Source organism: Variovorax sp. GW821-FHT09B05 (assembly GCF_059418265.1).
In genome coordinates, this window is record NZ_JBWKPN010000012.1 from 1 (window position 1) to 56,579 (window position 56,579).

The window sequence follows — 56,579 nt, forward strand, 5'->3', positions numbered from 1 at the left end:
CCGCCGAGCACGCCGCCCAGCAGGCCGTCGTCACCCAGGATGCCGCCGAGCAGGCCGCCGTCACCGCCGAGCACGCCACCCAGCAGGCCGCCATCGCCAAGAACACCGCCGAGCAGACCGCCGTCACCGCCGAGCACACCGCCGAGCAGGCCGCCGTCACCGCCGAGGACACCGCCCAGAAGGCCGTCGTCGCCCAGGATGCCGCCGAGCAGACCGCCCAGCAAGCCGTCGTCACCCAGGACACCACCCAGCAGGCCACCGTCGCCGCCGAGCAGACCGCCCAGCAGGCCATCGTCACCCAGGACACCACCCAGCAGGCCACCGTCGCCGCCGAGCAGACCGCCCAGCAGGCCGTCGTCGCCAAGGACGCCACCCAGCAGGCCGCCGTCACCGCCGAGCAAGCCGCCCAGCAGACCGTCGTCGCCCAGGACACCACCCAGCAGGCCGCCGTCACCGCCGAGCAGACCGCCCAGCAGGCCGTCGTCGCCCAGCACGCCACCCAGGAGACCACCGTCACCGCCGAGCAAGCCGCCCAGCAGACCGTCGTCACCCAGCACGCCACCCAGCAGGCCACCGTCGCCGCCGAGCAAGCCGCCCAGCAGGCCGTCGTCACCCAGCACGCCACCCAGGAGACCACCGTCACCGCCGAGCAGACCGCCCAGCAGGCCGTCATCGCCTAGCACGCCACCCAGCAGACCACCGTCACCGCCGAGCAAGCCGCCCAGCAGACCGTCGTCACCCAGGATGCCGCCGAGCAGGCCGCCGTCCCCACCGAGCAGACCGCCCAGCAGACCGTCGTCACCCAGCACGCCACCCAGGAGACCACCGTCGCCACCGAGCAGACCGCCCAGCAGACCGTCGTCACCCAGGACACCACCCAGCAGGCCACCGTCGCCACCGAGCAGACCGCCCAGCAGACCGTCGTCGCCCAGCACGCCACCCAGGAGACCACCGTCACCGCCGAGCAAGCCGCCCAGCAGACCGTCGTCGCCCAGCACGCCACCCAGCAGCCCATCGCCGCCGATCAGATTCGCCACGCCATCGGTCAGGAAGTCGACCTGCGTGCCCACCGCGCCCAGCAGCGCGTCGGTGGTGCCTGCCCCCAGCAGCTGGTCGGTCAGCGGGCTCAGCAGACCGCCGACACCGTCGGTGACCTGGCCCACGAGGTCGTCCACCGGATCCAGCACGTTCGGGTCGTTCGGCGTGAAGGTATCGCCGAGCACCGGGCCCAGCAGGCCGCTCACGGTATCGGTCAGGCTGTCGGTCAGGCCGACCACCGGGGCGAGCACGTCGCCCAGGCCGAGCTCGCCGAGCAAGCCGTCGTTGAGACCGTCGACCAGGCCGCCGACGATGCTGTCGGTCGGGTCGAGCAGTTGGGCACCCGTGCCGCCGCCACCGCCGTCGAGCAGGCCACCGAGCAGACCGCCCAGCAGGCCGTCTTCGCCGATCAGGCCACCGACCAGGCCGTCTTCGGCCAGCAGGCCGCCGACCAGGCCGTCCGGACCCAGCAGGCTCGGCACCAGGCCGTCCTCGCCGAGCAGGCCGCCGACGATGCCGTCGTCGCCCAGCAGACCGCCGAGCAGGCCGTCGTCACCGAGCACGCCACCGAGCAGGCCGTCGTCGCCGAGCAGACCGCCCAGCAGGCCATCGCCGCCGATCAGGCCACCGAGCAGACCGTCGTCGGCCAGCACGCCGCCGAGCAGGCCGTCGTCGCCGAGCAGACCGCCCAGCAGACCGTCGTCGCCCAGCAGGCCACCGAGCAGGCCGTCGCCACCCAGCAGGCCGCCGAGCGGGCCGCCGGCACCGAGGATGCCGTCGTCGCCGAGCACGCCACCGAGCAGGCCGTCGTCGCCGAGCAGGCCACCCAGCAGGCCGTCGTCGCCCAGCAGGCCGCCGAGCAGACCGTCTTCACCGCCGAGCAGGCCGCCCAGCGGGCCGTCGGCCAGCAGGCCACCGACCAGGCCATCGGGGCCCAGCAGGCTGTCCACGATGCCGCCTTCGCCGAGCAGGCCGCCGGCGAGGCCTTCGCTGCCCAGCAGGCCGCCGAGCAGGCCGTCGTCGCCGAGCAGGCCACCGACCAGGCCGTCTTCGCCCAGCAGGCCGCCCAGGGCGCTGTCTTCACCGATCAGGCTGCCCAGCAGGCCGTCGGAACCGAGGGCCGGGCCGAGCAGGCCGCTCAGCAGGCCGCCTTCGCCGCCCACGCCGCCGAGCAGGCCGCCGTCACCCAGCAGGGTGTCGAGCAGGCTGCCGACCGCGGTGCCTTCGCCGATCAGGCCACCGACCAGACCGTCGTCGCCGAGCAGCTGGCCCACGAGGCCGTCTTCGCCGAGCGCGCTGCCCAGCAGGCTGCCTTCGCCGAGCAGGCCATCGACCACCTGGCCGATGGTGCCGTCGGTGCCCAGCAGGCCGTCGACGAGGCCGTCGATGCCCAGGCCGGTGGTCACGCCACCGAGCAGGCCATCGCTGCCCAGCACGTTCTCGAGGGCGTTGCCCAGGGCGTCGGTGACGTAGTCGACCTGGCCGTTGAGCGAGCCGATCAGCGCATCGGTCACGCCGTTGCCCAGCAGGGCATCGACGACCGGAGCGACCGCGCCGCCCACGCCGTTGGTCAGGTTGTCCACGGCCGTGTCGACCGGGTCGAACTCGTTCGGATCGTCGGGCGTGAACTCTTCGCCGACGATCGGCGAGAGCACGTCGTCGAGCAGGTCGGTGACGCCATCGACCACCGGCTTCACCGGGTCGAGCGCGCCGCCCAGGCCGAGGGTGTCGTCCACGGCATCGATCACGTGGTTGACGAGGCCGTCGCCCGGATCGAGGAGGTGGTCGGCGTCTGCGTCTGCGTCGGCATCCGCGTCCGCGTCGGCATCTGCATCTGCATCTGCATCGGCGTCAGCGTCAGCGTCAGCGTCCGCATCGGCGTCTGCATCCGCATCCGCATCGGCATCGGCATCGGCATCGGCATCGGCATCGGCATCGGCATCGGCGTCAGCGTCAGCGTCAGCGTCAGCGTCGGCATCGGCATCGGCATCGGCATCGGCGTCAGCGTCGGCATCGGCATCGGCGTCAGCGTCTGCATCGGCATCAGCGTCTGCATCGGCGTCGGCGTCGGCATCGGCATCAGCGTCCGCATCGGCATCCGCATCGGCATCCGCATCAGCGTCCGCATCGGCATCGGCGTCTGCATCCGCATCGGCATCGGCATCGGCGTCAGCGTCCGCATCGGCGTCGGCATCGGCATCGGCATCGGCGTCGGCATCGGCGTCAGCATCCGCATCGGCGTCAGCGTCAGCGTCGGCATCCGAGTCCGCGTCGGCATCAGCATCCGCGTCGGCATCGGCGTCCGCATCGCCATCGGCATCCGCGTCCGCATCGGCGTCCGCGTCGGCATCGGCGTCGGACTCACCCACGCCGCCTGGAATCTGGAAAGGAATGAAGCCACCATCGCCACCACCGCCACCGCTCAGTGCGGCACCCAGTGCGGCCGCGCCCAGCGCGCCGAGGGCGAACTCGCCCAGGCCGATGCCGCTGCCGGCAGCGAGCTTCTTGGTGACGGCCAGCGCGGCGGCATCCGCATCGCTGTCGGGCGGCGTGACCTGCAGGTCACCCGAAGCCACGTCGACGTTCACCTGCTCGAGGCCGCCAGGCAGCTTGGTGGAACCCACGGTGGCATCGGTGCCGCCGGTGAAGACGCCGGCCAGCGGCGCCTTGTTGCCGGCCGAGCCGGGGAACAGGACGTTGGCCTGGCCACCGTCGGGAACGATCACGCGATCGCCGGCCATCAGCGAATGGCCGCCGTCGACGGGAATCGACACGCCATCGCGCATGACGACCGTGCCCGGCGTAGCATTGGATAGCGATCCGATGCTGGCGGGCCCCGTCGCGACAGGCGCGGAGGGTGCGACCACCGGTGCCGAGCCCATGGGGGCGATCGGCGTTGCGGTGGCCTGGGCGATGACCACTGGAGCAACGCCGTTATCGGCAGTTCCCGCGGTCGAAGGGGTCGATGCTTGTGGTGCAGTCATGGCGGCCTCTGTGACAAAAGATGGAACTACAGGGGCAACTTGCGTGCCGCCTTTTCGCGGCCTTGCACCCACTGCCCGTCGACCGCCGCAACTCGTTGATCTGCTTGGGTTTTTCTTTCAAATCAGTCCTTCGCGAGACGGCTTGCGAGGGCTTTCACCGAGGTCTTTTCTCGATTCGTTACGTAACGATGTAACGTGTGCGCCCCGGAACGCCGGCCCGACCCCAGGGGTTTTCGGCCGACACGCGCAAGCGCCACGGACCTGCGTTATGCGTCATCGCCGCGCACGTGCCCACGGCCTCGCGGCCTGCGTCCCCTCCGCTTCTTCTCTGCCTATCTATATATGTTCAACCCCTCCCAGGAAGACGTGCGCCGCTTCTTCTGCGACGTGTACGCCAAGCACCGCCAGGGCCTGCCGATGGAAGCACTCGAGACCATCGCCGCCGGCTGGATCGAGGCGCACCCCGAGTACCACGAGGACCTGCTCGACGCCGACGCGGCGGTGGCGCGGGTCTACGACGGCGCGAACGGCCGCGAGAACCCGTTCCTGCATCTGTCGATGCACCTGTCGATCAGCGAGCAGTGCTCGATCGACCAGCCGCGCGGCATCCGCCAGGCGGTCGAGCTGCTGGCCGCGCGCCGCGGTTCGCTGCTCGATGCGCATCACGAGGCGATGGAATGCCTGGGGCAGATGATGTGGGAGAGCCAGCGCGCGGGGCGCCCACCCGACGGCGATGGTTACGTGGCCTGCGTGCAGCGCCGCGCCACGAAGGACTGAGGCCCGGCTATCCCGCCGACGCCCCGCGCCGCCGCGCCGGCAGCGAGCCCTGCGGCTTCGCGGCCTCGCGCAGCAGCCCCGCCATCGCGGTACGCAGCGCCGAGGGCTCGGCATCGCTGCGCTGCAGCAGGCCCACGGGCTCCTCAGTGCCGGCGGTGTCGATGCGCAGCCGCACCATGCGGCCGTCGGCCAGCTCGCCGCGCGCCGCGCCCAGCGGCGTGATCCACACGGCATCCGACAGCGCAACCAGCGCGCGCGCCAGCGCGACGTCGAGCGTCTGCAGGGTGTTGGCCGGCAGCGCGAGACCGCGCGCCGACAGGAAGCTCTCGGTGTTGTGGCGCGGGATCGTGCCCTCGCCGTAGACCATCAGCGGATAGTCGAGCACGGCCTGCACCGACACCGGCCGGTGCGCGAGCGCATGGCCGGTGCGCACCGCGAACACCAGCGGCTCGGTGTGCAGCAGCTCGAAGCTCAGGCCGCCCATCAGCCGCGGATCGCTCATGCGGCCGACCACCAGGTCGAGCTCGCCGGCGCGCAACTCGTCGAGCAGCACCGGGTTGGCCGCGCTCTTCACCACCACCTGCACCGCGGGCCAGAGGCCGCGCAGCCGCGCCAGCGCGGCCGGCAGCAGCGCGGGCGCGACGCTGGGCAGCGCACCGATGCGCAGCCGCTCGACGCGCCCTGCGGCCGTGGGCGCGACGGCCTCGGCGCTGGCCTCGAGCGCCTCGAGCACCTTGAGCGCATGCGCGAGCAGCTGCTCGCCGGCCGGCGTGAGCCCCTGCACGCCACGCCGCCCGGCGCTGCTGCGCTCGACCAGCCGCGTGCCGGCGATGCCCTCGAGCTCCGACAGCGTCTTCGACACCGCGGGCTGGCTCAGCGCCAGCCGCTCGGCCGCGCGCGCCAGGTGGCGCTCCTGCGCCACCGCCACCAGGCAACGCAGGTGGCGCAGCTGCACGTTGCGCACGAAATCCAGCCGCAGGTCGCTCGTCATCGGCCCCTTGTCCTCGTCTTCTGGATTACCAATGGTTATTGAAACGGAATCAATCTTCAATTTACATCATCGAAGCGGGATTCCAGAATTCGCCCATGCGGACCCGGTCCGTCCCACGACAGGAGACAACAGGCATGTTGACCAAGACCCAGCCCCAGCTCACCCCGCGTGACTGGGACGCCCATCCCAGCTACGTCTACCCCGGCTACAAGTCGACCGTGAAGCGCGGTCCGCAGAAGCCGCTGATCCCGCTCAAGGCCTCGCTCGGCGAGCTGCAGCAGCCGGTCTACGGCCACGAGAGCATCGGCGAGTTCGACCACGACCTCACGCGCAACGCGCGCCGCAACGGCGAGCCGCTGGGCGAACGCATGATCCTCACGGGCCAGGTGCTCGACGAGCGCCGCCGCCCGGTGGCCAACACGCTGGTCGAGCTCTGGCAGGCCAACGCCTCGGGCCGCTACGTGCACAAGGTCGACCAACACGACGCACCGCTCGACCCCAACTTCCTCGGCGCGGGCCGCTGCCTGACCGACAGCGAGGGCCGCTACCGCTTCCTCACGATCAAGCCCGGCGCCTATCCCTGGGGCAACCATCCGAACGCCTGGCGTCCGCAGCACATCCACCTGTCGCTGTTCGGCCAGAGCTTCGCGAGCCGCCTGGTCACGCAGATGTACTTCCCGGGCGACCCGCTGCTGCAGTACGACCCGATGGTCACCGGCACGCCCGAGCGCTACCGCAACCGGCTGATCGCCGACTTCAGCCTCGACATCACCGAGGAAGGCTATGCGCTCGGCTACCAGTTCGACATGGTGCTGCGCGGCGCCGACGAAACGCCGTTCGAGAACCGCTGAGCGAAGAAGAAAGAGACACGCCATGAGCAAACTGATGAGCGCCCAGGAAGCCGACTTCGGCCAGACGCCCTCCCAGACCGTGGGCCCCTACTTCGCCTACGGCCTCACCGCCACGCAGTACGGCTACGACTTCGACCAGCCCTTCGACGCGGTGCTGGCGCTGGACGATGCCACCGGCGAACGCATCCGCCTCGAGGGCCGGGTGATCGACGGCGACGGCAATGCCATCAACGACGCGCTGGTCGAGATCAGCCAGCCCGACGGCGAGGGCCGCTATCCGCAGACGCCGGCGCAGGCACGCGAACTGGGCTTTCGCGCCTTCGGCCGCGTGGGCACCGGCACCGACGCGCAGAACCGCTTCGTGTTCCACACCGTGAAGCCCGGCGCCGAGTCGCCCGGCGAGGCGCCGCACATCAACGTGATCGTGCTGATGCGCGGCCTGCTGCTGCATGCCTTCACGCGCGTGTACTTCAGCGACGAGGCCGAGGCCAACGCCAGGGACGCGGTGCTGCAGAGCGTGCCGGCCGAGCGCCGCCACACGCTGGTCGCGCAGCGCATCGAGCGCGGCGGCGCAGTGAGCTACCGCTTCGACATCCGCATGCAGGGGGCGGAGGAAACCGCCTTCTTCGACGTCTGAGCGCCTGAACCCGAAGCCGGCCACCGCGCCGGCTTTTTCGTACCCGGACTTCTTCTTTACAGCGCGGCAGCCGCAAGGCGGCCGCGCGCTCGCCGCTGCGCATCGCAAAACCATTCCAACACGGAGCAACGCATGTCATCCCCCTCGGCTTCCCTGGACGTCCAGTCATTCCTCGACCGGCATCCCTTCTCGGCCTTCCAGTGGCGCATCTTCGCGCTGAGCTTCCTCGTGGTGCTGCTCGACGGCTTCGACACCTCGGCCATCGGCTACATCGCGCCCTCGCTCGCGAGCGAATGGGGCGCCAGCAAGATGGCGCTCGCGCCGGTACTCAGCGCGGCGCTGTTCGGGCTCGCGGCCGGCGCGCTGCTGGCCGGGCCGCTGGCCGACCGGCTCGGCCGCAAGCGCGTGCTGGTGGGCGCCGTGCTGGTGTTCGGCCTGGGCTGCCTGGCCTCGGCCTTCTCGCAGAACATGCCGCAGCTGGTGGGGCTGCGCTTCGTCACCGGGCTCGGCCTGGGCGCGGCCATGCCCAACGCGGTGACGCTGATGAGCGAGTACTGCCCGAGCCACCGGCGCGCCACCATCACCAACACCATGTTCTGCGGCTTCCCGCTGGGCGCGGCGCTCGGCGGCTTCCTCGCGGCCTGGATGATTCCGCACCTGGGCTGGCGCAGCGTGCTGGTGCTCGGCGGCATCGCGCCGCTGCTGCTGGTGCTGCTGATGGCGGCGCTGCTGCCCGAGTCGGCGCGCTACATGGTCGCGAAGAAGTACGCCGCCGAGCGCATCCGCGCCGTGCTGCGCCGCATCTCGGAGAGCGCCGCGCAGGCGCGCGCCTTCACGCTGACCGAGGCCGGCCCGGCGCCCGTGGACGGCAGCGGCGGCGGCCTCGCGCTGGTGCTCTCGCCGCGCTACCTCGTGGGCTCGGCCATGCTGTGGATCGCCTACTTCATGGGGCTGGTGATCTTCTACGCCATGATCAACTGGATGCCGATCCTGTTCCGCGAGGCCAGCGTGCCGCCGCAGACCGCGACCGTGATCTCGGCGCTGTTCGCGCTCGGCGGCGTGGGCGCCATCTTCTTCGGCTGGCTGATGGACCGCTTCAACGCCAACCTGGTGATCGCCACCGGCTATGCGCTGACCGCCGTCAGCGTCTACCTGATCGGCCAGTCGCTCGGCAGCCTCGCGGCGCTGGTGCTGACGGTGCTGCTCGGCGGCACGCTGATGAACACCGCGCAATCCTCGATGCCGGCGCTGGCCGCGGCCTTCTACCCGACGCAGGGCCGCGCCACCGGCATCGCCTGGATGCTGGGCCTGGGCCGCTTCGGCGGCATCGCGGGTTCGTTCCTGGTGGCCGAGCTGGCCAGCCGGCAGCTGGGCTTCGCCCAGATCTTCGCGGTGCTGGCGGTGCCGGCGCTGATCGCGACCGTGGCGCTGCTGGTCAAGCAGGTGGTGCACCCGCATGCGGCCGATGCCGGCCGGGACGCCGGGGCGGTGGCCGGGCACTGAACACGCCCGCCACCCGGAAAGCAAAAAGCCCGCGTCCGCGGGCTTTTGCTTCTTGCGCAGGGCCGGCGGACCGGCTCGCCCGCTGTTACTTCTCGGCGTGGTGGATGCGCGACTCGGGCACCGTCTTGAGCTCGCCCGGCACCGAGGCGATGTAGCTCGCGAGGGTCTTGAGCTCGGCGTTGCTGAACTTCTTCGGCTCGACCTGGCCGGCCATCACGGCGTTCGAGCGGCCGAGGTGGATGTTGTTCTTCACGCGGTAGGACTTCAGCGCCACGAACAGGTAGTCGGCATGCTGGCCGGCCAGCTTGGGCACGGTGCCGTCGTTCGGGGTGTTGAAGTTGGCGCCGTGGCACTTGGTGCAGCTGTTGTCCTCGCCGTTCTTCTTGATCAGCGCCTGGATGTTCTCGGGCATGGCCTTGGCCAGCGCGGCCGGGGGCGCGTCGCCTTCCTTCACGCCGAGCTGGCTGTAGTAGGCAGCGAGGTCGGCGATGTCCTGCTCGGTGAGCGTGTCGGCGATCGCGCGCATGGTCGGGTGCTTGCGGTCGCCGCCCTTGTAGGCGGTGAGCGCCGCCGTGATGTACGTGGCGCTCTGGCCCGCGATCATCGGCACCTTGTGGATTTCAGGAAAGCTGGCCTGGTAGCCGATGATGCCGTGGCAACCCACGCACATCTGGACCTTCTTGGCGCCGTCCTGGGGCTTGCCCGTGACTTGCTGGGCTTGTACCGACACCGTCCCGCAAGCGACAGCAAGGGCAAACATCGTGGTCAACAACTTGTTCATTTTGCGCGCACAATCTCGTGGAGATACCGTTTTTCGAACCAACTTTCGATTATATGCAAGGCTCCCGCGGGCGCCTGTGCGGGCCGACCCGAAGGACGCACGTTGCCGATCGAGTGTGTTCTTTTCCACCACAGCCTCCCGTTCACGCATGAAATTCAAGGGCTCAGACAACTACGTCGCGACACAGGACCTGATGCTCGCGGTCAATGCCGCCATCACCCTCAAGCGCCCGCTGCTCGTCAAGGGCGAACCCGGCACCGGCAAGACCATGCTGGCCGAGGAAGTGGCCCAGGCGCTGAACCTGCCGCTGCTGCAGTGGCACATCAAGTCGACCACCAAGGCACAGCAGGGCCTCTACGAGTATGACGCGGTGAGCCGCCTGCGCGACTCGCAGCTCAAGGACCTGGATGGCGGCGAGCGCGTGCGCGACATCCACAACTACATCGTCAAGGGCGTGCTGTGGCAGGCCTTCACGGCCGAGCAGCCGGTGGCGCTGCTGATCGACGAGATCGACAAGGCCGACATCGAATTCCCGAACGACCTGCTGCGCGAACTCGACCGCATGGAGTTCTACTGCTACGAGACGCGCGAGCTGATCCGGGCCAAGCACCGTCCGCTGGTCTTCATCACCTCGAACAACGAGAAGGAGCTGCCCGACGCCTTCCTGCGCCGCTGCTTCTTCCACTACATCAAGTTCCCCGATGCCGAGACCATGCGCAGCATCGTCGACGTGCACTTCCCCGGCCTCAAGCAGGAACTGCTGGCCGCGGCCATGAAGACCTTCTACGACGTGCGCAACCTGCCCGGCCTGAAGAAGAAGCCCTCGACCTCCGAGCTGCTCGACTGGCTCAAGCTGCTGGTGGCCGAGGACATCCCGCTCGAGGCGCTGCAGAGCAAGGAAGACAAGGTCGCCGTGCCGCCGCTGGTGGGCGCGCTGCTCAAGAACGAGCAGGACGTGACCCTGTTCGAGAAGCTGGTCTTCATGCAGCGCAACAACCGCTGAGGCAGCGCCGGTCATGCCTGTGCGGCCATCGCCTCCCGTCGGCCAGCTGCTGGTGCTGGGCGTGGCCCAGGCCGTGCTGTTCGTCGCCGGCGCACTGCTCGGCCGCTGGATCGGCCTGTACTTCGGCCTCGATGCCTTCGGCCCCAACGGCTACGGCAACCGCGAGATCTTCGGCATCCTGCTGATCGGCCTCGGCGGCGGCGCGGGCGTGCAGCTCGCGCGCGCCTGGTACGACCGGCGCTACGGCAAGCCGGCACCCTGAACGACACGAGACACCGCGCAACCATGGCTTTCGTCGAACCCGCCACCCTGACATCGCGCGGCCTCGCGCTGGTACCACTCGCGCTCGCGCACGAAGAGGGCCTGCGCGCCGCGGCCGCCGACGGCGAGCTCTGGAAGCTGCGCGTGACCTCGGTGCCCGAGCCGCAGGACACGCGCGCCTACATCGAGACCGCGCTCAAGACCGCCGACCGCTTCGCCTTCGCCGTGACCGAGGCAGCCACCGGCACCGTGCTCGGCAGCACCAGCTTCCACGACATCCTGCCGGCCGTGAAGCGCGTGGAGATCGGCTACACCTGGTACGCCAAGCGCTGCCAGCGCACCCACGTCAACACCACCTGCAAGCTGCTGATGCTCACGCATGCCTTCGACACCCTGGGCTGCAACGTGGTGGGCTGGCGCACCGACAACTTCAACCACGCCTCGCAGCGCGCGATCGAGCGCCTGGGCGCGAAGAAGGACGGCGTGATCCGCGGCCACGCGATGCGCCGCGACGGCACCATCCGCGACACCGTGATGTACAGCCTGCGCGCGGGCGAATGGCCCGAGGTCAAGGCGCAGCTGCTCTACCTGCTCGACAAGCCGCGCGACTGAAACCCCAAGGAGCGTCCCATGCTCATCGATTTCTTCTACACCCTGCGCTCGGCCAAGCTGCCGGTCTCCGTCAAGGAATACCTGACCCTGCTCGAGGCGCTGCAAGCCGACGTGGTGGGCCCGAATTCCGACGACGCCTATGGCCTCGACGACTTCTACTACCTCTCGCGCACCGCGCTCGTGAAGGACGAGAAGCACTACGACAAGTTCGACCGCGCCTTCGCCGCCTACTTCAAGGGCGTGGAGATGCTGACCGACTTCACCAAGGAAGTGCCGCTCGACTGGCTGCGCAAGACACTGGAGCGCGAGTTCTCGGCCGAGGAAAAGGCCAAGATCGAGAAGATGGGCTGGGACGAGCTGATGGAGACGCTCAAGAAGCGCTTCGAGGAGCAGAAGGAGCGCCACGAGGGCGGCAGCAAGTGGATCGGCACGGGCGGCACCTCGCCCTTCGGCCACGGCGGCTACAACCCGCAGGGCATCCGCATCGGCGGCGCCGGCAAGAACAAGAGCGCGGTCAAGGTCTGGGACCAGCGCGCCTACAAGGACTACGACGACACGCAGGAGCTCGGCACGCGCAACATCAAGGTCGCGCTGCGCCGGCTGCGCAAGTTCGCGCGCGAGGGTCACGAGGAAGAGCTGGACCTCGACGACACCATCCACTCGACCGCGGCCAACGCCGGCTTCCTCGACATCAAGATGCGGCCCGAGCGCCACAACAACGTCAAGGTGCTGCTGCTGATGGACGTGGGCGGCACGATGGACGAGCACATCCAGCGCGTGGAGGAACTGTTCTCGGCCGTGAAGACCGAGTTCAAGCACCTGGAGTTCTACTACTTCCACAACTGCGTCTACGACTTCATGTGGAAGAACAACCGGCGCCGCTTCTCGGAGAAGTTCGCGACCTGGGACATCCTGCGCAAGTACAACAAGGACTACAAGCTGATCTTCGTGGGCGACGCGACCATGAGCCCCTACGAGATCCTGCAGCCCGGCGGCAGCGTCGAATACAACAACGAGGAAGCCGGCGCCGAGTGGATCCAGCGCCTCACGCACGCCTTCCCCAAGTTCGCCTGGATCAACCCCGAGCCCCAGGGCGTGTGGCAGTACCGCCAGAGCATCTCGGTGATGCAGCAGCTGATGTCCAACCGCATGTATCCGCTGACCCTGCGCGGCCTCGAAGAGGCGATGCGGCTGCTGTCCAAGTAGCGGAAAAGACCTCCCGGCATACCGGGCCTTGACCGCCCCCGAGCCCCGGCCGCGCGGGCCTGGCGGCCCGCACATCCATGTATCCGAACGCGTCCGACACGGACGCGCCGGATCATGCTGTCAGAATCGTCGCCCATGTTCAGGGTGGTTCGTGTCGTTTTGCCGGCGTGTTGGCCGGCATTGCTTTTTTCCGGCGTCCTGCTTTTGCAAGGCTGCAGCCTGCTGCCGAAAAAGGACGCGGGCGACTCGGCCGCGTCCACCCCCGCGCTGGTGAGCGACGGCGGCGACCGCGCGGCCGCCGCGTCCACGGACGGCGAGAGGGAGGGCAAGGACGGCAAGCGCCGCGATGCCTTCTCGGTCGACGTGCGCGGCCCCGACAGCGTGCGCGAGTACCTCTCGCTGCACCTCGAGATCCAGCGCTACAAGACGCTCGACGACCTCGGCGCCACCGAGATCTCGCGCCTGATGGTCGCGGCCGAGGCCAATGCGCGCGAGCTGCTCGCCACGCTCGGCTACTTCACGCCCGCGCTCACGCTCGAGCTGCACGAGACGCCCGCGAGCGACAAGGCGCCGCGCGAGATCGTCGTCACCGTCGAGCCCGGCGAGATCACGACCGTGAGCAACGTGCAGCTCAGCTATGCCGGCCCGATCGCCGACGACCCGAGCGCCGAGTCGCAACGCGACACCATCCGCACCGCCTGGGCGCTGCGCGCGGGCCAGCCCTTCACCCAGCAGGCCTGGGACGACGCCAAGGCGGTCGCGCTGCGCAGCCTCACGGCCAAGCGCTTCCCCACCGGCAACATCGAGATCAGCCGCGCCGAGGTCGATGCCGACCGCCACGAGGCCCGCCTCAGCGCCACCTACCAGTCGGGCCCGGCCTACAAGTTCGGCCCGCTGCTCCTGCGCGGCAACCAGCGCTACAGCGCCGACGGCATCCGCCGCATCGCGCAACTGCCCAGCGGCGCCGACTACGACCAGCAGAAGCTGCTCGACGCCCAGCAGCGCCTGGCCAGCAGCGGCTACTTCGATTCGGTGTTCCTCACGCTCGACACCGAGAGCGGCACGCCGCTGGCCGCGCCCGTGATCGCGCAGCTGCGCGAGGCGCCGCTGCAGAAGGTGGTGCTGGGCGTGGGCTTCACCACCGACAACGGGCCGCGCCTGTCGATCGACCACATCCACAACCAGTTGCCGCTGCTGGGCTGGCGCGCGGTGTCGCGGCTGTCGGTGGACCGCGACATCCAGTCGCTCGGCACCGAGTGGAAGGCGATCCCCGGCGACGACGGCTGGCGCTGGTTCTCGGGCGCCGAGCTCAAGAGCGAGCAGTCGGGCAGCTACGTGGTCGACAGCGGCCGGCTGCGCGGCGGGCGCAACAAGACCAGCGACCACATCGACCGCAGCTACTTCCTGCAGTACGACTACGCGACCAACCGCGGCACCGACGCCCCGCCCTCGGCCTCGGCCGTGACCGCCAACTGGGGCTGGACCGGGCGCTACTTCGACGACAACGGCTCGCCGCGGCGCGGCTACGGCCTCGCGCTCGAACTGGCCGCGGGCTACACGCTGACCGGCCAGCAACTGCCGTTCACGCGCACCTACGTTCGCTGGCTCGGCATCGTGCCGGTCGGCTGGGCCGACGGCAAGGACGCCGCCACGCTGGCGCGCCGCAGCCGCCTGCAATTGCGTGCCGAGGCCGGCGCGGTGGTCGGCAAGGACTCGGCGCAGATCCCGTCCACCCTGATGTTCCTGACCGGCGGCGACACCACGGTGCGCGGCTACGCCTATCGCGACATCGGCACGGTGCGCGCCGACGGCCAGACGGTGGCGGGCCGCTACCTCGGCGTGCTGAGCCTCGAGTGGCAGCGCCCCTTCGTCTACAAGGACAAGCTCACCGACTTCGAGAGCGTGGTGTTCGTCGATGCCGGCGCGGTGGCCGACAAGCCCAGCGAGCTCAAGCCCAAGGTCGGCGTGGGCGTGGGCACGCGCTGGCGCAGCCCGGTCGGGCCGGTGCAGGCCGACCTGGCCTATGGCGTGGACACGCGCAAGTTCCGGCTGCACGTGCGGCTGGGCTTCACCTTCTGAGCACGATGGCGAACGCAGCGACCGAGACCTCCACCCCGCCCACGCCGCCGGCCCGGCGCTCGCGCACCCGCCGCGCCCTGCGCGCGCTGGCCTGGACCGTCGCCGGCCTGTTCGTCGCGCTGCTGCTGGTGCTGGGCGCCGCCTGGTGGTGGCTGGGCTCGAACCAGTCGCTGGCCTTCGCGCTCGCCAAGGCCGCGGCCTACCTGCCGGCCGGCCAGACGCTCGAGAGCCGCGAGGTCACGGGCTCGCTGCGCACCGGCGGGCGCATCGGCTGGCTGCGCTGGCAGAGCGAGAGCCTCGCGGTCGAGGTGCACGAGGCGAAGATCGGCTGGCAGCTCGCGCCGCTGTTCGAGCGCAAGGTGCAGCTCGGCGAGGTGCATGCGGCGCAGCTGCTGATCGAGCGGCGCGGCCCACCCAGCGACAAGCCCGCCGAGCCGCTCGAGAAGATCGTGCTGCCAGTCGAGGTCGACCTGCCGTTCCGCATCGACGACCTGCGCTGGGCCGGCCCGCCCGCGCTGCAGGCGCAACGGCTCGCGGGCCACTACCGCTACACCGGCGGCGAGCACAAGCTCGACGTCGAGGGCGTCGACATCGCCGAAGGCCACTACAGCGCGCGCGTGAAGCTGCAGGGCGCGGCGCCGATGGCGATCGAGGCGACGCTCGACGGCCGCGTGAAGGCGCCGCTGCCCGAGGAACGCAGCCTCGAGGTGCTGGCCAAGGCCGGCATCCAGGGCACGCTCGCGGGCGCCGACGCGCGTTTGAACGTTCAGGCCGAACTGGCGCCGGCCGAGCCCGATGCCGAGGCGCCGATGGAGGCGAAGCTCGAAGCCACCATCGCGCCCTGGCAGCCGCAGCCCGTGATCGCGGCCAAGGCCGACCTGCGCAACGTCGATGCGTCGAGCCTGTGGCCCGGCGCGCCGCAGACGCTGCTCACGGGCAGCGTCGCGCTCGAGCCCGATGCCGCCACCGGTCCCGCCGCCTGGAAGGCCCAGGCCGACCTGCGCAACGCGCGGCCGGGCCCGTGGGACCAGGGCAAGCTGCCGCTCGAGCAGCTGCAGGCCCAGGTCGGCTATGACGGCACCCACTGGGACATCCCGCAGGCCACGCTGCGCACGGGCGGCGGCCGCATCGAGGCCGCGGGCCGCTGGAGCCCCGCGCCCGCGCCCTGGCAGGCGCGCGCCGACGTGCAGGGCGTGCGGCTGGGCGCGCTGTACAGCGAACTCTCGGGCGCGCCGATCAGCGGCCGCGTCACCGCGCAGCAGCGCGATGACGACAACGGCGGCATCGGCTTCGACCTCGCGCTGCGCGCCGAGGGCGGTGCCGGCAGCAAGGCGCTGCCGGGCTTCGGGCTCGACCGCGTGCTGGCCCAGGGCCAGTGGAAGGACCAGGTGCTGGACCTGCGCACGCTGCGCATCGATGCGCAGCGCGCCAGCGTCGAGGGCAAGCTGCAGGTGCGCGTGGCCGAGCAGGCCGGCAGCGGCAACCTGAAGCTCGTGATGCCCGGCGCCGAGGCGCAGCTCGACGCCCGCATGGCGCCCGCGCAGGGCACGGGCGAACTCAAGGCCCGCATCGACGACACCGAGGCCGTGCAGCGCTGGATCGAGAGCCTGCCCGAGATGGCGGGCCTGTTCGCTGGCCGCAGCGCGAAGGGCTCGGCCCGGCTCGACGCGAGCTGGCAGGGCGGCTGGCAGAACTTCCAGCGCCGGCTGCAGAACCCCGCCGCGCCGCTCGCGCGCGGCAACGCCGAACCCAGCCTGAAGGCCAGCCTCACCGTGCCCAGGCTCGACCTGCTGCTGCCCGCGGCCCAGGCCGGCGGCGCTGCAACCCAGGTGCAATTGAGCGCGCTGCGCGCCGAGCTCGCGGGCAGCATCGCGCAGGCCACGCTGTCGCTGCAGGGCGAGGCCGCCACCGGCACGCAGAAGCTGGTGCTCGACACGCGCGCCAGCGGCGGCCTCGCGGGCGCCGGCCAATGGCGCGCCGCGCTCGCCAGCCTGCGGCTGCAGGCACAGGACAGCACCCAGCCCGCCACGCAGAAATCGCCCTGGGTGCTCGAACTCGGCCGCGAGGTCACGGCCACGGTGCGCACCGGCAGCGACCGCCTCGAGGTCGAGGCCTCGGCCGCCGGCGCCACCCTGCGCGGCCCGGTGCCCGGCACGGTGCGCATCGACTGGCAGCCGCTGCGCTTCAGCCAGAGCGGCGCCGCCACCAACCGCGTGTTCCGCGTGCAGTCGAAGGGCGAGCTCAAGGGCCTGCCGATGGCCTGGGCCGAGGCCTTCGGCGCCAGCACCACCTTCGGCGAGCTCGGCATCAGCGGCGACCTGGTCTTCGACGGCGACTGGGACATCGATGCCGGCGATACGCTGCGCGCCCAGGCCCGCCTTGCGCGCCAGAGCGGCGACATTCGCGTGCAGGCCGGCGAGGCCGCGCTGATCACGCGCATCGAGAGCCGCGGCACCGGTACCGCGAGCGAGCGCAAGATGAATTCCAGCGAGGCCGGCCTGAGCCCCAGCACGCCGGCCGGGCTGCGCCGCGCCGAGCTGCGCCTCGACGCCCAGGGCGAGGCCGTGCGCGCCACGCTGGCCTGGGACAGCGAACGCGCGGGCCAGATCGATGCCGAGGCCGGCACGCGCTTCCAGCAGCGCGCCGGCGGCTGGCAATGGGCACCCGACGCGCCGCTCACGGGCCGCATCGCCGCCAAGCTGCCGAACCTCGGCGTGTGGTCGATGCTCGCGCCGCCGGGCTGGCGCGTGGCCGGCACGCTCGACGCCAATGCCACGCTCTCGGGCAGCCGCGCGGCGCCGCGCTGGAACGGCACGCTGGGCGCCGACAAGCTGGCGCTGCGCGCGCCGGTCGAGGGCCTGGACCTGCGCGACGGCCGGCTGCGCGCCAACCTGTCGGGCGACCGCGTCGAGATCGCCGAGTTCACGCTCAAGGGCGGCGCCGGCAGCACGGCGCGCATCGCGGGCCAGAGCGGCAACCGCAGCACCGCGGCCAGCGAGGCCGGCACCGATGGCGGCACGCTGAGCGCGCGCGGCGAACTCAACTGGTCGGGCGCGGGCACGGCCGCCGGCGCGCCCGGCATCCGCATGGCGCTGCAGGCCGAGCTGCGCGCGCTGCGCGTGCTGGTGCGCACCGATCGCCAGGTCACGCTCTCGGGCGACCTGCAGGCGCGGCTCGAGAACCGGCAGTTCATCGTGCGCGGCAAGCTCAAGACCGACCGCGCCGTGATCATCCTGCCCGACGAGACCGCGCCCAGCCTCGGTAGCGACGTGATCGTGCGCTCGGCCGCCAAGGACCGCGAGGCGGCCGAGGCGCGCGAGCGCGAGGCCGCGCGCAGCGATGCGCAGGCGGCCCAGGCCGCGAAGCCGCAGACCGCGAAGCCGCCCGACATCGCGGTCGAGTTCGACCTCGGCGACGACTTCGCGGTGCAGGGCCGCGGCATCACGACCCGGCTCGAGGGCCAGCTCGACATCCGCAGCACGCGGCTCGATGCGCCGCCACGCATCACCGGCGAGGTGAAGACCGTGAAGGGCCAGTACCGCGCCTACGGCCAGCAGCTCGACGTGGAGACCGGCATCGCGCGCTTCAACGGTCCCTACGACAACCCGCAGCTCGACATCCTCGCGATCCGGCCCAACATCACGCAGCGCGCCGGCGTGCAGATCAGCGGCAGCGCGCAGTCGCCGCGCGTGAAGCTCTATTCGGAGCCCGCGCTGTCCGACGCCGAGACGCTGTCATGGGTGGTGCTGGGCCGCGCCTCGGCCACCAGCGGCGGCGAGTCGGCGCTGCTGCAGCAGGCCGCGCTCTCGCTACTCGGGCGCATCAGCAAGGGTGCCAGCGGCGGCAGCCTGGCCAGCCGCTTCGGCCTCGACGAACTGGGCTTCAAGGGCCCGGGCAGCGGCGGCGACGTGCGCGATTCGGCCGTCACCTTCGGCAAGCGGCTGTCGAAGGACTTCTACGTCACCTACGAGCGCAGCATCGGCGGCACTTTCGGCACGCTGTTCATCTTCTACGACCTCACGCAGCGCCTCACCTTGCGCGGCCAGGCCGGGCAGACCAGCGGCCTCGACCTGATCTACACCGTGAAGTACGACTGAGGTACGCATGCGGCGCGCGCGGCATGCGCGAAGCCCCGTTTCGTACGGGACTTCGATCTTGACCCCGCGATGGCGCGTGATAAGAATCATCGAAGACGCCTTCCAAGGAGCCGACGATGAACGAGCACGGAGACAAAGGCGGGAGGAACACGGCATCAGACCGTCTGGCAGACGATGCACCGCAGGGCGACGAGACCCGCATCGCCTGGTTGCGCGGCGCTTTCCGCGCCACGATCGCGATCGTCGCCGCCATCGCGGCGGCGGCTTCCGTTCCCCATTGGGGCGGCGACAGCTTCCCCATCACCAGCCTCGTGATCTACGTCGCGGGCATGGTGTTCGTGGCGATGCCGCTGGGCCTCTACTACGAATCGCTGCTGCAGGCGCACGAGCGGCGCCGCGCGCGCAATGCCGAGCGGCGCGAGGCGAAGGCCTTGTCGCACGCAGCGGTTTAGCGGGGTTTCAACCGGCGTCGCCGCCGCCCTGCGGATAGAGCAGCTTCGCCTCGGCCACCATGTGCCCGCCGTCGGGCAGAAGCTTGGCGCGGTGGTCACGCACGGCCGTGGCCACGATCGGCAGCATCGCCTGCGCCTTGCCCTGGTCGAAGCTCTCCACCAGCGCCAGCCGCATGCTCGGCGCCCAGAAGGACTTGAGGTGCGCCGCGATGGCGTGCGTGGCCGCCCCGGCGTCCGACGGGGTCTGGGCCTCGAAGAAGGTGCCGATCTGGTTGGCCATCTTGATCAATTGCACCGACTGGTCATGCATGCGCTGTGTCTCCGCTCGTTGTCGTCGTGAAGTTGTTCGTCATCAATGCGGGCGACGCCCGTTGGCCGCCGCGGCCGGCACCGTGTCGGCCGGCAGGCGCTGCGGGTGGCTGTAGACCCCCAGGTCCTCGCGCCGCGCGAAGCCCACCAGCGTGAGCCCGGCGCGCTGCGCGGTCTCGACCGCGAAGGAGGTCGGCGCCGACACCGCCGCCAGCAGCGAGACGCCGGCCATCGCGGCCTTCTGCACCATCTCGAAGCTCGCGCGGCTGGTCACGGCGATGAAGCCCGCCGCGGCATCGACCTCGTTGGCCGCGAGCGCGCCCACCAGCTTGTCGAGCGCGTTGTGGCGGCCCACGTCCTCGCGCAGCCACACCACCTCGCCGTCGGCCGAGCACCAGGCCGCGGCATGCACCGCGCCGGTGGCTTCCTGTAGGGTCTGTAGCGACTGGAACTGCGCCATCGCGCGGCCGATCGCGGCGCGCTCGAACGACGGCCCCGCGGCCAGCACCGGCAGCTCGCGCGCCACCTGCGCCAGGCTCTCGGTGCCGCACAGGCCGCAGCCGGTGCGCCCGGCCAGCGAGCGGCGCCGCTGCTTGAGGCGCGCGAACGCAGCCGCCGAGACCTCGAGGCGCACCGTGATGCCGCGCTCGGCGCTCTCGACCTCGCTGCCGTAGAGCTCGTGCGCCGCCTCGAGGATGCCCTCGCTCAGCGAGAAGCCGAGCGCGAAGTCCTCGAGGTCGAGCGGCGTGGCCAGCATCACCGCATGCGAGATGCCGTTGTATTCGAGCGCCACCGGCACTTCCTCGGCCACCCAGTCCTGCACCGCGAACGGCTGGCCGCCGCGCACGCCGCGCACAGGCAGCAGCCGCGCGCCTTCGCAGAAGGCGGCCGTGTCGGCGCTCGCGAGCGGCAGGGTGGCGATGTTCATGGCGCTGCGCTCTCGTGCCCTACTTGGCCGGCACCGTCTCGTTCGACGGCGCGGGCGCCGAGGCCGCGCTGAGCAGCTCGTTCTGCACCCGGTTGAAGCGGCTGTACTCCTGCTGCCAGGCCGAGGGCTGCATCACCGGCATCACCTGCACCGCCGTCACCTTGTACTCGGGGCAGTTGGTGGCCCAGTCGGAGTTGTCGGTGGTGATCACGTTGGCGCCCGACTCGGGGAAGTGGAAGGTGGTGTAGACCACGCCCGGCTGCATGCGCTCGGACACCGTGGCGCGCAGCACCGTCTCGCCCGCGCGGCTCTGGATGCCGACCCAGTCGCCGTCCTTCACGCCGCGCTCCTCGGCGTCGTGCGGATGCAGCTCGAGCCGGTCCTCGCCGTGCCACATGTTGTTGTCGGTGCGCCGCGTCTGCGCGCCCACGTTGTACTGCGACAGGATGCGCCCGGTGGTCAGGAGCAGCGGGAAGCGGCGCGTGACCTTCTCGTCGGTCGGCACGTACTGCGTGACGATGAAGCGGCCCTTGCCGCGCACGAACTTGTCGATGTGCATGGTCGGCGTGCCCTCGGGCGCCGCGTCGTTGCAGGGCCACTGGATGCTGCCGAGCTCGTCGATGCGCTTGTAGCTCACGCCGTGGAAGCTCGGCGTCAGCGCGGCGATCTCGTCCATGATCGCCTCGGGGTTCTTGTAGCTCATCGGGTAGCCGAGCGCGTTCGCCAGCTTCACCGTGACCTCCCAGTCGGCCAGGCCGGCCTTCGGCGGCATCACCTTGCGCACGCGCGAGATGCGGCGCTCGGCGTTGGTGAAGGTGCCGTCCTTCTCGAGGAAGGAGGAGCCCGGCAGGAACACGTGCGCGTACTTGGCGGTCTCGTTGAGGAAGATGTCCTGCACCACCACGCATTCCATCGCCATCATGGCGGCGGCCACGTGCTGGGTGTTGGGGTCGGACTGAACGATGTCCTCGCCCTCGCAGTACAGGCCCTTGAAGCTGCCGCCGATCGCGGCGTCGAACATGTTGGGAATGCGCAGGCCCGGCTCGGGATCGAGCTGCACGCCCCAGGCGGCCTCGAAGGAACCGCGCGTGGTGCTGTCCGACACGTGGCGGTAGCCCGGCAGCTCGTGCGGGAACGAGCCCATGTCGCACGACCCCTGCACGTTGTTCTGGCCGCGCAGCGGGTTCACGCCCACGCCCTCGCGGCCCACGTTGCCGGTGACCATCGCGAGGTTGGCGATGCCCATCACGGTGGTCGAGCCCTGGCTGTGCTCGGTCACGCCCAGGCCGTAGTAGATGGCGCCGTTGCCGGCGGTGGCAAACAGCCGCGCGGCGGCGCGCATCTCGGCGGCCGGCACGCCGGTGAAGGCTTCCGTGGCCTCGGGCGACTGCTCGGGGCGCTCGACATAGGCCTTCCATTCGGCGAACGAGGCCGTGTCGCAGCGCTCGGCCACGAACGCGTCGGCCATCAGGCCCTCGGTGACGATCACGTGCGCGAGCGCCGTGACCACCGCCACGTTGGTGCCGGGGCGCAGCTGCAGGTGATGCGCGGCGCGGATGTGCGGCGACTTCACGATGTCGATGCGGCGCGGGTCGACCACGATCAGCTTCGCGCCCTGGCGCAGCCGCTTCTTCATGCGCGAGGCGAACACCGGGTGGCCGTCGGTCGGGTTGGCGCCGATGACCATGATCACGTCGGACTTCTCGACCGACTGGAAGGTCTGCGTGCCGGCCGATTCGCCCAGCGTCTGCTTCAGGCCGTAGCCCGTGGGCGAATGGCACACGCGGGCGCAGGTGTCGACGTTGTTGTTGCCGAAGCCCGCGCGCACCAGCTTCTGCACCAGGTAGGTTTCCTCGTTGGTGCAGCGCGAGGAGGTGATGCCGCCGATGGCGTTGCGGCCGTACTTCTCCTGCAGGCGCTTGAACTCGCCGGCCGCGTAGTTGATGGCCTCGTCCCAGCTCACTTCCTGCCACGGATCGGTGATCTTCTGGCGGATCATGGGCTTGAGCATGCGGTCCTGGTGCGAGGCATAGCCCCAGGCGAAGCGGCCCTTCACGCAGGAGTGGCCGTCATTGGCCTTGCCGTCCTTCCACGGCACCATGCGCACCACCTCGTTGCCCTTCATCTCGGCCTTGAAGGCGCAGCCCACGCCGCAGTAGGCGCAGGTGGTGATCACGCTGTGCTCGGGCTGGCCGAGCCAGATCACCGACTTCTCCTGCAAGGTGGCGGTGGGGCAGGCCTCGACGCAGGCGCCGCAGCTCACGCACTCCGACTCCATGAAGGGCTGGTCCTGGCCCGGCGACACGCGCGACTCGAAGCCGCGGCCGCTGATGGTCAGCGCGAAGGTGCCCTGGGTTTCCTCGCAGGCGCGCACGCAGCGGTTGCACACGATGCACTTGGAGGGGTCGTAGGTGAAGTACGGGTTCGACTCGTCCTTCTCGCTCTTGATGTGGTTGGCGCCATCGAAGCCGTAGCGCACGTTGCGCAGGCCGGTCACGCCCGCCATGTCCTGCAGCTCGCAGTTGCCGTTGGCCGAGCAGGTCAGGCAGTCGAGCGGATGGTCGGAGATGTAGAGCTCCATCACGCCCTTGCGCAGGTCCTGCAGCTTCGGCGTCTGGGTGCGCACCTTCATGCCGGCCTCGGCCGGCGTGGTGCACGAGGCCGGGAAGCCGCGGCGGCCCTCGATCTCGACCAGGCACAGCCGGCACGAGCCGAAGGGCTCGAGGCTGTCGGTGGCGCACAGCTTTGGCACCTGGATGCCGGCGTCGACGGCCGCGCGCATCAGCGAGGTGCCGGCCGGCACCGTGACCTCGGTGCCGTCGATCTCCAGCGTGACCTCGCGCTCGGATTCGCGCTTGGGCGTGCCGTAGTCGGTTTCCTTGAGATGGTTCAACATGTCTTTGCTTTCTCTGGGGGCTCAGGCGGCCTTGCGGTCGGGTGCCTCGATGCCGAAGTCCTGCGGGAAGTGGTCGAGCGCGGAGAGCACCGGGAACGGCGTCATGCCGCCCATCGCGCACAGCGAGCCATGGACCATGGTGTTGCACAGGTCGCGCAGCAGGATCACCTGCTGCGGCCGGTTCTGGTTGCCGCGGATCTTGTCGATGACCTCGACGCCGCGCGTCGAGCCGATGCGGCAGGGCGTGCACTTGCCGCACGACTCGAGCGCGCAGAACTCCATCGCGTAGCGCGCCAGCTTCGAGAGGTCGGCCGTGTCGTCGTGCACCACGATGCCGCCGTGGCCCACGGTGCCGCCGACGGCCGCGTAGGCCTCGTAGTCCAGCGGCAGGTCCCACTGCGACTCGGGCAGGTAGGCGCCCAGCGGGCCGCCGACCTGCACCGCCTTGATCGGCCGGCCCGAGGCCGAGCCGCCGCCGTAGTCGTAGAGCAGTTCGCGCAAGGTGACGCCGAAGGCCTTCTCGACCAGCCCGCCGTGCTTGATGTTGCCGGCCAGCTGCATCGGCAAGGTGCCGCGCGAGCGGCCCACGCCGTAGTCGCGGTAGAAGGTGGCGCCGCGCGCCAGGATGATCGGCACGCTGGCCAGCGTGATCACGTTGTTGATCAGCGTGGGCTGGCCGAACAGGCCCTCGATGGCCGGCAGCGGCGGCTTGGCGCGCACGATGCCGCGCTTGCCCTCGAGGCTCTCGAGCAGCGCCGTCTCCTCGCCGCAGACGTAGGAGCCGGCGCCCTTGCGCACCGCGAGCCGGAAGCGCTTGCCCGAGCGCAGCACGTTGTCGCCGAGGAAGCCCGCGGCCTCCGCATGGCGGATCGCCTCGTTGAGCGCGGCGATCGCGTGCGGGTACTCGGAGCGCACGTAGATGTAGCCCTGCGTCGCGCCGGTGGCGATGCCCGCGATGGTCATGCCCTCGATCAGCACGAAGGGGTCGCCCTCCATCGTCATGCGGTCGGAGAAGGTGCCCGAGTCGCCCTCGTCGGCATTGCAGACGATGTACTTCTGTTCCGACGGCGTGTTGAGCACCGTCTTCCACTTGATGCCGGCCGGAAACGCCGCGCCGCCACGGCCGCGCAGGCCCGAGTCGAGCACCTGCTGCACGATGTCGGCCGGCGCCATCGCGAGCGCGGCGCGCAGGCCCGCATAGCCCTCGTGCGCCTGGTAGTCGGTCAGCGACACGGGGTCGGTGATGCCGACGCGCGCGAAGGTCAGGCGCTCCTGCTTCGTGAGGTAGGGAATCTCGTCGGTGGGACCGAGCGACAGCGGATGCGAACGCGCGCCCGTGCCCAGGCCGGCATCGAACAGCGCCGGCACCTCGTCGACCGTGACCGGGCCGTAGGCCATGCGGCCCGCGGGCGTCTCGACCTCGACCAACGGCTCGAGCCACAGCATGCCGCGCGAGCCGTTGCGCACCAGCTCGATCGCGAGCCCGCGCGCAGCGGCCTCCTGCGCGATGCGCTGGGCCACGGCATTGGCGCCGACCGCGAGCGCCGCGGAGTCGCGCGGCACGTAGATCTTCACCGTCGCGTTCATGCGCAGTCTCCCGCCTGTGCGACCAGGGTTTCGAAACGGTGCGGCGTGACGCGCGCATGCGGCTCGTCGTCGAGCGTCATCGCGGGCGAGGAGGCGCACAGGCCGAGGCAGAACGCCGGCTCGAGCGTGAAGGCGCCGTCCTTGGTGGTGCCGTGCACCGCGCAGCCCAGGTGCTGCTCGGCATGCGCGAGCAGCGCATCGGCGCCCATCGATTGACAGGCCTCGGCGCGGCAGATCTGGATCACGTGCCGGCCCGGCGGCTCGGCGCGGAAGTGGTGGTAGTAGGTGATCACGCCATGCACCTCGGCGCGCGAGAGGTTCTGCGCGTCGGCGATGGTCTGCACCGCATGCGAGGGCACGTAGCCCAGCGTGTCCTGCACCTCGTGCAGGATCGGCAGCAGCGCGCCCTGTTCGTCCGCATGCGCGGCGAGCACGCGGCGCACCTCGGCCAGTTCGTCGGCCGCGGAAAGTCGCAGGGCCTCGCTCATTGGCCGGCCTCCACGCAGGCCGCGGGTGCGGCCAGGTGCGGTGCTGCGTACGCGTTCAGCGCTTCTGTTGTCATGGTCCCGTCCGATCTGGTGCCGTTGCCGGTCCGCCGCTGTCTGCCTGCCGGCGGATCCGTTGTCATCGTGGCGTCAATTCGCGCTCGCCTCCCTGTGCGGGGACCGGGAGCCGCGCGCGGTCATCTGCCTCGGGATTCACTGTCGATGAATCGCGCGCGGATGACCTTGACGCAGGTCAATTTCCATCGAAACAGGGGTGGTGTCAATGCGAGCGAGCCCTGTGAAAAGGACCCTTTCGCTGGGCCGCGGCCGGAATTTCCGGGGGCCTCGCGTGGATGCGTGCGAACCGTTCGCAACACCGAGGTATTCCGCGCGCGAATCCGTCGCGGTGCGCGGGAACGCAAGGAGAAGAAAGACGCGGGGCCGTTCGCGCCGGCGGCCCCGCGCAGATCAGCGCGCGGCCAGTTCGCGCGCGCGCTGCACGAGGCGCGCGGCCTCGGCATCGTCGACCTGGCCCGTGACCTTGGCCGGGCGGCCCGAGATCAGCGAGCGGTCGGGAAAGACCTTGCCCTCGGTCAGCAGCGCGCCGGTGGCGACGATGCATTCGCGCCCCACCACCGCGCCGTTGAGCGCCACGGTGTCCTCGCCGACCACCGAGCCGTCGCCGATGGTGCAGCCGTGCAGCATCACGTGCCGCTCGACCGTCACGTCGGCGCCGATGGTCATCGGGAAGCCGGGGTCGGCATGCAGCATCACGCCGTCCTCGAGGTGGCTGCCCGCGCCCACCGTGATGGGCTCGTTGTCGCCGCGCAGCACGCAGCGCGGCCCGATGCTGCTGCGCGCGCCGAGCACGACCTGACCGATCACGCTCGCCGTGTCCGCCACGCGCGCGCTGGCGTCGATGGACGGTTCATGTTCGTCGAGTCTGTAGAGGGTCACGCCGTTCTCCTGGACAAAGGCGTCGATGGTAGCGGCTCGCGAACCCTCGGCGCTCAGTGCGGGAGTTCGCTGCGTTCGATGTGCTTGCGGCGCATCGGGCGCAGCACGAACCAGGCCATCAGCGCGGCAACGGCATTGACGCCGCTCGCGACGAAGAACACCGCCTCCCAGCTGCCGGTGCTCGCGGCCAGCACGCTCGACAGCGGCACCAGCAGCGAGGCCGTGCCCTTGGCGGTGTAGAGCATGCCGGCGTTCGAAGCCGCGTACTTGCCGCCGAAGGTGTCGGCGCAGGTCGAGGGGAACAGGCTGTAGATCTCGCCCCAGGCGAAGAACACCATGCCGGTCAGCACCACGAACAGCAGCGGGTTGTGGCCGTACTTGTAGAGCATCAGGATGCCGACCGCCTCGATCGCGAAGGCGATGAACATGGTCTGCTCGCGGCCGATCTTGTCCGACACCCAGCCGAAGAACGGCCGCGTCAGGCCGTTGAGCACGCGGTCGATCGCCAGCGCGAAGGTCAGCGCGGGCAGCACCAGGCCCATGATGTTCACCGGCACGTCGATGATCTTGAAGTCCTTGGCAATCGGCGCGAGCTGCGCGGTCGCCATCAGGCCGCCGGCGGCCACCATCACGAACATCGCGTACATCACCCAGAACACGGGCGAGCGCAGCACCTCGGAGGGCGCGTAGTCGCGCCGCGACTGCTGCACGTTGCGGGTGTTCACGGCCTTCGAATGCTCGGGCGCGCGCGTCAGCATCCAGGCGAGCAGGAACACGATCAGTCCCTGCCCGATCCCAAAATACAGGAAGGCGGCCTCGTAGCCGCTGTTCTTGATCATGGCCGAGATCGGGATGATGGTGAGCGCCGAGCCCGCGCCGAAGCCGGCCGCGGTCATGCCCGCCGCGAGGCCGCGCCGGTCGGGGAACCACTTGAGCGCGTTGCCCACGCAGGTGCCGTAGACCGCGCCCGCGCCGATGCCGCCGATGGCCGCCGCGATGTAGAGCACCGGCAGCGAGGCCGCGAAGGAGTTGATCACCCAGCCGATGCCGCAGAGCACGCCGCCCACCAGCACCACGGGACGCGGGCCGAAGCGGTCGACGAGGTAGCCCTCGATCGGCACCAGCCAGGTCTCGGTGAGCACGAAGATGGTGAAGGCCACCTGGATCGCGGCGCGGCTCCAGCCATGCTTCTCCGCGATCGGGTTGACGAACAGGGTCCAGCCGTATTGGAGGTTGGCGATCATCGCCATGCACACGATGCCGATCAGGAGCTGCCCCCATCGGTAACTGTGCGAGCGCTGCGCCGCCGCGGCGCCAGAGTGTCCCGAGGGGGAATAGATCGCGGGGTTCGCACCCGCGATCGTGGTCGTTTGCCGAGTCATTGAATGTCCTTCATCTTTGTGTTTGAGTTGAAGTCCGGCGGATCGCATCGAGGCGCCGCCGGTTTCGTTCCGAGTCACCGGTCCCCGAAGCAGAGATGCGAACAAGTACGGCGTCGCATCACGCAATCGACACGCTTCGGCTGATCCTCCGGTCCCGTCGGCCTCGCTTCGCGACACCGTCGACCCGCAGCCTCCTGCGTGCGGATGACTGTCGGGTGCAGCGACCCAAAAACTCTTGACCCTCGTCAAGTTCCCTCGAAGGGACCCGGCGGCGGACCCCCGTGGATTCCCTAGCATGGTCGTCTTAGCGCGCGATGAGAACGCCCGCGATGGCGCACGGGTCGCGCGACGCGAGGCGCGGCTTGATGCAAGTCGGTGGCGTCTTCGGCAGGTCCCTCGCGATCACCTCGACCGCATCGCAGCCCACTCTGGAGTGCCTCCGCGCGCCCTGCTCGCGAAAAGGGCATGTCACTCGTGGTTTGCCCTAATCCAGGGTAAACCCTATAATTCGGAGGTTCGCATTCCCACCCACCCGCATTCGGAGCACATCCATGAACAACACCGCACTGAATTCCGCCGCCCTCAAGGCCCCCTCCTTCGCCTCGAACGGCGTGCTGCGCGACCTGATCGCCGCGCTGCCGATCGTGATCTTCGCCAAGGCCGTGCGCGCCGCGCTGCAACAGCGTTGAGAGCCGGAGCCCTCGAGGCTCCACCCCGAAGAGAGAGCGCCGCGAGCGCTCTTTTTTTTCGCCTTCAGATCGCCGGATCGAAGGGCACGATCTGCGAGATCAGCGCGGTGCCGTCGTTCAGCAGGAAGTCCTTGAAGGCCTGCGCCACCGGCGGCAGCCGCTTGCCGCGGCGGTGCACCACGTACCAGTTGAGCATCAGCGGAAAGCCCTGCACGTCGAGCACCCGCACGCTGCCCGCGCGCAGTTCCTGGCTGATGGTGTGGGCCGACACGAAGCTCACGCCCATGCCCGCGATCACCGCCTGCTTGATGGTCTCGGTGCTGCGGATCTCCATCGCGATGTTGATCTCGGACAGCGCGGCGCCGAAGCCCTCCTCCATCGAATGCCAGGTGTCGGACGCGCGCTCGCGCACCACGAAGGGCTCGCGGATCAGCCGCTTGAGCGGCACGCCCTTCACGCCCACCAGCGGATGCGTGGGCGCCGCGATGATCACGTAGGGGTGCGGCGCGAAGGGCTGGTTCAGCGTGTCGAGGTCGGTGGGCGGCCGCACCATGATCGCGAGGTCGGTGAGATTCTCGGCGATGTGCGTGAGCAGGCCCTCGCGGTTGTGCACCGTGAAGTTCAGGGTCACGCCGCGATGCCGGCCCGCGAACTCCACCAGCAGGCGCGGAAAGAAGTAGTCGCCCGCGCTGATCACGCCCACGTTGAGCTTGCCGCCCGAGATGCCCTTGAACTGCAGCATCGCGTTCTCGGCCGCCTCGAACTGCTGGATGATCGCGCGGCTGAGCTGCAGCAGCTCGGTGCCCGCGGCCGTGAGGTAGACCTTCTTGCCGAACTGTTCGAACAGCGTGTTGCCGGCGTGGTCCTCGAGCTTGCGCACCTGGGTCGACACCGCGGGCTGCGTGAGGTGCAGCTCCTCGGCCGCGCGCGAGAAACTCAAGAGCCGCGCCACCGCCTCGAAGACCTTCAACTGGCGCAGGGTCGCGTGCTTCATGGGGATTCCTGGAGAACTGCTTCGTTCGGAAGTCCCATGCTATGGCCGGCGGCGCGCGCGCCGCATGACCGCGGTCAAGTATTCGCGATCAGGAATGGTTTGGAATACGCGCGACGTGCAGCAGGTTGGTGGTGCCCGACTGGCCGAAGGGCAGGCCCGCCACCACCACCACCTTCTGGCCGGGATGCGCGAAGCCCTCGGCATGCGCGGTGCGGCAGGCGCACTCGATCATCTCGCCCACGTCGTGCACGTCGTCCACCAGCACCGCATGCACGCCCCACACCATGGCCATGCGGCGCGCGGTCGCGATGTCGGGCGTGAGGCTCAGGATCGGCACCGCGGGCCGCTCGCGCGCCGCGCGCAGGCTGGTGAAGCCCGAGGAGGTGTAGGTCACGGTGGCGGCCGGCGCGAGCAGCGCGGCCACCTGGCGCATCGAGGTGCAGACCGCGTCGGCGGTGGTCGACTGCGCGCTCTCATGCGTCGCGTCGATGCCGGTGCGGTACGAGGGATCGGCCTCCACGCGCGCGACGATGCGGTCCATCATCGCCACCGCCTCGAGCGGGTACTTGCCCGAGGCCGACTCGGCCGAGAGCATCACCGCGTCGACGCCGTCGTAGACCGCGGTCGCCACGTCCGACACCTCGGCGCGCGTGGGCACCGGCGCGGCGATCATCGACTCGAGCATCTGCGTGGCCACCACCACCGGCTTGCCGCGCAGCCGGCAGGCGCGCACGATCTGGCGCTGCAACTCGGGCACGCGCTCGGGCGGCAGCTCGACGCCGAGGTCGCCGCGCGCGACCATGATGCCGTCGCAGCGCTCGACGATGGCGTCGAGGTGCTCGATGGCCGCGGGCTTCTCGAGCTTGGCCATGATGGCCGCGCGCGTGCCGATGATCTCGCGCGCCTCGTCGATGTCCTCGGGCCGCTGCACGAACGAGAGCGCCACCCAGTCCACGCCCATCGCGAGGCCGACGTCGAGGTCGTCGCGGTCCTTCGGCGTCAGCGGCGAGATCGGCAGCAGCACGCTGGGCACGTTGACGCCCTTGCGGTCGGAGATGGGGCCGCCCACCAGCACGGTGGTCTCGGCGAAGTCGGCACCGTGGCGGTCGACGCGCAGCCGCAGCTTGCCGTCGTCGAGCAGCAGCTCGGTGCCTTCCTGCAGCGCGGCGAAGATCTCGGGATGCGGCAGGGGCGCGCGGCGGCCGTTGCCGCTGGTGCGGTCCATGTCGAGCCGGAAGCGCGCGCCCGCCTCGAGCTGCGCACGGCCGCCCTCGAAGGTGCCCAGGCGCAGCTTCGGCCCCTGTAGGTCGAGCAGCACGCCGATGGGCCGGCCGAATTCCTTCTCGAGCCGGCGGATGGTCTCGAGGCGGCGCGCATGGTCGTGCTGCGTGCCGTGGCTGAAGTTGAGGCGGAACACGTCCACGCCACGCTCGAACAGCGCGCGGATCGCGGGCTCGTCGGAAGTGGCGGGACCGAGCGTGGCCACGATCTTGGCGCTGCGAAGGCGTCGCATGGTGTCAGTGTCCTCAGGCGAGTTCGCGCAGCCGGACCTGGCCGCGCTGTTCTTCCATGGTCCGCGCGAGCAGCTTCACGAGCGAATACACGGTGTCGATGTGCGGGGTCGAGGTCTCGGTGAGCCGCGCGAGCTCGACCACCGCGCCGACCAGCGCGTCGATCTCGGGCGCGCGGCCGGCTTCGACGTCCTGCAGCATCGAGGTCTTGTGCTTGCCGACCTTCTCGGCGCCCGCGATGCGCTTCTCGAGCGTGACGCGGAACTCGATGCCGAGCTTGTGCGCCACGGCCTGGGCCTCGCGCATCATCGCGGCCGCGAGTTCGCGCGAGGGCGGGTACTGGCAGATGTCGACCAGGGTCGAGTGCGAGAGGCTGCTGATCGGGTTGAAGGTCAGGTTGCCCCAGAGCTTGAGCCAGATCTCGGAACGGATGTTGTCGAGCACCGGCGCCTTGAAGCCCGCGTTGGCGAAGCAGGCCGCGATGCGCTCGACGCGCTCGGTGGTCGCGCCATCGAGTTCACCGACCGGGAAGCGGTCGCCCTCGATGTGCTTGATGACGCCGGGCGCAATCAGCTCGGAGGCCGGATAGACCACGCAGCCGATCACGCGCCGCGGCGGGATCTTGGTGTTGAGCACGCCCTGCGGGTCGACGCTGCGCACGGTGGTGCCCTCGAGCACGCCGCCGTGCTTCTGGAAGTACCAGTAGGGGATGCCGTTCTGCATGGTCACGACCGCGGTCTCGGGCCCGAAGAGCTTGGCCACGTCATCGGCCACGGCCTCGACCTGGTGCGCCTTCATCGCGAGGATCACAAGGTCCTGCGGCCCCGCCTCGTCGTAGCGGTCGGTGGCCCGCACGTTGCGCGCCACCTGCTCCTCGCCCTCGGCCGACACCAGCTTGATGCCGTTGGCGCCGATGGCCTGGAGGTTGGCGCCGCGCACGATGAAGGTCACGTCCTCCCCGGCCAGCGCGAGTTTGGCGCCCACCAGGCCGCCGATGGCCCCCGCGCCGATGATTGCTATCTTCATGTCGATCCCCAAGAGTTGAAATTCTTCGCGTCAGCCGAAGCGATTGGAAAGGCGGCCAATGCCGTCGATCTCCACCTCGACCAGGCTGCCGGGCTTCATCGAGCCCACGCCCACGGACGTGCCGCACAGGATCACGTCGCCGGGATGCAGGCTCATGTCCTGCGAGATGAGGCTGACCAGCCGCTGCACGGAAAACCGCATGTCGCTGATCGGATAGTTCTGCCGCTCCTCGCCGTTGAGCACGGTGCGCACCACCAGCGTGGCGGGATCGAGGCCGGTGGCGATGGCCGGGCCCATGGGGCAGAAGGTGTCGAAGCCCTTGGCGCGCACCCACTGCGCGAACGAGGCATCGCGGTTGAGGATGTCGGCCACGGTGACGTCGTTGGCGCAGGTGTAGCCGAACACGTGCTCGAGCGCGCGTTCCTCGGAGACGGCGGTGGCGGTCTTGCCGATGACGATGCCGAGCTCGCCCTCGAACACGACCTTGCCGTCGCACAGCGGCTTGCGGATCGGCGCCTCGTGCGCCGAGAAGGAGTTCGGTGCCTTCAGCAGGTACAACGGCTCCTCGGGCACGGCGAGCTTGAGCTTCTCGCCGAGCGCGTGGAAGTTGTTCCACAGCGCGATGACCTTGGTCGGCTCGCTCGGCGACAGCAGGCGCAGTCCGGCCAGCGCGAACACGCGGCCGGTGGGCTCGGGCGTGCCGTACATGTCGCCGCGATACTCGCGCACGGCGTCGTCCTCCAGGGTGCCGAAGGCGGCTTCTCCGGCGTGTTCGAAACGGACCCAACGTTGTGGCATGTTGTGCTTTCTTTTGATGCTGTGAATGCGGGTGGGCCGACAGGCGCTGCGCGGGTGCGGGGCCTAGTCGAACGGCAGGTAGTCGGGGACGACCAGCGAGGCCAGCAGCTTCCCCATCTCGGCCGGGTTGTCGGTCACGTGGATGCCGCAGGCCTTCATGACGGCGAGCTTCTCCTGCGCCGTGCCCTTGCCGCCGGAAATGATGGCGCCCGCATGGCCCATGCGCTTGCCGGGCGGCGCGCTGGCACCGGCGATGAAGCCGACCACGGGCTTGCGCATGTGGGCATGGATCCAGCGCGCGCACTCTTCCTCGGCATCGCCGCCGATCTCGCCGACCATGATGACGGCGTCGGTGCGCGGGTCGTCGTTGAACATCTTCAGCACGTCGATGTGCCGCAGCCCGCCGACCGGATCGCCGCCGATGCCGACCACGGTCGACTGGCCGATGCCGAAGCGCCCGAGCTGGCTCGCGGCCTCGTAGGTCAGGGTGCCCGAGCGCGAGACCACGCCGATGCGGCCGCGCTGGTGGATGTGGCCCGGCATGATGCCGATCTTGATCTCGTCGGGCACGATGAGGCCGGGGCAGTTGGGCCCGAGCAGCAGGGTCTTGCGCCCTTCCATGCGGCGGCGGGTACGGATCATGTCGCGCACCGGAATGCCCTCGGTGATGCAGATCACGAGGTCGAGCTCGGCATCCACGGCTTCATCGATGGCGGCGGCGGCGAAGGCCGGGGGCACATAGATGACCGACACGGTGGCGCCTGTGCGGGCCTTGGCTTCCTTGACGGTGCCGTAGATGGGAATGCCGGCCATGGCCTGGCCGGCCTTCATGGGATTGACGCCGGCGACGAAGCAGTGGCGACCGTGGCCGTACTCGAGGCAGGCCTGGGTGTGGAACTGGCCGGTCTTGCCGGTGATGCCCTGCGTGATGACGCGGGTGTGGCGGTTGATGAGGATCGACATCTTTTTCCTTTACCGCTCTGTGAGGTCCGTTCTTGTTTTGCTGAAATGGCTGTTCGGGGCGCGTGCACAGGACAGCGGGTACTTCCCTCCGCGAATGTCCCCCGCCTTCGGCTCCTCCTTTATTTCGCTGCGGGAAGCACCCACTGCCCTGTGCACGGAAGCGCAGCGGTGGTGCCGGCCGATCAACGGCTGCGCGTCTGGCGCGCGCCGGCGGGGTACTCCCCGCAGCGAAATAAAGGAGGAGGCCGAAGGCCGGGGGACATTCGCGGAGGGGAGTACCCCGTCGGCGCGCGCCCGCAACAAACGGCAAAAAGCTCGTCCAACGCTCATCGCTGCCCCTTAGGAACCCGAGCCACGACAACCGCCTGCCGAGCCGCCTCGCCGATATCCTCGGCCCCGATGATCTGAAGGTCCGATTGCGCGAGGATGGTCCGCCCCAGGTCCTCGTTCGTGCCCTTCATGCGCACCACCAGCGGCACCGACAGGGCCGTTTCGCGTGCCGCGGCGACGATGCCGTGGGCGATCACGTCGCAGCGCATGATGCCGCCGAAGATGTTGACCAGCACCGCCTTCAGGCGTGGGTTGCGCAGCATCAGCTGGAAGGCCGCGGTGACCTTCTCCACGCTCGCGCCACCGCCCACGTCGAGGAAATTGGCCGGCGATCCGCCATAGAGCTTGATCGCATCCATCGTCGCCATCGCGAGGCCCGCGCCGTTCACCAGGCAACCGATGTCGCCGTCGAGCGAGATGTACGACAGGTCGAACTTCGAGGCTTCGATCTCCGTCGGATCCTCCTCGTCGAGGTCGCGCATGGCGGCGATCTCGGGCTGGCGGAACAGCGCGTTCGGGTCGAAGCTGAGCTTGGCGTCGAGCGCCATCAACCGGCCGTCGCGCGTGCGCACCAGCGGGTTGATCTCGGCCAGCGAGGCGTCGCTCGCATCGAAGGCCTGGTAGAGCTTCTGCATGAACTCGCGCGCCTGCACCACGTCGCGGCCCGCGAGTCCGATCGAGCGTGCGAGCGCATCGGCCTCGGTTGCCTTGATCCCCGTCTCGGGGTCGATGAACAGCGTGTGGATCTTCTCGGGCGAGCGCGCGGCCACCTCCTCGATGTCCATCCCGCCTTCGCTCGACGCCATCAGCGCCACGCGCCGCGCACCGCGGTCGACCACCATGCCGAGGTAGAACTCCTGGTCGATCTCCACCCTCTCCTCGACCAGCAGCTGCCTCACCACCCGGCCCTCGGGTCCCGTCTGGTGCGTGCGCAGCGTCATGCCGAGCAGCGCCTGCGCATGGCGGCGTACCTCCGCGCCCGACCAGGCCAGCTTCACCCCGCCGCCCTTGCCGCGTCCGCCTGCGTGGATCTGCGCCTTCACCACCCACGAACGCCCACCGAGCCGGGCGGCGGCATCGGCCGCCTCGTCGCTCGTGCGGCAGACGAAACCGCGCGGCGTCGCCACGCCATGGCGGCGCAGCACTTCCTTGCCCTGGTATTCGTGGATGTTCATCGAATCAGCCGTTGTTTGATCTATTCAATTGCAATTCAGGCGCCGAGTTCGGCACCGCGGCATTCGGCCCAATTGAAATGGCGCTTGGAAAGCGGCGCGGAACCTTCGCCTTCGCGGCGCTTGTAGGCTTCCTTCTTCTGCTCGATCGCATCGGCCAGGAATGCCGCGTCGTAGGCGCGCAGCAGATGCGGATGATTCGCCTCGAGATAATGGCCAATGCGCTTTTCTGGTTCCTGCGCTGTGCCCATCAGGTCGCAATAGGTCTGGCGGTCCCAATGCCAGCGCAAGCCCAGTTCGTAGAAGGCGGCGTTGTAGGCATTGCGTTCGGTTTCATCGAGCCAGTATTGAACGGGCGTGAGGTTCTGCATGGTCTGCTCCTTTCGAATGACTGCCGTGCGGTGAATTGAATGACTTGCCGGCATGTTCAAACTGTAGAAGTGCAGAACGATAAATAACAGTCAAACTATTTTATTGAGAGCATTCATTTGGAGTTATGCATGACTCCAATTCAATTCAAAGAGAGAAGACGAACGAATCCCTTCGCCGCCGGCAATGCCATTGGCGAATCAATTGCAGATTCGTTCGAATTGGCGCGGAATTACCGCGCCGCGTTCTTCGTCGTCAGATCACGCGTTCGGCGCGCAGCGCCGCCACGTCTTCCAGGCCGTAGCCCAGCTGCATCAGCACTTCCTCGGTGTGCTCGCCCAGGAGCGGCGAGCGCTTCACCTCGGTGGGGCTATCCGACAGCTTGATCGGATTGCCCACCGTCAGGTACTTGCCGCGCGTGGGATGGTCGACCTCGACGATGGTCCCGGTCTCGCGCAGCGATTCGTCGGCGGCGATCTCCTTCATCGAGAGGATCGGCCCGCACGGAATGTCGTACTGGTTCAGGATCTCCATGGCCTCGAACTTGTCCTTGGTCATGGTCCATTGCTCGATGCGCGCGAAGATCGGCTTCAGGTGCAGCAGGCGCGCGGCCGGCGTGGCGTAGGCCTCGTCGGTGATCCAGCCTTCCTCGCCGATCACCTTGCACACCGCCGGCCACACGGCCGCCTGCGTGATGAAGTAGATGTAGGCATTGGGGTCGGTCTCCCAGCCCTTGCACTTGAGGATCGAGCCGGGCTGGCCGCCGCCCGAGGCATTGCCCGCGCGCGGCACCGCGTCGCCGAACTTGCCGTCGGGGTACTGCGGGTATTCGTGCATGGTGCCCGTGCGTTCCAGCCGCTGCTGGTCGCGCATCTTCACTCGGCACAGGTTGAGCACCGCGTCCTGCATCGGCGCCAGCACCTTCTGGCCGCGGCCGGTGCTGTTGCGCTGGAACAGCGCCGCCAGGATGCCGAGCGCGAGATGCAGGCCGGTGCCGCTGTCGCCGATCTGGGCGCCCGTCACCATCGGCGGGCCGTCCTCGAAACCGGTGGTCGACGCCGCGCCGCCGGCGCACTGCGCCACGTTCTCGTAGACCTTGCAGTCGGCGTACTTGCCGGGGCCGAAGCCCTTGACCGAGGCCACGATCATGCGCGGGTTGAGCTTCTGGATGTGTTCCCAGGTGATGCCCATGCGGTCGAGCGCGCCGGGCGCGAAGTTCTCGACCAGCACGTCGCAGGTCTTGATCAGCTCGTCGAGCACCTGGCGCCCCTTGGGGTTCTTGGTGTCGAGCGTGATCGAGCGCTTGTTGTGGTTCAGCATCGTGAAGTAGAGGCTGTCCACACCGGGAATGTCGCGCAGCTGGCCGCGCGTGGCATCGCCTTCGCCGGCGCGCTCGACCTTGATGACGTCGGCGCCGAACCAGGCCAGCAACTGCGTGCAGGTGGGGCCGGATTGCACGTGGGTGAAATCGAGGATGCGGACACCCTCCAGCGCTTGACTCATCGACTGTCTCCTTCTTTGATCGTGGTTTCCGCTTCTAGCAGACGAGCGCGCAGTTTGCGCTCTTCCGCGAATCGGGCTGTCTCGTCGCGGACGATGGCGACGATGCCCGAGACCTGGCGTTCCGGCGAAAACAGCATCGACACCGTGAAGGCGATCGACAAGGTGCGGCCGTCCTTGTGCAGGGCCGGCACGCGCAGCAGATCGGCACCGTACTTGGTGATGCCGGTGTCCATGGTCTTGTGGTAGCCGTCCCAGTGGCGCTGCCGCTGGCGCTCGGGAATGATGAGGTCGAGCGAGCGACCCAGCGCCTCGGCTTCGGTGAAGCCGAAGATGCGTTCGGCCGCGGGGTTCCACAGAACGATGGCCCCGGCCGCATCGCACACCATGATGGCATCGCCCGCCCCTTCGACGAGCTGCCTGAAATCCACTGAAGCTTGCATGCTGGCCTCCCGCCTCGACGCATCCGAAATACCGCGCCCCCCGGCGCTTCGTGGACTGGAAAAGCCCCGGGGGAACGCCTGGGTCAGACTGCCTTCGCTTCGTGCAGCGCGGCGATCTGCTGTTGGCTGTAGCCGAGTTCGGCCAGCACGTCGTCGGTGTGTTCGCCCAGCAGCGGCGAACCGGTGATCTCGGGCTTGAGGTCCGAGAACTTGATCGGGCTGCCCACGGTGAAGTAGGTGCCGCGTTCCTTGTGCGGCACTTCCACGATCGAGCCGCTCTTGCGCAGCGATTCGTCGTTCAGCAGTTCCTTCATCGTCAGCACCGGCGCGCAGGGGATGTCGAACTTGCGCAGGATGTCGACCGCCTCGAACTTGGTCTTGTCCTGCAGCCAGCCCTCGATGGTCGCGAAGATGTCGGTGATGTGCGGCTGGCGCGCCTTGGCGGTCATGTAGTCGGGATCGGTCTTCCACTCGGGCTTGCCGATGGCGTCGCAGATCGGTGCCCAGGCATGGCCCTGCACGGTGAAGTAGATGTAGGCGTTCGGGTCGGTCTCCCAGCCCTTGCACTTGAGCACCCAGCCCGGCTGGCCGCCGCCGCCGGCATTGCCGCCGCGCGGCACCACGTCGCTGAAGGTGCCGTGCGGGTACTGCGGGTATTCCTCGAGGTAGCCCAGGCGGTCCAGGCGCTGCTGGTCGCGCATCTTCACGCGGCACAGGTTGAGCACGGCGTCCTGCATCGAGCAGGCCACGCGCTGGCCCTTGCCGGTCTGCTCGCGGCCGATGATGGCCGTGAGGATGCCGATCGCCAGGTGCATGCCGGTGTTGCTGTCGCCGAGCGCCGCGGCGCTCACGGTCGGCGGGCCGTCCCAGAAGCCGGTGGTGGAGGCGGCGCCGCCCGCGCACTGCGCGACGTTCTCGTAGACCTTCAGGTCGTCGTAGTGGTGGCCGTCGCTGAAGCCCTTGACCGAGGCGACGATCATCTTCGGGTTCAGTTCCTGGATGCGTTCCCAGCTGAAGCCCATGCGGTCGAGCGCACCGGGGCCGAAGTTCTCGACCAGCACGTCCGATTCCTTGATCAGCTTCTCGAGCACCACCTTGCCCTCGGGCTGCTTGGTGTCCAGCGTCAGCGAGCGCTTGTTGCTGTTGAGCATGGTGAAGTACAGCGCGTCCACGTCGGGGATGTCGCGCAGCTGCGAGCGCGTGACGTCGCCGGCGCCGGGGCGCTCGACCTTGATCACGTCGGCGCCGAACCAGGCCAGCAGCTGGGTGCAGGCCGGACCGGCTTGCACGTGCGTGAAGTCGATGATCTTGATGCCGTTGAGAGGTTTGTTGCTCATGTCGAATCTCCTGGAATGAAAGGAATCACTTCTTCTTGGCCGTGGCCGGATTGAGGCTGGTGATGCGGCCGCTCTCGGTGCCCGCGGTCTCGTCGATGACGGCATTGATCAGGGTCGGGCGGCCGGTGGCGACGGCCTCGGTCAGGGCCGCCTGCAGCTCGTCGGCGGTGGTCGCATGCACGCCCACGCCGCCGAAGGCTTCCATCAGCTTGTCGTAGCGCGCGTTCTTCACGAACACGGTGGGCGCCACGTCGGGCGTGCCGCTGGGGTTCACGTCGGTGCCGCGGTAGACGCCGTTGTTGTTGAACACGATCACGCAGATCGGCAGGTTGTAGCGGCAGATGGTCTCGACCTCCATGCCGCTGAAGCCGAAGGCGCTGTCGCCCTCGATCGCGATCACCGGCTTGCCCGTGACCACGGCCGCGGCCACCGCGAAGCCCATGCCGATGCCCATGATCCCCCAGGTGCCGACGTCGAGGCGCTTGCGCGGCTCGTACATGTCGACGATGCTGCGCGCGAAGTCCAGCGTGTTGGCGCCTTCGTTGACGACGATCGCATCGGGCCGGGCCTTGACCTGGTCGCGGATCACGCTGAGCGCGCTCTGGAAGTTCATCGGCGAGGGACGCGCGGCGAGCGTGGCGGCCATCTTCGACAGGTTCTTGTCCTTGCGCTCGGCGATCGCGCCGGTCCACTCGGTCGGCGGCTTGGCCCACTTGGCGTCGATGCCCGCGAGCAGCGCGGCCACGCAGGAGCCGATGTCGCCGATCACCGGCGCGGCGATCGCCACGTTGCTGTCGATCTCGGTCGGCGCGATGTCGATCTGGATGAACTGCTTGGCGCCCTTGTCCTGGCCCCAGGTCTTGCCCTTGCCGTGCGAGAGCAGCCAGTTCAGGCGCGCGCCCACCAGCAGCACCACGTCGGCTTCCTGCAGCACGTAGGAGCGCGCGGCGGCGGCCGACTGCGCATGCGTGTCGGGCAAGAGGCCCTTGGCCATCGACATCGGCAGGTAGGGAATGCCGGTCTTCTCGACCAGCGCGCGGATGTCGGCATCGGCCTGGGCGTAGGCGGCGCCCTTGCCCAGCAGGATCAGCGGGCGCTTCGCGCCCTTGAGCAGGTCGAGCGCGCGCTGCACGGCATCGGCGGCCGGGATCTGGCGCGGCGCGGGGTCGATGACCTTGATCAGCGAGTTCTTGCCCTTGATGGCGTCCATCGTCTGCGCGAACAGCTTGGCCGGCAGGTCGAGGTACACGCCGCCGGGGCGGCCCGAGACGGCCGAGCGGATGGCGCGCGCGATGCCCACGCCGATGTCCTCGGCGTGCAGCACGCGGAACGCGGCCTTGCACAGCGGCTTGGCGATCGCCAGCTGGTCCATCTCCTCGTAGTCGCCCTGCTGCAGGTCGACGATCTCGCGCTCGCTGGAGCCGCTGATCAGGATCATCGGGAAGCAGTTGGTGGTGGCGTTGGCCAGCGCGGTCAGGCCGTTGAGGAAGCCGGGCGCCGACACCGTGAGGCAGATGCCGGGCTTCTGCGTGAGGAAGCCGGCGGCAGCGGCGGCATTGCCGGCGTGCTGCTCGTGGCGGAACGAGATCACGCGCATGCCCTCGGCCTGCGCCATGCGGGTCAGGTCGGTGATCGGGATGCCCGGCAGCGCGAAGATGGTGTCGATGTCGTTCAGCTTCAGCGCATCGATCACCAGGTGGAAACCATCGGTGGTTTCCGCTTCCGGCGCTTCCTGCGTCATCTGCTGGAGGGCGCGCGCGACGAGTTGCTGATCGTCGGCGGCGCCGTTGGCTGGCCGACTCTTGGGCTTGATCGCCTCATCGAGCGTCGTGGCCGCCTCTTTGGCTGTGCTAACTGAAGACATGTCTCTCCTTCTGCTGGGGTGAATGGCCGAGGCCCGAGCCGCGACTATGATTCGGGCCATCCTTTCGGCCGTTGACCTCGGTCAACTTTCCCGAAAACGGCGCCGACCCCCGATGAAGCGGCGCCGCAGGCGACGAGATCGAGCAAGACGGTGACCATGACGTTGTTGGAAAACCACCCGGAGAAGAACATCATTCGCGCCCAGCTCCGGCAGAACATCCTGCTCAAGGACCTGAACGAGGGCGAGCGCGCCGAGCTCGAGGCTCACCTGGTGATCGTCGACGGCAACAAGGGCGATTTCCTGCTGCACCAGGGGGTGCGGGAGATGGAGCAGTACTTCATCCTCGACGGCATCCTCAAGCGGGTGGTGAGCAACCCGGAGGGCAAGGAGATGATCCTGCGCTTCGCCGACGAGAACGACATGGAGACCAGCTACGCGGCCATGCGCCTGGGCACGCCCACGCCCTACGGCATCGTCTGCGTCACCAAGGCCCGCGTGGCGAGCCTGCCGCTGAAGGAGTGGACTGCCTTCCTGGCGAGCCATCCCCAGACCAAGGAACTGTTCGAGTTCCTCGTGATGCGCGGCATGAGCGAGATCATGGCGCACACCATCACGCTGCACCTGCTGGACGCGCCGGGCCGGGTGCACCGTTTCCTGCGCAAGCACCCCGAGCTCGTGGACCGCATCCCGAGCAAGGAGCTCGCGTCCTACCTCAATCTCTCCGCAGAAACCCTGAGTCGGCTGCGCAAGCGCGGGAAGATCTGAGGCCGCTCAGGTCTGCTTCGCCGACGCGAAGCGCCGGGTCGTCGCCATCAGCCGCAGCTGGTTGTCCACCGCGCCCACGCCCTCCACCGCCGCCGTCACGGCCTCGGTCTGCGCGCGCTCGTCCGCGTCGAGCACGATGCCGCGCAGGCTCACGCGGCCGTGGTCGGCCTCCACCGTGACGCGGATGTCGGCCGTGGCCGCTGCGTCCTTGAGCGCCGCCTTCACGCGTGCCGCCAGCGCCATGTTGGCCAGCAGCGCGCGCGAGCGCGCGGTCTCGGCGAACTCGGGCCGCGCCGCCAGCGCGCGGATCTGCGCCACGCAGCTGTCGACCGTGAGCCGGTCGGTGTTGAGCACCAGGTCGTAGAGCACCGGGTCGCCCCAGCTCACGCCGAACTGCGCATGCATGCGCGCCGCATGCGCCTCGTCGCTGCGCCGGATCTCGGCCTCGGCGAACTCGGCGTCGTCGGTCTCCAGGTGCGTCATCAGCCAGTCGATGCGCTTCTTCAGCGAGCGCGTGATGCGCACGCACACCACGTGCGGCACCGGCCGCAGCAGGCAGGTGGCGCCCCAGCCGCGCAGCACCACGTTGCCGCGGTCGGCCAGCGCGAACAGCTCCTCGGCCGTGTAGAGCGCGAGGCTGCGCCGGTCGGTCGTGAGCCGCTCGACGAAACCGGCCTTGCCGCCGCGCAGGCGGCCGATCAGGCTGGTCGAGACCTGCATGCGGTCGGCGACGCGCTCGATGACCTCGTGGCGCATCGATTCCAGCCCCATCTCCTCGGCGAGCTGAACCGACACGTCCTTGGCGAGCGATCCCATTTCCTGGGTCAGTGCGATGACGGGCATGGCGTGACCTCCGGGTTCAATCGACCGGCCGCTCGACGGCGAACTCGTCGGGCTTCTTCGGCTTGAAGAGCGCCAGCAGCTTGGAGATCAGCGGCCAGAACAGCAGCGTGAGCGCCAGGGTGGTGATGCCGCCGACCAGCGGGTTCGAGAACATGATCATCACGTCGCCCTGCGACACCAGCATGGCCTGGCGGAACGAGTCCTCGGCCTTGTCGCCGAGCACCAGCGCCAGCACCAGCGGCGCGAGCGGGAAGTCGAGCTTCTTGAACAGGTAGCCGATGACGCCGAAGCCCAGCATGAACCAGATGTCGAGCATCGCGTTGTGCACGGTGTAGGCACCGATGGCGCAGATCACGATGATCACCGGCGCGATGATCGAGAACGGGATGCGCAGGATCGAGGCGAACAGCGGCACCGTGCTCAGCACCACGATCAGGCCGACGATGTTGCCCAGGTACATGCTGGCGATCAGGCCCCAGACGAAGTCCTTCTGCTCGACGAACAGCAGCGGCCCGGGCTGCAGGCCCCAGATCAGCAGGCCGCCCAGCAGCACCGCCGCGGTCGGCGAGCCCGGGATGCCGAGCGCCAGCATCGGCAGCAGCGCGCTGGTGCCGGCCGCGTGCGCCGCGGTCTCGGGCGCGACCACGCCCTCGGCCTCGCCGGTGCCGAACTTCGAGCCGCGCTTGGACATCTTCTTGGCCAGGCCGTAGGCCATGAACGAGGCCGGCGTGGCGCCGCCCGGGGTGATGCCCATCCAGATGCCGATCAGCGAGCTGCGCAGCGAGGTCATCCAGTACTGCGGCAGCTGCTTCCAGGTCTGCAGCACCACCTTCGGATCGATCTTCGCGCTCTTGCCCGAGAACTTCAGGCCCTCTTCCATCGACAGCAGGATCTCGCCGATGCCGAACAGGCCGATCACCGCGATCAGGAAGTCGAAGCCGCGCATCAGCTCGGGCTGGCCGAAGGTCAGGCGCAGCTGGCCCGTGACCGTGTCCATGCCCACGCTGGCGAGCGCGAAGCCCAGCGCCATCGAGGCCAGGATCTTGAACGGCGAGCCCTTGCCCATGCCCACGAAGCTGCAGAAGGTCAGCAGGTAGACCGCGAAGAATTCGGGCGAGCCGAACTTCAGCGCGAACTTGGCCACCAGCGGCGCGAGGAAGGTGATCATCACCACCGCGAGGAAGGCGCCCACGAACGACGAGGTGAAGGCCGTGGTGAGCGCCGCGCCCGCGCGTCCCTGCTGCGCCATCGGGTAGCCGTCGAAGGTGGTGGCCACCGACCAGGGCTCGCCCGGGATGTTGAACAGCACCGAGGTGATGGCGCCGCCGAACAGCGCCCCCCAGTAGATGCACGACAGCATGATGATCGCCGAGGTCGGCGACATCGTGAACGTGAGCGGCAGCAGGATCGCGACGCCGTTGGCGCCGCCCAGTCCGGGCAGCACGCCGATCAGCACGCCCAGGATGATCCCGACGAACATCAGGCCGATGTTGGTCGGTGTCAGGATCACCGAAAAGCCCTGCATCAGGGCACCGATTTCTTCCATTTCGCTTGTGCTCCGTGAGGTGTCAGTAGCCGAGGAACGAGAGCGGATCCAGGGCGCCCTTGAACAGCGGCACCTTGAACCAGACCTCGAACATGAAGAAGAACAGCGTGTTCACGGCCAGCGCCGCGATCGCGGCCTTGACCCAGGAGTACTTGCCCAGGATCACCATGAACAGCGCGATGTAGACCGCCGAGGCCACATACAGGCCGAGCAGCGCGATGCCCAGCACGTAGACCACCGCCGGCAGCAGCACCGAGAGCACGCGCTTGAGCTGCTCGCGGTCGACGAAGACCTCGGTGTTGCGGTTCTTGCCCAGCAACGACTGGTAGAGGATGCCGATGCCCGAGATCGTGATGATCAGGCCGATGAAGAACGGGAAGTAGCCCGCGCCCGGGCCGTCGCTGGTCCAGCCCGCGCCGAGCCGGCGGCTTTCGAAGATCACCACCAGGCCGATCGCCAGCAGCAGCAGTGCCACCACCGCCTCGACCTTGTTCGTGGCCACGCCCGTGCGCGTGGCCGGGTCGGATACGTTGTCGTCGTGCTCCATGGAGCCCCCATCGTGTTGTTGTCGAGAGAGAAAACCGGGCGCGACGCCACGCGCCCGCGCGGGCGCATGCTCACGTCGTCCGATGCATCGCAGCGGCGCGCCCGGCCGCCGGTGCCTTCTTGCCTGTTACTTGCTGGCGGCCAGGAAGCCGGCTTCGGTCATCAGCGTCTTGTGCGTGATTTCCGCGCTGGCGAGCCACTTCTCGAAATCGGGGCCGGTCATGAAGGTCGGGTTGAAGGCGCCCTTCTCCATGTATTCCTTCCACTCGGGCGTGGCGATCACCTTGGTCAGCAGGTCCTTGTAGAAGGCCAGCTGTTCGGGCTTGACACCCGGTGCCATGAAGATGCCGCGCAGCATCGTGTACTTGGCCGGCACGCCCGCTTCCTTGCAGGTGGGCACGTCGTTCCACGACTGCGTGTCGGTGACCTTGGCCTTGAACGGCATGCGCTCCTCGTCGAACACGCACAGCGCGCGCAGCTTGCCCGCGCGCCATTGCGCCACCGCCTCGATCGGGTTGTTCACGGTGGAGTTCACGTGGCCGCCCACCAGCTGCACCGCGACCTCGCCGCCGCCCTTGAAGGGCACGTAGATGAACTTGGTGCCCGTGGCCTTCTCGAGCGCGACCGTGATGATCTGGTCTTCCTGCTTCGAGCCGGTGCCGGCCATCTTGAACTTGTTCGGGCCCGCCGCCTTCACCGCGGCCACGTACTCGCCCGCGGTCTTGTAGGGCTGCTCGGCGTTGGTCCACAGCACGAACTGGTCGAGCGCCAGCATCGCCACCGGCGTCATGTCCTTCCAGTTGAAGGGCACGCCCGTGGCCATCGGCGTGGTGAAGAGGTTCGACAGCGAGATGATGATCTTGTGCGGATCGCCCTTGGCTTCCTTCACCGAGAGAAAGCCTTCGGCGCCCGCGCCGCCCGACTTGTTGACCACGATCAGCGGCTCCTTCATCAGCTTGTACTTGATGACGATGCCTTGCAGCAACCGGCCCATCTGGTCGGCGCCGCCGCCGGTGCCGGCGGGGATCACGAACTCGACGGGCTTGGCGGGTTCCCAGGCCCATGCGGGGGTGGCGGCTGCCATCACCGCGGCGGCGGCGGTGGCGACCAGGACTCGTGCGCGACACGCGCCGAGGCGCGGAATGAAATGCTTCATCTGTTGTCTCCTGCTGTAGAGGGTGCGCTCTTTTTTTTCGTGAGTCTGAGCCGGATCCGAACAGCGCAGATGGTGCGCGTGCGCGAAACGCGCCGGCTTGATCGCGGTCAATTTTTTGAAGATTCCGTATCGGGGTAAGCCCACCCCGCGATCGGTCGCGGCGATGCGCGCGCGGGCCCTGCGCAGCGCCTCGCGGGCCGCTCGCGCGATGCGTTCGGCGCGCTGGCGAGAGGCGCTTTCGCAGGCCCGACCCCGCCTCCTCAGGGGATTCGGGTTAACCCTATAAAATCGACGCCCCCGTCCACTTTCCATGCCCAGGAGCTTCCCGCCATGCCCAGCCTCGACCGATCGTCCGCCCCCGCGAAGCTGCTGCGTCGCGCCACGGTCGTCCTCAAGAGGCTGGCCTTCGAGGCCGACATGCTGCTGGGCACCCTGCTGAGCCCCAACAAGGTCATCGCCGAGGTCGAGCAGATGCGCGCCCTGCAACGCCGCGCCGACCGCATCGAGGCCACCGACCCGGCCCGCGCCGCCGCCCTGCGCTGGCACGCCTCGCGCGTCGGGCTGCGCTGAGCGCGGGCGCGCTGTCGCAGGAAAGACCGGACGAACTGGTAAAGTCCAGCCGCCCACCGTCTTCGTAGTTCAATGGATAGAACGGGGTCCTCCTAAGACTCAGATACAGGTTCGATTCCTGTCGAAGGCACCAGCAAGCCGTTGATGTTCAACGGCTTTTTTTTGGCTGGGACCCGCTGGGACCAAGGTGGGACAGGACGCCCGCGCCGCGGCGGCCCGTCTCCCGGACGCCGCTCACTTCAATTCGCCGAGCGAACTGGACGCGGCCTGGCCGCGGCTGCTTCTGAACGGTGCAATGAAGGGCCCCGCCCACTGCGGCCAGAGGCGATTGGATTCGACACCCTCCACGCCCGTCGGCTGGTCGCAAGGACCCGGGCAGTAGTGCGTGCCGAACAGGCGGTCGAACACCGAGAACACCGATGCGAAGTTCGTCCCGACGCCCGGCCCTTCCTTGACGTGATGCCAGCGATGCATCGCCGGCGAGACGAGGACCCAGCCGAGCGGCCCCAGGGTCCAGGGAACGTTGGCATGCACGAAGATGCCGTACACGTGGCGCACCACGGAGCTGGTGAGCACGACGGAGGCCGGAAACCCGATCGCGAACAGCGCAGCCATGTCGATCGCCACCGTCGAGAGCCGGTTGATCGGATGGAAGCGCAGGGTCGTCAGCACGTTCATCGACTCGTCGCTGTGATGCAGCGAGTGGCTGGGCCACAGCCAGGCCGCATGCTCGAGCCGGTGCCGGAAGTAGGCGATGCCATCTCCGACGAAGACCGCCAGCGCGATCACGGCCCACAACGGCCAGGCTGCGAACCACTCCGAGGGGAACAGCGTCCACGCATGGCGTTCGATGAGCGTTCGGCAACTCACGATCAACAGCGACAAGGGGCCTACGACGATGAGCAGATCGATGGCATAGGTCTGCAGATTGACCCGGGTGCTGGGCTGAAAAACACGCCGGAGGACGGCGGCAAATTCGCCGCGGTTTCTCAGGAGCTCTATCAGCAGGATCGGCAGGCCGACCAGCGCGATCGTCGAAGCTTGCGTCGACGCCCGATCGATCAGTGCCCAGAGGTAGTCCATGGTGTCCGGAGTCCAGAAGAACCCGGATTGTGACCAGATGCTTCGGATTCGGAAAGAGAGGGTCGGGTATTTGGCGACTTCAAATCTCTCCAACCCAATCCGGACGAACACCCGATGCAAGCGATCGACGCTTCACCTCCGGTGAGCGTCCCAGCCCCGCATGCGCTCCCACGCCCCCCGCATGCCCTCGACCAGCGCATCCATCTGCTCGCCCACCGTGGTCTCCCGCTCGATGCCGAACACGCTCTGGCCGGCCGCCTCGTAGATCAGCCGCGCGTCGTCGAACTCGTGCATCGAGGCGAACACATCGCCCGTGAGCGCCTGCTGCAGCGGCATGCCCAGCGGCGCCGGCGCGCCGGGCTCGTTCCAGGCGTCGATCCAGTCGCTGCGCACCACGCGGCAGGGCTTGCCGCTGTGGGCCCGCGTGATCAGGGTGTCCTCGCTGCCGCTGGCGATGAGCCGTTGCAGCAGCGCGGGCGGCGTGTGGTTCTCCTTCGCGCCCATCCACAAGGTGCCGAGCCACGCGCCCTGCGCGCCCATGCCCAGCACGCCCAGCACCTGCGCGCCGGTGGCGATGCCGCCGGCCGCCAGCACCGGCACCTCGCCCGCTTCGGCGATGACCTGCGGCAGCAGCGAGAGCGTGCCGACCGTGCCCGTGTGGCCGCCCGCGTCGTAGCCCTGCGCCACCAGCACCTCCACGCCCATGTCGAGCGCCTTGCGCGCATGCCGCACCGAGCCGACCAGCGAGAAGGTGAGCTTGCCGCGCGCCTTCGCGCGTTCGATGAGGTCGGCGCGCAGGCCGATGGCCGTGGCCACGCCGCGCGCATCGGAGTCGAGCACGGCCTCGATCTGCGCGTCGAACAGCGCCCGGGTGCGCACCTGGCTCGTGAAGAAGCTGGGCCGCTGCGGCGGCTTCACCTGGAAGCGGTCGCGCAGGCCGTCGACGAAAGCCACGTGTGGCGCGGGCAATTGCGCGCGCACGCTCTCGATGCTGGCAGCCTCGTCGGGCACCTGCGAGGGCAGCATCAGGTCGATGCCGTAGGGCTGGCCCGCCATGCGTTCGCTCGCCTCGGCCAGGATGTGCGGAATCTCGTGCGGCAGCTCGCGCGCGAGTCCCAGCACCGGGAAGCCGCCCGCCCGCGCAATGGCCGCGCACACGTCCACCGAGTGCGAGAAGCCGAAGATCGGATGGCGGATGCCCAGCCGGTCGCACAGCGGCGGCCGCACGGGCGAATGGCTCACGGCACTCATTGCGCCTCGATACCCGCCGTCTTGATGACCTTGCTCCACTTGTCGTATTCGCTCGCGATGAAGGCGTCGAACTGCTTGGGGCCCTGCGGCGCCACCTCGAGGCCGAGCACGTCGAGCTTGGGCTTCATCGCGGGATCGGCCAGGATCTCGGCTACGTCGGCCGACAGCCTGGCGACGATGGCATCGGGCGTCTTCACCGGCGCGACGAAGCCGAACCACGTGCCCACGTCGTAGCCCTTCAGGCCCGCGGCCTCCGCCACCGTGGGCGTGTCGGGCAAGGCGCTGGAACGCTTGCTCGTGGTCACGGCCAGCGGCCGCAGCTTGCCGGCCTTGATGTGCGGCACGGCCAGCGCCACGGTGAGCGGCATCATCGTCACGCGGCCCGCGAGCAGATCGCCGAGCGCATCGGGCTGGCCGCGATAGGGCACGTGCGTGAGCTTGATCTCCGCGCTCTGCGCCAGCAGCTCGCCCGACAGATGGTTCGACGTGCCCACGCCGGCCGTCGCATAGGTCAGCGGCGGATTGGCCTTCTTCGCCATCGCGACCAGCTCCGCCATGGTCTTCGCCGGCACCTCGGTCGGCACCACGAACACGTTGGGGATCACGCCGAAGCCCTCGATGGCGCGGAAGTCGCGCACGGGATTCCACGCCACGCCCTTGATCAGGCTCGGCGTCACCGCGTGGCCGGGACTCACGCACAGCAGCGTGTAGCCGTCGGGCGCGGCCTTGGCCACGTAGTCGGTGCCGATCGAGCCGCCGGCACCGGTCCGGTTCTCGACGATGACGGGCTGGCCGTACTTGGCCGACAGCCGCTCGCCCACCAGCCGCGCGATCGAGTCGACCACGCCCCCGGCGGTGAACGGCACGATGATGCGGATCGGCTTGCTCGGGTAGTTGCCCTGCGCGAACGCGGGCGCGGTCAGTGCGAGGGACTGGACGGCGAAGAGCGCGGCCAGCAGGGTGCCTTTGAGGGTCATGGGTTGTCTCCGTTGATGATGGCTGGCGCGCGCCGCCGCCTCAGGTCTGGTGCCCGGCTCGTGCCATGGTGCGGCGCGCGATGTTGGTGAGGTGGATCTGGCTCGTGCCTTCGTAGAGGCGGAACAGCCGCACGTCGCGGTAGAAGCGCTCGGCCACGTTGTCGTTGATGTAGCCGGCGCCGCCGAAGACCTGCACCGCACGGTCGGCCACGCGGCCGCACATCTCGGAGGCGAACAGCTTGCACATCGAGGCCTCCATGGTCACGTCGGCGCCGTCGTCGCGCTTGCGCGCCGTCTCCAGCAGCAGCGCGCGGGCGGCGTGCACTTCGGTGTTGCTCTCGGCGATCATCTGCTGCACCAGCTGGAACTCGCCGATGGCCTGGCCGAACTGCCGGCGCGATGCGGCGCGCGCCACCATCTCGTCGACCAGCCGGATGGCCGGCCCGATGCACAGCCCCGCGAGGTTGATGCGCTGCTTGTTCAGCGCCTTCATCGCCGTCTTGAAGCCCAGGCCCGGCACGCCACCGACGATGGCCGATGCGTGCACGCGGCAGCCTTCGAGGATCACCTCGCCGACCGGCGAGCCGTGCTGGCCCATCTTGCGATAGCCCGCGGGCGCCGAGAGGCCGGGCGTGTCGCGCTCGACCAGGAAGGCCGTGATGCCGGCCGCGCCCCTGGCCTGCGGGTCGGTGCGCGCGAACACGGTGAACAGGCCGGCAATGGGCGCATTGGTGATGAAGCACTTGCGGCCCGTGATGCGGTAGTGGTCGCCATCGCGCACGGCCACGGTCTGCTGCGCGGTGGCATCGGAACCGGCCTCGGGCTCGGTGAGCGCGAAGCAGCCCGTGAGGCGGCCGCTGGCCAGCTCGGGCAGCCAGCGCTGCTTCTGCTCGGGCGTGCCGTCGACCACCAGCGACTCGGACGCGATGCCCGTGTTGCCGCCGAAGCGCGCGCGGAAGGTGGTGGCGGCCTGCGAGACCTCCATGTTCACCAGCGACAGCTCCTCGCTCGTGAGGCCCGCGCCGCCGTACTGCTCGGGAATGCTGTGGCCGAACAGGCCCAGCGCGCGCATGCGCTCGACCACGGGCTCGGGGATGAGGTCGTCGCGGTCGACCTCGGCCTCGATGGGCATGCACTCGTTGCGGATGAAGTCGCGGACTTCGGCGAGCAGGGCGTTGAATTTGTCGGGGCTGCGGATCATGGGTTCGGGGTTCCGGTTTCTGGTTCAGCGCAGGCCTTGCGCGGTTTCGAGCTGGCGCACGGCATCGAGCAGCAGCGGCGCGACCTTGCGTTCCATGCGCTCGCCGGGCGAGCGGTAGGTGGCGAGCGTGCAGTTCATCGCCAGCGGCGTTTCGCGCGGCGGCACGCGCACGGGCACGGCGACGGCGTGGATGTCCTTCTTCCAGTCGCCGCGCGAGTGGCAGAAGCCGCGCGCGGCAAAGAGCTTCTGGTCGGCTTCCCACGCGGGGCGCAATTGTTGGAACAGGGTCGCGTCCTGCAGCCGCAGCCGGTTGAGGATGGCCGAGCGTTCCGGCGCGGTGCAGGCCAGCATCAGCGCGCGGCCGATCGCCGCGGCGAGCAGCGGGCGCGTGCTGCCGATGTCGGGCATGTGGGTGTTGGTGTTGTCGGTGCGGATGGTGTCGACGTACACCACGTCGGAACGGTCGCGCATGCCCAGGTTCACCGAGCAGCCCGTCTCTCGCGCCAGCCTTTCCATGATGGGCCGCGCGACCTGGCGCACCTGCATGCTGGCCAGCAAGGGGTAGCCCAGCGACAGCACGCCGGGCCCGAGCCTGTATTTCTGCGTGGCGCCGTCGCGGCTCAGGTAGCCGAGCAAGGTGAGCGTGTAGGTGATGCGCGAGACCGTGGGCTTGGGCAGGCCGCTGCGGTCCGAGATCTCGCGGTTGCCGAGCACCGGGTCGGCGCTGGTGAACACGCGCAGCACCTCCATGCCGCGCGCCAGGTTCATCGAGAACTGGCGGTCGGCGGTGAGGTCGTGCGGATCGACGAGACCCGGGAGCGCGATGCTTGTCATGCGTGAGGAGGAGCGCGGTGGTGTGGGCATGATTGGCCGTTCGAAATGGGGCGTCAATGAAACGCGGAGGGTGTTTCGCTGTGCGAAACAGCCATTGTTGGCCCGCGTGGCGTCTGGCAAAACCGGCTCGAACCCGGAGCCCTTCGCCCCGGCCTTGGAGCCACGTTTGCATTCCCCCGACGACACCCAACGACGACCCGCGCGCGGCGCCCTTTCGGGCGTGCGCATCCTCGACATGGCCACCGTGCTGGCCGCGCCCCTGGGCGCCACGCTGTGCGCCGACCAGGGCGCCGAGGTGGTGAAGCTCGAGCTGCCCGGCGGTGGCGACGCGCTGCGCGGCCTGCAGCCCGTGAAGGACGGCAAGGCGCTGTGGTGGAAGATCGCCAACCGCGGCAAGCGCGGCATCACGCTCGACGTGCGCCAGCCCGCCGGCCGCGCGCTGCTGCTTCGGCTGGTGACGCAGTTCGACGTGCTGGTGGAGAACTTCCGCACCGGCACGCTCGACCGCTGGGGCCTGGACCTGGCCACGCTGCATCGCGCCAACCCGCGGCTCGTGGTGGTGCGGCTCACGGGCTTCGGCCAGACCGGGCCCTACAAGTCGCGGCCGGGCTTCGCGCGCATCTTCGAGGCCATGAGCGGCTTCACCAACCTCACGGGCGAAGCGGGCGGCTCGCCGCTGCACAGCAATTTCCCGGTCGGCGACGCGGTGGCGGGGCTGTTCTGCGCCTTCTCCATCGCCTCCGAAATGGCGCGCCTGCGCGGCGACCCGCAGGCGCTCGGCTGCGAAGTGGACCTGGCCGCCACCGAGGCGCTGTTCCGCCTGCTCGACCCGCTGCCCGTGGAGCATGAGCAGCTCGGCACGGTTCGCATGCCCGCGGGCAACTGCGCGAGCTACACCGCGCCCTCGAACATGTACCGCAGCCGCGACGGCATTTATGTCTCGGTGGTCGCGTCGTCAGACCCGATCTTCCAGCGGCTGTGCGCGGCCGTCGACAAACCCGAGTGGGCGAACGATCCGCGCTTTGCCAGCAACCCCGCGCGCGTGGTGAACCTCGTGACGCTCGACGAAGGGCTCGGCGCATGGTTCGCCGCGCACGACTACGACGCCATCGAACGCCGGCTCGAGGACGCCGGCATTCCCTTCAGCAAGATCTTCACCATCGCCGACATCGAGCAGGACCCGCACTATCGCGCGCGCGAAGCGATCATCCGGCTGCCCGACCCCGACTACGGCAGCTTGCCCGCGCCCTGCGTGGTGCCGCGCGTGCCGGGCCGCGAACTGCCGATCCCGCGCACGGGGCCCGACACCGGCGAGCACAACGCCGAGGTCTACGGCGAGTTCGGCCTCGACGCCGCAACGCTCGATGCGCTGCGCGCGGAGAAGGTGATCTGAGCCTTCAGTAGTCGGTGAGCGGCCCGTCGCGCAGGCACGGGTTGCGCTCGGCCAGCGGCGCGCGGCGCATCACATCGCGGCCGATGACGGTCTTGTGCACCTCGCTCGCGCCCTCCCCGATCTGGTTGAGCTTGGCATCGCGGAAGAAGCGCTCGAGCGGAAAGTCGCGCAGGTAGCCGCGCCCGCCCGTGAGCTGCAGCGCATCGGTCACGACCTTCATGCACAGGTCGGTGGCCTGCAGCTTGGCCATGGACGCGAAGATCGACACGTCGCTCGCGCCCGCGTCGTACTTGTCGGCCGTGAGCGCGAGCAGGGCGCGGCTCGCCTCGATCTGCGTGACCATGTCGGCCAGCATCCACTGCACGCCTTGATGTTCGCCCTCGCGCTTGCCGAACACGGTGCGGTCGCTGGCATAGCGGCTCGCGATCTCGACCGCGCCGATGGCACGGCCCAGCGCCATCGCGGCGTGCCCGATGCGCGCGCGCAGCAGCGCGTCCTGCGCGAGCGAGAAGCCATCGCCCTCCGCGCCGAGGCGGTGCGAGGCGGGCACCTCGACCGCATCGAATTCGAGCGAAGAGATCGGCACGCCGAACCAGCCGAGCTTGTCGACCTCCGCGCCGATGCGAAAGCCCCGGGCGTCGCGCGGCATCAGCACCGCGATGAACACCGAGGGATCGTCCTCGGCGCGGCCCACCACCGCGAACCAGTCGGCCGTGCTCGCGCGCGTGATGAACTTCTTGCGGCCCGTGACGAGGTAGCGCCCGCCCTCGCGGCGGATCGTCGTGGAGAGGCCGCGCACATCGGAGCCCGCGCCGGGCTCGGTCAGCGCGAAGGCCGCCTGCAGCTCGCCGGTGCAAAGCCCGGGCACGATCTCGCGGCGCAGCGCCTCGCTCGCGCCCGCGACGATGGCGCGGCTCGACAGGTCGGTGCCCGTGATCATCGAGGCCGAGGTGCTGCACACGCGGCCCAGCTCCTCGATGAGGCGGATGCGCAGCGCCTGGCGCGCATCGGTGCCGCCGTACTCGCGCGGGAACGCGGTCGCGATCACGCCTTCGCGCGCGAGCGTGCGGAAGGTGTCCCAGGCGAACAGATCCTCGCGCGAGACAGCGTCGGCCTGTGGCCCGAGCGTGTCGCGGCACAGGTCGCGCACGCGTCGGACGGTGGCCTGCTCGTCGGGCTGCAGGCGTTCGAGAAAGTGATCGCCGAACAGTCGGGCGGCGCGGGTGCCTGTGGTCATCGGTGGGTCTCCTGTTGAGGGCACGCATGGTGGCGCCGCGTGGCACGCGCGGTCGAGCCGTGTTTCGACAGGCGAAACACCGGCTTGCGGATGCGGTCCGGGGCTGGTCAGATGGCCCCATGCCCATTCCCCAGACATTCGAAGCCCTTCGCACGCACCAGACCGCCGAAGGCCAGGTCCAGAGCCGGCTGGAGACCCTGCGGCTCGACGATCTGTCGGCCGGCGAGGTCGTGGTGCGCACCCGCTATGCGGGCGTGAACTACAAGGACTGCCTCTCGCTGCACGGCCGCGCGAAGATCATCGCGTCGTACCCGCGCGTGGCGGGCATCGAGCTGGTCGGCGAGGTGCTCGCGTCATCGGTGGCGTCCTTCGAGCCCGGCCAGGCCGTGCTCGTGCACGGCTTCCAGACCGGCATCGCGTTCGACGGCGGTTTCTCCGCCTGCGTGCGCGTGCCCGCCGCGCACGTGCAGGCTGTGCCGCAAGGGCTCACGCCGCACGAGGCGGCCGTCATCGGCGTGCCCGGCTTCACGGCTGCGATGGCGCTCGAGCGCTTCATCGAGCTCGGCATCGCCCCCGGCACGGGCAGCGTGGCGATGAGCGGCGCGGGCGGTGCGGTCGGCCTGCTGGGCACGGCCATCCTCGCGCGCGCCGGCTATCGCGTGGCGGCCATCACGCGCCGCATGGCGCAGGAAGAGCGGCTGCGCGCCATCGGCGCGCACGAGGTGATCGATGCCGCCGTGCTCGAGGCGCCGCAACGCCCGCTCGAGAAGCCGCGCTTCGCCGCCGCCATCGACAACGTCGGCGGGCCGATGCTGTCGTGGCTGCTGCGCTCGCTGGCCGACGGCGGCGCCGTGGCATCGGTGGGCAATGCGGCCGGCAACACTTACGAGGGCAGCGTGCTGCCCTTCATCATGCGGCGCGCGCAACTGTTCGGCATCGTGGCGAATGCGCCCGTGGAGCAGCGGCGGCGCCTGTGGGCGAAGCTCGCGGCCGAATGGAAACCCGACATGGCGGCCGTGCTGCCGCACGTGCAGCACATCCCGCTGGGCGCGTTGATGGCACACAGCGCGCGGCAGCTCGACGGCGCGAGCTCGGGCCGCGTGCTCGTCGATTTCGAGCGCTGAAGGAGCCCGACCATGGGACCGCTGCGCGGCCTTCGCGTGCTGGAGTTCGACGCCATCGGCCCCGTGCCCTGGGCCGCGATGATGCTCGCGGACATGGGCGCCGACGTGCTGCGCATCGTGCGGCCCGTGCCGGCCGGCATGGGCATCGCGCGGGACATGCGGCACGAGACGGTGCTGCGCGGCCGGCGCAGCGTGACGGCCGACCTCAAGGACCCGGCTGCGCGCGATGCCGTGCTCGCGCTGGCGCGCAACGCGCACGTGCTGCTCGAAGGCCACCGCCCCGGCGTGATGGAGCGGCTGGGCCTCGGGCCCGAGGCCTGCCTCGCGGCATCGCCCGCGCTGGTCTACGGCCGCATGACGGGCTGGGGCCAGCACGGGCCGCTCGCACGGGCCGTGGGCCACGACATCAACTACATCGGCCTCACGGGTGCGCTGCATGCCACCGGCACGGTCGACAGGCCGGTGCCCCCGCTCAACCTCGTCGGCGACTTCGGTGGCGGTGCGATGCTGCTGGCGCTCGGTGTCATGGCCGCCGTGCTGGAGGCGCGCGGCAGCGGCCAGGGACAGGTCGTCGACGCGGCGATGGTCGACGGCTCGCTGCTGCTGATGGCGCCGATCCTGGGACGCGTGGCCACGGGCGAATGGCTGGACCGCCGCGAGGCCAACCTGCTCGACGGCGGCGCCCCGTTCTACGGCGTGTACGAGACGAGCGACCGCCGGCACCTGGCGGTCGGTGCCATCGAGCCTGCGTTCTATGCCGCGCTGCTCGCGGGACTGGGCCTGGCGCCCGATGCGCTGCCGCCGCAGCACGACCGCGCTGCCTGGCCCGAAACGCGGCGCCGGTTCGCCGCCCTCTTCGCCACGCGCACGCGCGATGCGTGGTGCGCGGTCTTCGACGGCACCGAGGCCTGCGTGACGCCCGTGCTGTCGCTCGGCGAAGTGCCGGGCCATGCGCACCACGTGGCGCGCGAGAGCTTCGTGCCGGTCGGTGGCGTGCAGCAGCCCGCGCCGGCGCCACGCTTCTCGCGCACCGCGAGCGTCGCGGGCCGCGCGCCGGCCGACGCGCGCGGCGGTGGCGACGAGGCCTTGCGCGACTGGGGTTTCGATCCCGCGGATCCGCGCCTGTCGGCCCTCGGCCGCGACGGCCTCACACCACCCGGTGCTCCTCCACCACGAACGCCGTGATCTCCGCCAGGAAACTCTTCGCATGCGCCATCGTGCGCTGCCCCTGCGCCGAGCCG

49 protein-coding genes and 1 tRNA gene (1 of these 50 running past the window's edge) are annotated in these 56,579 nt (G+C 69.4%); 18 read left to right on the top strand and 32 right to left on the bottom strand.

Annotated features, from left to right (window positions below; genetic code table 11):
• The coding region (locus AC07RM_RS27455; protein WP_495336581.1) for a hypothetical protein at positions 1-4,022 on the bottom strand (4,022 nt) is incomplete at its 3' end.
• A gap of 342 nt (positions 4,023-4,364) precedes the next feature.
• On the opposite strand from AC07RM_RS27455, the gene AC07RM_RS27460 reads away from it, so the two are divergent.
• On the top strand, positions 4,365-4,799 hold the full coding sequence (locus AC07RM_RS27460; protein ID WP_208511236.1) for a DUF1841 family protein: 435 nt from the start codon (positions 4,365-4,367) through the stop codon (positions 4,797-4,799).
• 7 nt (positions 4,800-4,806) lie between these two features.
• Here the strand turns inward: AC07RM_RS27460 and AC07RM_RS27465 are convergent, their stop codons facing one another.
• Positions 4,807-5,790 carry a LysR substrate-binding domain-containing protein gene (locus tag AC07RM_RS27465; RefSeq protein ID WP_495336582.1) on the bottom strand — a complete coding sequence of 328 codons (984 nt, stop codon included), beginning with the start codon at positions 5,788-5,790 and terminating at the stop codon, positions 4,807-4,809.
• A gap of 134 nt (positions 5,791-5,924) precedes the next feature.
• On the opposite strand from AC07RM_RS27465, the gene pcaH reads away from it, so the two are divergent.
• From pcaH to AC07RM_RS27480, 3 genes are all read left to right on the top strand, one after another.
• Entirely contained in the window at positions 5,925-6,641 is a 717-nt protein-coding gene (gene pcaH, locus AC07RM_RS27470) for a protocatechuate 3,4-dioxygenase subunit beta (protein ID WP_057590882.1), read from the top strand.
• A 22-nt stretch (positions 6,642-6,663) separates the two neighbouring features.
• Positions 6,664-7,278: a protocatechuate 3,4-dioxygenase subunit alpha gene (gene pcaG / locus AC07RM_RS27475; RefSeq protein ID WP_495336583.1), complete on the top strand. Its 615-nt coding sequence runs from the start codon at positions 6,664-6,666 to the stop codon at positions 7,276-7,278.
• 132 nt (positions 7,279-7,410) lie between these two features.
• Complete coding sequence (locus AC07RM_RS27480) at positions 7,411-8,781, top strand: MFS transporter (protein WP_495336584.1); 1,371 nt, start codon at positions 7,411-7,413, stop codon at positions 8,779-8,781.
• An 85-nt stretch (positions 8,782-8,866) separates the two neighbouring features.
• Here the strand turns inward: AC07RM_RS27480 and AC07RM_RS27485 are convergent, their stop codons facing one another.
• Positions 8,867-9,562 (bottom strand): c-type cytochrome, encoded by a 696-nt coding sequence (locus AC07RM_RS27485; RefSeq protein ID WP_093347749.1) that lies wholly within the window; start codon positions 9,560-9,562, stop codon positions 8,867-8,869.
• 148 nt (positions 9,563-9,710) lie between these two features.
• Between AC07RM_RS27485 and AC07RM_RS27490 the strand changes: the two genes are divergently transcribed.
• The 7 genes from AC07RM_RS27490 (at position 9,711) to AC07RM_RS27520 (ending at position 19,272) form a co-directional block, all read left to right on the top strand.
• On the top strand, positions 9,711-10,565 hold the full coding sequence (locus tag AC07RM_RS27490; protein WP_093347752.1) for an AAA family ATPase: 855 nt from the start codon (positions 9,711-9,713) through the stop codon (positions 10,563-10,565).
• 13 nt (positions 10,566-10,578) lie between these two features.
• The gene (locus AC07RM_RS27495) at positions 10,579-10,827 is read left to right on the top strand and encodes a hypothetical protein (protein WP_057590877.1); all 249 of its coding nucleotides are present in this window, start codon (positions 10,579-10,581) and stop codon (positions 10,825-10,827) included.
• A gap of 23 nt (positions 10,828-10,850) precedes the next feature.
• A complete protein-coding gene (locus AC07RM_RS27500) occupies positions 10,851-11,438 on the top strand; it encodes a GNAT family N-acetyltransferase (protein ID WP_495336585.1) in 588 nt (195 codons plus the stop codon).
• A gap of 18 nt (positions 11,439-11,456) precedes the next feature.
• A complete protein-coding gene (locus AC07RM_RS27505) occupies positions 11,457-12,644 on the top strand; it encodes a vWA domain-containing protein (RefSeq protein WP_057590875.1) in 1,188 nt (395 codons plus the stop codon).
• Between the two features lie 135 nt (positions 12,645-12,779).
• Positions 12,780-14,723, top strand: coding sequence for an autotransporter assembly complex protein TamA (locus AC07RM_RS27510; protein WP_208511231.1), 1,944 nt, complete (start codon positions 12,780-12,782; stop codon positions 14,721-14,723).
• Between the two features lie 5 nt (positions 14,724-14,728).
• Positions 14,729-18,820, top strand: coding sequence for a translocation/assembly module TamB domain-containing protein (locus AC07RM_RS27515; RefSeq protein WP_495336586.1), 4,092 nt, complete (start codon positions 14,729-14,731; stop codon positions 18,818-18,820).
• Positions 18,821-18,936: 116 nt separating this feature from the next.
• The gene (locus AC07RM_RS27520) at positions 18,937-19,272 is read left to right on the top strand and encodes a hypothetical protein (RefSeq protein WP_208513471.1); all 336 of its coding nucleotides are present in this window, start codon (positions 18,937-18,939) and stop codon (positions 19,270-19,272) included.
• A gap of 7 nt (positions 19,273-19,279) precedes the next feature.
• Here the strand turns inward: AC07RM_RS27520 and AC07RM_RS27525 are convergent, their stop codons facing one another.
• From AC07RM_RS27525 to oxlT, 7 genes are all read right to left on the bottom strand, one after another.
• A complete protein-coding gene (locus AC07RM_RS27525) occupies positions 19,280-19,582 on the bottom strand; it encodes a formate dehydrogenase subunit delta (protein WP_495336587.1) in 303 nt (100 codons plus the stop codon).
• A 42-nt stretch (positions 19,583-19,624) separates the two neighbouring features.
• Complete coding sequence (gene fdhD, locus AC07RM_RS27530; RefSeq protein WP_495323088.1) at positions 19,625-20,509, bottom strand: formate dehydrogenase accessory sulfurtransferase FdhD; 885 nt, start codon at positions 20,507-20,509, stop codon at positions 19,625-19,627.
• Positions 20,510-20,528: 19 nt separating this feature from the next.
• Positions 20,529-23,405, bottom strand: a complete 2,877-nt coding sequence (gene fdhF, locus AC07RM_RS27535) for a formate dehydrogenase subunit alpha (RefSeq protein WP_296781797.1) — start codon at positions 23,403-23,405, stop codon at positions 20,529-20,531.
• Between the two features lie 21 nt (positions 23,406-23,426).
• A complete protein-coding gene (locus AC07RM_RS27540) occupies positions 23,427-24,992 on the bottom strand; it encodes a formate dehydrogenase beta subunit (RefSeq protein ID WP_495336588.1) in 1,566 nt (521 codons plus the stop codon).
• Positions 24,989-25,480, bottom strand: coding sequence for a formate dehydrogenase subunit gamma (locus AC07RM_RS27545; RefSeq protein WP_495336589.1), 492 nt, complete (start codon positions 25,478-25,480; stop codon positions 24,989-24,991). Before AC07RM_RS27545 ends, AC07RM_RS27540 begins: the two co-directional genes overlap by 4 nt.
• Positions 25,481-25,945: 465 nt before the next feature.
• Entirely contained in the window at positions 25,946-26,434 is a 489-nt protein-coding gene (locus AC07RM_RS27550) for a gamma carbonic anhydrase family protein (RefSeq protein WP_093347789.1), read from the bottom strand.
• 53 nt (positions 26,435-26,487) lie between these two features.
• Positions 26,488-27,816: an oxalate/formate MFS antiporter gene (gene oxlT / locus AC07RM_RS27555; protein WP_490875669.1), complete on the bottom strand. Its 1,329-nt coding sequence runs from the start codon at positions 27,814-27,816 to the stop codon at positions 26,488-26,490.
• A gap of 551 nt (positions 27,817-28,367) precedes the next feature.
• On the opposite strand from oxlT, the gene AC07RM_RS27560 reads away from it, so the two are divergent.
• Positions 28,368-28,505 (top strand): hypothetical protein, encoded by a 138-nt coding sequence (locus AC07RM_RS27560; RefSeq protein WP_177239439.1) that lies wholly within the window; start codon positions 28,368-28,370, stop codon positions 28,503-28,505.
• A gap of 64 nt (positions 28,506-28,569) precedes the next feature.
• On the opposite strand, the gene AC07RM_RS27565 is transcribed toward AC07RM_RS27560, so the two are convergent.
• The 11 genes from AC07RM_RS27565 to oxc all read right to left on the bottom strand — a co-directional run bounded on the left by AC07RM_RS27565 (position 28,570) and on the right by oxc (position 40,812).
• Positions 28,570-29,499: a LysR family transcriptional regulator gene (locus AC07RM_RS27565; RefSeq protein ID WP_093347794.1), complete on the bottom strand. Its 930-nt coding sequence runs from the start codon at positions 29,497-29,499 to the stop codon at positions 28,570-28,572.
• An 88-nt stretch (positions 29,500-29,587) separates the two neighbouring features.
• A complete protein-coding gene (pyk, locus tag AC07RM_RS27570; protein ID WP_495336590.1) occupies positions 29,588-31,012 on the bottom strand; it encodes a pyruvate kinase in 1,425 nt (474 codons plus the stop codon).
• 13 nt (positions 31,013-31,025) lie between these two features.
• Positions 31,026-32,036 (bottom strand): 2-dehydropantoate 2-reductase, encoded by a 1,011-nt coding sequence (locus AC07RM_RS27575; protein WP_495336591.1) that lies wholly within the window; start codon positions 32,034-32,036, stop codon positions 31,026-31,028.
• A gap of 30 nt (positions 32,037-32,066) precedes the next feature.
• Positions 32,067-32,834, bottom strand: a complete 768-nt coding sequence (locus AC07RM_RS27580; protein ID WP_057590861.1) for a fumarylacetoacetate hydrolase family protein — start codon at positions 32,832-32,834, stop codon at positions 32,067-32,069.
• A 63-nt stretch (positions 32,835-32,897) separates the two neighbouring features.
• On the bottom strand, positions 32,898-33,797 hold the full coding sequence (gene sucD, locus AC07RM_RS27585) for a succinate--CoA ligase subunit alpha (RefSeq protein ID WP_093347806.1): 900 nt from the start codon (positions 33,795-33,797) through the stop codon (positions 32,898-32,900).
• A 326-nt stretch (positions 33,798-34,123) separates the two neighbouring features.
• A complete protein-coding gene (gene sucC, locus AC07RM_RS27590) occupies positions 34,124-35,302 on the bottom strand; it encodes an ADP-forming succinate--CoA ligase subunit beta (RefSeq protein WP_495336592.1) in 1,179 nt (392 codons plus the stop codon).
• Between the two features lie 35 nt (positions 35,303-35,337).
• On the bottom strand, positions 35,338-35,670 hold the full coding sequence (locus AC07RM_RS27595; RefSeq protein WP_057590858.1) for an HAD family hydrolase: 333 nt from the start codon (positions 35,668-35,670) through the stop codon (positions 35,338-35,340).
• Between the two features lie 253 nt (positions 35,671-35,923).
• Positions 35,924-37,171, bottom strand: coding sequence for a formyl-CoA transferase (frc, locus tag AC07RM_RS27600; protein ID WP_093347812.1), 1,248 nt, complete (start codon positions 37,169-37,171; stop codon positions 35,924-35,926).
• On the bottom strand, positions 37,168-37,611 hold the full coding sequence (locus AC07RM_RS27605; RefSeq protein ID WP_208513482.1) for a PAS domain-containing protein: 444 nt from the start codon (positions 37,609-37,611) through the stop codon (positions 37,168-37,170). The genes frc (AC07RM_RS27600) and AC07RM_RS27605 overlap by 4 nt, the downstream gene beginning before the upstream one ends.
• An 83-nt stretch (positions 37,612-37,694) precedes the next feature.
• Positions 37,695-38,948, bottom strand: a complete 1,254-nt coding sequence (frc, locus tag AC07RM_RS27610) for a formyl-CoA transferase (RefSeq protein ID WP_296781790.1) — start codon at positions 38,946-38,948, stop codon at positions 37,695-37,697.
• Positions 38,949-38,973: 25 nt separating this feature from the next.
• A complete protein-coding gene (oxc, locus tag AC07RM_RS27615) occupies positions 38,974-40,812 on the bottom strand; it encodes an oxalyl-CoA decarboxylase (RefSeq protein WP_209543639.1) in 1,839 nt (612 codons plus the stop codon).
• A 156-nt stretch (positions 40,813-40,968) separates the two neighbouring features.
• Between oxc and AC07RM_RS27620 the strand changes: the two genes are divergently transcribed.
• On the top strand, positions 40,969-41,577 hold the full coding sequence (locus AC07RM_RS27620; protein ID WP_093347817.1) for a Crp/Fnr family transcriptional regulator: 609 nt from the start codon (positions 40,969-40,971) through the stop codon (positions 41,575-41,577).
• Positions 41,578-41,583: 6 nt separating this feature from the next.
• On the opposite strand, the gene AC07RM_RS27625 is transcribed toward AC07RM_RS27620, so the two are convergent.
• The 4 genes from AC07RM_RS27625 to AC07RM_RS27640 form a co-directional block, all read right to left on the bottom strand.
• Positions 41,584-42,420, bottom strand: a complete 837-nt coding sequence (locus tag AC07RM_RS27625) for a cytidylate kinase family protein (RefSeq protein ID WP_093347820.1) — start codon at positions 42,418-42,420, stop codon at positions 41,584-41,586.
• Between the two features lie 16 nt (positions 42,421-42,436).
• Complete coding sequence (locus AC07RM_RS27630; RefSeq protein ID WP_093347823.1) at positions 42,437-43,966, bottom strand: tripartite tricarboxylate transporter permease; 1,530 nt, start codon at positions 43,964-43,966, stop codon at positions 42,437-42,439.
• 22 nt (positions 43,967-43,988) lie between these two features.
• On the bottom strand, positions 43,989-44,513 hold the full coding sequence (locus tag AC07RM_RS27635) for a tripartite tricarboxylate transporter TctB family protein (protein WP_495336593.1): 525 nt from the start codon (positions 44,511-44,513) through the stop codon (positions 43,989-43,991).
• Between the two features lie 126 nt (positions 44,514-44,639).
• A complete protein-coding gene (locus tag AC07RM_RS27640; protein WP_495336594.1) occupies positions 44,640-45,668 on the bottom strand; it encodes a Bug family tripartite tricarboxylate transporter substrate binding protein in 1,029 nt (342 codons plus the stop codon).
• A 330-nt stretch (positions 45,669-45,998) separates the two neighbouring features.
• On the opposite strand from AC07RM_RS27640, the gene AC07RM_RS27645 reads away from it, so the two are divergent.
• Together AC07RM_RS27645 and AC07RM_RS27650 are read left to right on the top strand one after the other, a co-directional pair.
• Positions 45,999-46,238 (top strand): hypothetical protein, encoded by a 240-nt coding sequence (locus AC07RM_RS27645; protein WP_093347832.1) that lies wholly within the window; start codon positions 45,999-46,001, stop codon positions 46,236-46,238.
• 58 nt (positions 46,239-46,296) lie between these two features.
• Positions 46,297-46,371 (top strand) — tRNA-Arg (locus AC07RM_RS27650).
• 101 nt (positions 46,372-46,472) lie between these two features.
• Here the strand turns inward: AC07RM_RS27650 and AC07RM_RS27655 are convergent.
• The 5 genes from AC07RM_RS27655 to AC07RM_RS27675 all read right to left on the bottom strand — a co-directional run bounded on the left by AC07RM_RS27655 (position 46,473) and on the right by AC07RM_RS27675 (position 51,584).
• A complete protein-coding gene (locus AC07RM_RS27655) occupies positions 46,473-47,321 on the bottom strand; it encodes a sterol desaturase family protein (RefSeq protein ID WP_495336595.1) in 849 nt (282 codons plus the stop codon).
• A 132-nt stretch (positions 47,322-47,453) separates the two neighbouring features.
• Positions 47,454-48,563: an NAD(P)H-dependent flavin oxidoreductase gene (locus AC07RM_RS27660; RefSeq protein ID WP_495336596.1), complete on the bottom strand. Its 1,110-nt coding sequence runs from the start codon at positions 48,561-48,563 to the stop codon at positions 47,454-47,456.
• 5 nt (positions 48,564-48,568) lie between these two features.
• A complete protein-coding gene (locus AC07RM_RS27665; RefSeq protein ID WP_495336597.1) occupies positions 48,569-49,549 on the bottom strand; it encodes a Bug family tripartite tricarboxylate transporter substrate binding protein in 981 nt (326 codons plus the stop codon).
• Positions 49,550-49,589: 40 nt separating this feature from the next.
• Complete coding sequence (locus AC07RM_RS27670) at positions 49,590-50,750, bottom strand: acyl-CoA dehydrogenase family protein (RefSeq protein WP_296781773.1); 1,161 nt, start codon at positions 50,748-50,750, stop codon at positions 49,590-49,592.
• A gap of 24 nt (positions 50,751-50,774) precedes the next feature.
• Entirely contained in the window at positions 50,775-51,584 is an 810-nt protein-coding gene (locus AC07RM_RS27675; RefSeq protein ID WP_495336598.1) for an IclR family transcriptional regulator, read from the bottom strand.
• 235 nt (positions 51,585-51,819) lie between these two features.
• Here AC07RM_RS27675 and AC07RM_RS27680 point away from each other — a divergent pair, with 235 nt between their 5' ends.
• On the top strand, positions 51,820-52,977 hold the full coding sequence (locus tag AC07RM_RS27680) for a CaiB/BaiF CoA transferase family protein (protein ID WP_495336709.1): 1,158 nt from the start codon (positions 51,820-51,822) through the stop codon (positions 52,975-52,977).
• A gap of 4 nt (positions 52,978-52,981) precedes the next feature.
• Here AC07RM_RS27680 and AC07RM_RS27685 read toward each other — a convergent pair whose 3' ends face one another.
• A complete protein-coding gene (locus tag AC07RM_RS27685; RefSeq protein WP_495336599.1) occupies positions 52,982-54,214 on the bottom strand; it encodes an acyl-CoA dehydrogenase family protein in 1,233 nt (410 codons plus the stop codon).
• A gap of 119 nt (positions 54,215-54,333) precedes the next feature.
• On the opposite strand from AC07RM_RS27685, the gene AC07RM_RS27690 reads away from it, so the two are divergent.
• Positions 54,334-55,338, top strand: a complete 1,005-nt coding sequence (locus AC07RM_RS27690; protein ID WP_495336600.1) for a YhdH/YhfP family quinone oxidoreductase — start codon at positions 54,334-54,336, stop codon at positions 55,336-55,338.
• Between the two features lie 12 nt (positions 55,339-55,350).
• Entirely contained in the window at positions 55,351-56,523 is a 1,173-nt protein-coding gene (locus tag AC07RM_RS27695; RefSeq protein WP_495336601.1) for a CaiB/BaiF CoA transferase family protein, read from the top strand.
• Here AC07RM_RS27695 and AC07RM_RS27700 read toward each other — a convergent pair.
• Positions 56,486-56,579: the 3' end of an EthD domain-containing protein gene (locus tag AC07RM_RS27700; RefSeq protein WP_495336602.1), read on the bottom strand. The gene runs 611 nt beyond the window's last position; the window shows 94 of its 705 coding nt (coding positions 612-705); its start codon lies beyond the right edge, outside the window; its stop codon occupies positions 56,486-56,488. The two genes, AC07RM_RS27695 and AC07RM_RS27700, sit on opposite strands and share 38 nt — an antisense overlap.

Coding starts and splice junctions, on each gene's coding strand:
- AC07RM_RS27460 (WP_208511236.1), top strand. CDS start 4,365: ATGTTCAACCCCTCCCAGGAAGACGTGCGCCGCTTCTTCTGCGACGTG.
- AC07RM_RS27465 (WP_495336582.1), bottom strand. CDS start 5,790: ATGACGAGCGACCTGCGGCTGGATTTCGTGCGCAACGTGCAGCTGCGC.
- pcaH (WP_057590882.1), top strand. CDS start 5,925: ATGTTGACCAAGACCCAGCCCCAGCTCACCCCGCGTGACTGGGACGCC.
- pcaG (WP_495336583.1), top strand. CDS start 6,664: ATGAGCAAACTGATGAGCGCCCAGGAAGCCGACTTCGGCCAGACGCCC.
- AC07RM_RS27480 (WP_495336584.1), top strand. CDS start 7,411: ATGTCATCCCCCTCGGCTTCCCTGGACGTCCAGTCATTCCTCGACCGG.
- AC07RM_RS27485 (WP_093347749.1), bottom strand. CDS start 9,562: ATGAACAAGTTGTTGACCACGATGTTTGCCCTTGCTGTCGCTTGCGGG.
- AC07RM_RS27490 (WP_093347752.1), top strand. CDS start 9,711: ATGAAATTCAAGGGCTCAGACAACTACGTCGCGACACAGGACCTGATG.
- AC07RM_RS27495 (WP_057590877.1), top strand. CDS start 10,579: ATGCCTGTGCGGCCATCGCCTCCCGTCGGCCAGCTGCTGGTGCTGGGC.
- AC07RM_RS27500 (WP_495336585.1), top strand. CDS start 10,851: ATGGCTTTCGTCGAACCCGCCACCCTGACATCGCGCGGCCTCGCGCTG.
- AC07RM_RS27505 (WP_057590875.1), top strand. CDS start 11,457: ATGCTCATCGATTTCTTCTACACCCTGCGCTCGGCCAAGCTGCCGGTC.
- AC07RM_RS27510 (WP_208511231.1), top strand. CDS start 12,780: ATGTTCAGGGTGGTTCGTGTCGTTTTGCCGGCGTGTTGGCCGGCATTG.
- AC07RM_RS27515 (WP_495336586.1), top strand. CDS start 14,729: ATGGCGAACGCAGCGACCGAGACCTCCACCCCGCCCACGCCGCCGGCC.
- AC07RM_RS27520 (WP_208513471.1), top strand. CDS start 18,937: ATGAACGAGCACGGAGACAAAGGCGGGAGGAACACGGCATCAGACCGT.
- AC07RM_RS27525 (WP_495336587.1), bottom strand. CDS start 19,582: ATGCATGACCAGTCGGTGCAATTGATCAAGATGGCCAACCAGATCGGC.
- fdhD (WP_495323088.1), bottom strand. CDS start 20,509: ATGAACATCGCCACCCTGCCGCTCGCGAGCGCCGACACGGCCGCCTTC.
- fdhF (WP_296781797.1), bottom strand. CDS start 23,405: ATGTTGAACCATCTCAAGGAAACCGACTACGGCACGCCCAAGCGCGAA.
- AC07RM_RS27540 (WP_495336588.1), bottom strand. CDS start 24,992: ATGAACGCGACGGTGAAGATCTACGTGCCGCGCGACTCCGCGGCGCTC.
- AC07RM_RS27545 (WP_495336589.1), bottom strand. CDS start 25,480: ATGAGCGAGGCCCTGCGACTTTCCGCGGCCGACGAACTGGCCGAGGTG.
- oxlT (WP_490875669.1), bottom strand. CDS start 27,816: ATGACTCGGCAAACGACCACGATCGCGGGTGCGAACCCCGCGATCTAT.
- AC07RM_RS27560 (WP_177239439.1), top strand. CDS start 28,368: ATGAACAACACCGCACTGAATTCCGCCGCCCTCAAGGCCCCCTCCTTC.
- AC07RM_RS27565 (WP_093347794.1), bottom strand. CDS start 29,499: ATGAAGCACGCGACCCTGCGCCAGTTGAAGGTCTTCGAGGCGGTGGCG.
- pyk (WP_495336590.1), bottom strand. CDS start 31,012: ATGCGACGCCTTCGCAGCGCCAAGATCGTGGCCACGCTCGGTCCCGCC.
- AC07RM_RS27575 (WP_495336591.1), bottom strand. CDS start 32,036: ATGAAGATAGCAATCATCGGCGCGGGGGCCATCGGCGGCCTGGTGGGC.
- AC07RM_RS27580 (WP_057590861.1), bottom strand. CDS start 32,834: ATGCCACAACGTTGGGTCCGTTTCGAACACGCCGGAGAAGCCGCCTTC.
- sucD (WP_093347806.1), bottom strand. CDS start 33,797: ATGTCGATCCTCATCAACCGCCACACCCGCGTCATCACGCAGGGCATC.
- sucC (WP_495336592.1), bottom strand. CDS start 35,302: ATGAACATCCACGAATACCAGGGCAAGGAAGTGCTGCGCCGCCATGGC.
- AC07RM_RS27595 (WP_057590858.1), bottom strand. CDS start 35,670: ATGCAGAACCTCACGCCCGTTCAATACTGGCTCGATGAAACCGAACGC.
- frc (WP_093347812.1), bottom strand. CDS start 37,171: ATGAGTCAAGCGCTGGAGGGTGTCCGCATCCTCGATTTCACCCACGTG.
- AC07RM_RS27605 (WP_208513482.1), bottom strand. CDS start 37,611: ATGCAAGCTTCAGTGGATTTCAGGCAGCTCGTCGAAGGGGCGGGCGAT.
- frc (WP_296781790.1), bottom strand. CDS start 38,948: ATGAGCAACAAACCTCTCAACGGCATCAAGATCATCGACTTCACGCAC.
- oxc (WP_209543639.1), bottom strand. CDS start 40,812: ATGTCTTCAGTTAGCACAGCCAAAGAGGCGGCCACGACGCTCGATGAG.
- AC07RM_RS27620 (WP_093347817.1), top strand. CDS start 40,969: ATGACGTTGTTGGAAAACCACCCGGAGAAGAACATCATTCGCGCCCAG.
- AC07RM_RS27625 (WP_093347820.1), bottom strand. CDS start 42,420: ATGCCCGTCATCGCACTGACCCAGGAAATGGGATCGCTCGCCAAGGAC.
- AC07RM_RS27630 (WP_093347823.1), bottom strand. CDS start 43,966: ATGGAAGAAATCGGTGCCCTGATGCAGGGCTTTTCGGTGATCCTGACA.
- AC07RM_RS27635 (WP_495336593.1), bottom strand. CDS start 44,513: ATGGAGCACGACGACAACGTATCCGACCCGGCCACGCGCACGGGCGTG.
- AC07RM_RS27640 (WP_495336594.1), bottom strand. CDS start 45,668: ATGAAGCATTTCATTCCGCGCCTCGGCGCGTGTCGCGCACGAGTCCTG.
- AC07RM_RS27645 (WP_093347832.1), top strand. CDS start 45,999: ATGCCCAGCCTCGACCGATCGTCCGCCCCCGCGAAGCTGCTGCGTCGC.
- AC07RM_RS27655 (WP_495336595.1), bottom strand. CDS start 47,321: ATGGACTACCTCTGGGCACTGATCGATCGGGCGTCGACGCAAGCTTCG.
- AC07RM_RS27665 (WP_495336597.1), bottom strand. CDS start 49,549: ATGACCCTCAAAGGCACCCTGCTGGCCGCGCTCTTCGCCGTCCAGTCC.
- AC07RM_RS27670 (WP_296781773.1), bottom strand. CDS start 50,750: ATGATCCGCAGCCCCGACAAATTCAACGCCCTGCTCGCCGAAGTCCGC.
- AC07RM_RS27675 (WP_495336598.1), bottom strand. CDS start 51,584: ATGACAAGCATCGCGCTCCCGGGTCTCGTCGATCCGCACGACCTCACC.
- AC07RM_RS27680 (WP_495336709.1), top strand. CDS start 51,820: ATGGCCACCGTGCTGGCCGCGCCCCTGGGCGCCACGCTGTGCGCCGAC.
- AC07RM_RS27685 (WP_495336599.1), bottom strand. CDS start 54,214: ATGACCACAGGCACCCGCGCCGCCCGACTGTTCGGCGATCACTTTCTC.
- AC07RM_RS27690 (WP_495336600.1), top strand. CDS start 54,334: ATGCCCATTCCCCAGACATTCGAAGCCCTTCGCACGCACCAGACCGCC.
- AC07RM_RS27695 (WP_495336601.1), top strand. CDS start 55,351: ATGGGACCGCTGCGCGGCCTTCGCGTGCTGGAGTTCGACGCCATCGGC.